We start from the raw sequence: 55692 nt of genomic DNA on the forward strand, positions 1-55692 counted from the left end.
CAACCCAAAGCGCGAGTTATCTGATCAGGTAAAGTTAAAGGGTTAAAAGGTTTAGCGATCGCCTTAACCACACCAAGCTGCTGAAGTTGCTGTGACGTAAACCAATCTGCTCTGACACTCAACAGAATCACGGGAATTGTTTTTAGTGAATGGTTTCCATGCAATCTGTGGAGAAACGTAGTAAAGTCCATACCCGGCATCAAAACATCCAGCAGGATGACATCAGGACGTTCGATCTCTAGGTGTTTCAGCCCAGCTTGAGCAGAAGCAGCAGTTACCACATTCCATCCTACCAAATCATTTAAGCAAATTTTTACAAGTTCTCGAATCGTCGGTTCATCATCAATCAATAATATTTTCTTGATTGTCATGATTAAAATGCTGTGGAAGCTGGAATTTATTAATTCAGATTAAATCAAGAAGATAAGAAACTTATAAGGATAATTGGTAATTGGTAGATACCCGACTTTTTTAAAAAGTCAGGTATCTGAACACCCACAGCTTCCTAACTAATCACTCCAACCAAGCATTTGCATGATTTGTTCGCAAATCAGTAATGGGTTGAATGGTTTAGTGATGACTCCGGCTATATCCAATTGAGCAAAGCGCTTGTAATCATCTGGTAATACCTTAGCCGTGAGCAAAATTATGGGAATATCCTGAGTCTTAGGATTAGCTTTGATTTGCTCGTAAACTTGAAACCCATCCATGTCAGGCATTGACACATCAAGGAGAATTACATCCACAAGATACTCTTGGACTTTCAACAGTCCTTCACGACCCGATTGAACGATAATTGCCTCCCATCCTCCCAAATCCTCTAAGCAGGTGCAGGCAAGGTCTCGCAGCGACTCTTCATCGTCAATTACCAAGATGCGTTTGCTCATAGTTCTTTTAGAGGTTATTTATAAAGAAAAAATAAAATTACTGTAGGGTGTGTTAGGCGCTGATTTCCCAGATGATTGGTCACAAAATAAATATCCTCGCGCCTAACGCACCATCCGTGAGGCGGTGCGTTACGGCTAAATTTTCTTGTCTTTCCGTCCCGAATCCTTTCATAGCCGTAACACACCCTACTTAAGATTTACTTTATAAATAGTCTCTTACTGATATTGGCAAAGTGAAATAAAAGGTGCTGCCTTCACCAAGGGTACTTTCTGCCCAAATACTACCATCATGCTGTTGAATAATACTTTGACAAATTGCCAAACCTAAACCTGTACCACCCTTAGCACGAGCGTCAGAAATGTCCACTTGCTGAAAACGTTCAAATATTGTTTCTAGTTTGTTGGCAGGGATACCTCTGCCTTGGTCTTGGACTTTAAACAGTACCCAGTTTGATTGGGGTTGAGCAGACAAAGTAATCACTGAGTTATGAGGAGAAAACTTGATGGCGTTGCTCAATAAATTAATGAGGGTTTGAATAATTAAGTCGGGAGAAGCCCAAACGCAAGCGGTGGTAGGAGTAAGGGAAATTGTGATGGCAGATGCTAGGGCGATTGACTGTACTCCTTCTACGGCTCGTTGCATTAAATCTGCGGCATTGCAGACTTCTTTGACAAGTTGTACTCGCCCAGAAGACAAACGCTCTAAATCCAAAATATCATTTACCAAACGCACGAGGCGATCGCTATTTGTTAAAGCTTGTTGAATCATCCATTTGGCTTTTTGTGATTTGTTGTCGTATATACCAGTGTTCAACAGTCCTAAAAATCCTTGAATGGCTGTGAGTGGGGTACGCAGTTCATGACTGACGATAGAAATGAACTCATTTTTTATCTGTTCAATAGCTTGTTGTTCGGTAATATCTTGGATTTGCAGCACATAATACAACGGTTGATTCTGGCAATCTCGCACCAGGGACAAGCTTGTTAGTCCCCAAGCAATGCGTCCTCCATTACACAGGTAACGCAACTCTACCTGAACTCTGGGATTCTGATTACTCAAAACTTGTGTGATGCAGTTTTCTAGTCGATGAATATCTTCTGGGTGAATGATCTCAAATGCCTGAAAGTTGAAAAATTCCAACTCAGAATAGCCCAACATTTCCCTGAGCATGGGATTGGTTTGCAACCATTGTTGATCCTCCAACCCTAACAACGCCATACCAATGGGAGCATCATAAAACGCGTGGCGAAATCTCTCTTCACTCTCACGCAAAGCGGCCTCGGCTTGTTTGAGGTCAGTAATATCTAATACCACTCCGTACCAAGCAATTTCACCATTGGAGCGACGTTCTGGCCGGGAGTTGGCGCGTACCCACTTGACTTTGCCAGAGGGTGTAATAATTCGCCATTCATGAGCAAAGGGTTTGAGGGTTTTGAGGCTACGAGTTGTTAGCTGATTATAGAGAGCGAGATCATCAGGATGAACTTGTTGATAAGTCAGTAGAGGATCTGCTAAAACCTGATGGGGTTCTAATTCTTGAATTTCTCGCACCCCGGAACTGATATATTCATAACGCATTTGATTTATATCTGGGTAATAAGCCAAAATATAAATCTGTGCCGGAGAGGCGGCGGCAATTTTTTGAAAGCGAGCTTCACTTTGTAGCAGGGCGGTTTCGGCTCGCTTGCGCTCAGTAATATCTGTTACTCGTACTAGATAAACCACTTGGTTAGTGATAACCGACGGTCGGTCGCAGACCATCGTCACTTCCTTGGCTGCGAGGTTGCCCCAAAACAAATTTCCTTTGCGCGTCAGGTATTGAATTTCCGCGTTCCAAACACCTTTTTGCTGGATTTGGGTGGTGATTTGTGCCAGTTCGTCTGAGGTAAATGGTTGCAGTTGCAGAGTGTTAATTTTAATACCAATTAGCTCAGTTTTACTGTTAACTGCAAATAGTTCTACTGCTCGACGATTACAGTCAGCAATTAATAGTGTTTGCGGATCTACCAAGAACAGAGCATCAGCCGATTCATGATAAATGCTTTCACACAAGTCTTTTTGCCGTCGCAGTTCTAATTCGGCAATTTTGCGTAAGTGCAGCTCGTTGTAGAGCGCCAAGCTAGTTTGACCCAATTGTTCCATTGATCGGATAATAAATTGGGTCAAAAATAATCCTAAAGCGATCGCTCCGGCTAAAGCCCCAATAGTAAAAATTATTGTTAGGCGTGTATTGGCATCAATTTCTGCGGTAAAGTCTGAGGCTGGGACAACTGTCACAATCAACCAGTCAAGTCCTAATTGGTCGCTGTAGGGGATGACGAGGAGGAATTGCTTTTTGCCTTTGATGTCAAATGTGAGTTGCTTTGCAGTCTGAATTTGAGTTAAGTTACCAAAGTGCGATCGCAAATGCTCACCCGCTAAACGAATTAGGGGTTGCTTACTTTCTATCACCTGGAGCCGTTGTTTTTGTGTCCCACCCATACCTGTCAAGAATGGTTTTTCAGGGCTGGAAGACGCAACCATCAATCCTGAACGCTCCATAATAAATACCTGTCCGTGAATCCCCACCCGCAATTGCTGGAGGAACTTACTAATGCTCACAAGGTCTACATCGCTGGTGAAAACCCCCAAAAGTTGTTGTCTTTGGTTATAAAGCGGGTAGCTAGCAGCAATTCCTAAACCTCTGGAAGCTGGTACATATAAATAAACCGATGTCCACGTTGGTTCGCCTGTAGAGAGCGCCTGTTGATAGAAAGGTCTTTGAGTACCATCATAGTTGTGCTGATGAACTAATAATTTTTGCCGTTTCCTTTGACTATCTACGCTGTATACATCAAGCTCCCCTTTCCTAAAATCTTTGGTCGAGGAAATGGTAATACCCCGTTCATCGTTGCCGGCTCCAATCAGCCCCCCTTGAGGATTGATAAAATGGACTCTCAGAGAAGCAAATTCTTGAACCTGAGCAAAAAAATAGCGTTCTAAACTTTGAGGGTTGGTAATATCTATATGTTGGAGTGTGCTGGCTTGAACATTGAGACGGTTAATTAATTGTGGAGTCTTTAAATAATTACTTAAATATAAATGAATGCGATCGCTCATCTCATTCATCAACTGATATGCCAAGCTATTGACTGAATTTTGCGAATTTTGCCATGATACATAACTGACTAAACCTGTTGTTCCCCCTACTAACAGCACAAAGGGAACGGTGAGGATAAGTTGTAAGGAAATTTTCAGCTTTTCGTTGTTAGCTGACCTTTTCCTAAAAAGATTGGAGAGCCTCACCTTTGCATCCTCCAGTTTTAGGTTGTGAGTTTTTGCTGTAAACGAGAACGATTAATGCGGTTAATGACACGAGTTATTAATTCTGTCCCGACTACAGGCTTACCAATAAAATCATCTGCCCCTGCGGCAAACACCTGTTGAATGGACTTGATGTCTGTGTGGACGGTAACTACTAAAATAGGCACATTTCCCCAATGAGGATCTTGTCTTACTACACGGCACAAATCAATTCCACTATATGTTGGCATTTCTAAATCGATCATTAATAAGTCAGGATTTGTAGTAATTAATGTCTCCCAAAATTTCTGCGGATTTTGCAAGGTCTTTACCACCAGTCCCCAAGGTTGGAGTAAATTGCTCAATATATCCAACATCACCGGATCATCGTCGATAACCATCACCTTTCCTTGACTACCTTGGAATTGAGCTAACATTTGGGTAATTATCTGGAATACCTCATTATTGGTGGGTTTGGTGAGAAAACGCTGCACTCCCAAACGCGCAACAGCTACTCGCTGCATCAGATCATCTTGCTCTGCTATGACAAGAATTGGCGTATTAGGAAACTGTTGTTTGAGTTGCTGCAATAATTTTAGACTTTTTTGACTCGATTTCTGCCCATTGATCTTGAGCAAAATTACCTTGGGAAACTGAGAAAAACTTTGTTGATAGCTCTCCCAATTGAGGGCTACTTCTATCCGCACTCCCCAAACAGCAGCTTCTATTTTCAGTTGATTGGCAAAAGATTCATCATTGATAACCAGCACTAAAGGGAGTGGTACTGGCTCAAGTTGTTCGACGGTGAAGGAAATAGGCGATTGACTGAGTGCTTCTTTAAGTTGTCCAATCAGTTCCGACAGTTGCACAGCATCTTCTAACGCTAAATTTTTGTCCCTGATTAGTAGATGCTCAATTGCTCGCGCCAACTTTGAACCTGTTTCGTAACCAAAAGATCCCAACGTCCCTGCTAATTTGTGTGCTTCGTTACTGGCTTGTTGCCTTAGTTCGGGCAGCAATTGTTCTGTATGCAGGGCTTGTTCGGCTCGCTCTAGCAACGTTACTCGTTGGGCAAAGGTATCTTTGTAGCGTTCTATGGTTTTATTTATGGCAGCAATTGCTGTGTGATTTTTGGTTTTTCGCAGTCCATCTGTCTTTTGACTTTCTTCGCCGTCTTGAGTTTGCGGTGGCATCTTGAGTCGATAACCCAAGCCATAAACGGTTTCCAGTAGTTCGGCAGACATCCCCACCATCTTGAGCTTTTGTCGCAAATCTTTAATCAAATTAGTGACAGCTCCTTCACTTGGTGTAGCATCAATTGACCACAGGCGATCGATAATCTCACTACGGCTAAAGATACGCTGGGGGTTACGTAAAAATAACCCTAGCAGGCTATATTCCTTAGGGCTTAAAGATATAGGCTGTCCTTTGTAGGTAACTTCTGCGGAGATAACATTAACATCAAGATTTTCCCAACTCAGCAAGTTTGGTATTAATTCCGTCTTACCTCGACGTAGCAATGCTCGTATCCGCGCCAGCAGTTCTGAGATATCGTAGGGTTTGGTAACATAATCATCTGCACCTGCATCTAATCCTTTGACAACATCAGCACTCTGATCTTTGGCTGTAAGTAAAAGAATCGGTTTTTGAATGCCCTGAGCGCGGAGTTGCCGACAAAGGTTGATACCATCAAGTTTGGGAATCAGCAGATCCAACAATATCAAGTCAAAATTTGATAAAGTCGCCAGGGTTAACCCATTTTGCCCATCTGTTGCCAGTTCAACTGTATAGTACTCAGCCGTGAGAACCTCACTCAGTAAGGTCGCCGTTGTTACATCGTCCTCTACCAGCAGAATTTTCACAACTTGTACTATTTACTCACCAAGAATTGATATGACTCAGTACACGAACAAATGCTGAATCTTTAAGGATTTAAGCCCACACAAGAAAAGTGCTTTGTAATTGTTTGGCTATGACTTGATTCAGCAGATTTTAGCAAATATTCCATAATATATATCTATTTGCTTGATCAAGCAAGCCCAAATAATAAAAAGACAGTTAAGTGTCTCTATGTATTTCAGGCGATCGCACAATCACCCCATCTATAGCCAAACAATTTTCTTAACTGTCTTAACTGTCCTTGAATTTATACTATAAAGCTGAGATAATCCAACCTTGTATAAACAACAAAATAAGGAGATCCTAAGTATAACAAAGTTAAGATTTTTAATGAATATATGTGAATGAAAACTTTGTTGGTGCTGAGATTATTTCTGAAGCTGTAATCTGTTTTCTAAATAGGCAATGCAAACATCAAGTATTAGTAGGGTGGCATTGCTCACCCCACTTGTATTGCAAAAATTAAATATTCATCCTACATATCCCTAGTTAGTAGATACACATATCTAAGAAGACAAAAAATGGATTTTGATAACTTATCTCAAATTTCTAAACGAGATTTGGAAATTATTCAACTACATCAATTTCAGCAACCCATCTACTGTTGCAACGTCACAGCAATTGCCTATGCCTGCACTGCATTAGGATATTTGACAACCGTTGATGATATTTTCTACACCACCCAACTGCCGATCGCATCAGTTTTAGATGATGGCATGACATTAGCAGAAACTTACGACACCTGTCGAACTTATTTAGAAAGAAAGGGATTACCATTATCAATTCGCGTAGAGCATTTTGATAAACCTAGTATGACCCTCGAAGCATTCATCCGCGAAGTTGAAATTGCCGTTTGTGATGAAACTGATGTCCACATCCTTAACTTTAATACTCGTATTGCCCATGAAAATCCCAGCTTAGAAGGTGGTCACTTCTCATTATTAGCAGATTATCATCCACAGACTCAAGAAATCACCATTGCAGATACCAATCCCAAACGGTATACCAGATTTTGGAAATGCCCAATTCAGCGTCTATATACAGCTTGTGTAGATAAAGACTCCGCATCCAATCGCGCTCGTGGCATGATTGTACTTCGCAGACAGGAAAAAGCCAATCTCTCAGGTAATCCAGTCGTTCATCCAGCAGAAGTCGCCTTGAACGCTCTCCATTCTGAAAACGGATAATATCAATTTTTAGAAAAACCGCAAATTTCAATTTCTTCTTGACTAAAAGTATCCTTTAATATCTTGCGGAGAACACGCTGTATATGCAAATGTTTTCCAGGCTTAACTTTTGTCAGCGTCAACAGTAATATATTATTCTCACCAAAATGTTCTATTCCAGCTACGCGAGTTGGTTCTATAACATCTTGTTCATGTACCTTTAGCTGCTGTCCTACCTTCTTAACCACACTATATACATGATCTAAATTAGAGTTATATGAAACGCTCACTTCCACTCTTGCATATATATACTGCTTGGAGAAATTGATAATTGATCCAATATCTCCATTACGAATAATCTGTAATTGACCATCAGGATGGCGGATATGAGTGGTTCGTAATTCAATTGCCTCTACAACACCCTCAACGCTTCTCTCTTCCATTTTCCCAGCTTCAACATAATCACCTACCAAGTAATAATTTTCAAACAAAATCAAAAATCCACAAACAACATCATTAATCAGGTTTTGCGCTCCCAAACCAACTGCGATACCCACAATTCCTGCACCTGCTAAGATAGGCGCAGGGTCAATACCAATGAGCTTTAGTATAGTCACTCCGCCAGTAAAGTAGACAAAATATTTAGCAAAACTCCGTATTAAGGGAATCAGCGTCAGCCGCTTCTGTCGCTGTGAATCATTCGCATCTGTAGTTTTGATATAAAACTCATCAAGAATGAAGTAAACGACTTCAATCAAAACATTACTAATAAAGAAAACTCCAATAATCTGCACAATTGTAGGAGTAAAAGAACTTATCCAAGCAATCGGTTCTATTTCTGGAACAACGAGATTTACTATACCAACATACAAAACATATTCCAAACACTTTTTTAAAAGAGGTATGAGATGACGTAAACGTTCGTATAAGTTCAGTAAATTATCAGAGCTAGAATATTTCAGACTCAGGGCATCGAGAGTATCAACGATAGTAGCAACAGCCTTAACGATGAGCAAACCAATCGTAACAGTAATGTATATTTTTAAAATAAGGTAAATATAGTTGGAAACTACTTCTGGGAGGTAAACAAATTTAGCACATAGGATGGCAGATGATAGCCATATACTATGAATAATAATCCTTTTTAAGGTTTTGAAGAAAGACTCAACACTTTCATCATTAGCTTTAATTTGATCGATCTTCTTAGCGTAATTGCAAACCCGATTTATCCCCCGACTTAAAGGTGGTATGCTAAATTTAACCAACATTAGCAAACTCACAGTTTTCCAGCTAGCCGTGAAGACATTGATCCAGAATTTATCAGGCAGGCTACGAATCAAATTAAGCTGGAATTCCTGAACATTTCCACCACGATAAATCACCATTCCATTAATAGCAATCAGCACCAGACATAGCACCACAGAAAGCAAAAATAATATTCTGCTAATACTCCGATGCAAAAAAGTGATACTTGCAGTTTTACCTTGAAGCCAAGAAGATTTAGTAACTCGTTTGAGTATAATGCCAATTGACCAGTTGATGAGGAAGAAAAATACTATTAAAAATATGACTTCACCCAGGATAATTAGTATATTCATCATTTTTAGTACCAATTCTTAATGACAGATGTCCAGCTAAAATAACTTGATTTTTAATTAAAAAATTCACATTTTATGTATGTTTTGTCTTGGAACTTATTAGCATTGCATCTTTTACTTAATAAACAAGCTTTGATCTACTAAAGCAAGCTTAACTTTGTCGTGTTTAGCTGAAGTGTGGTTATTCACAAAAGTTTTTATATAAAGTGGTTACGGCATAATAAGCGATCACCAGGAAGATTAAAACTATAAATATACTCTCCCAATTGTTTGAAAGGCATAAGACTGCATTTGTCGATTCTTAAGGTCTCAGAATTCTCATCAGATTGCAAGGATAGTTAAGACAGTTAAGATAATCAAGATAATTAATAATTTATGTGTATCAATCGTTGATTAAGTATAAAATATACTCATTATTCCTAATTTAATTTAATACTGATAGCTCTTTTTATACCAAGTTTTTAACTTGAAGTTAGCAACTCAAAAAATTAAGTGGAACTTAAAATTTAATATCTTATCAAAAATAAACATTCTCTTCTAGAGGAATTACGTAAAATATGCCGTTATAAAATAGATTAATGTGTTTAATTTACGTAGAAAATATTGCCAATTATTCAGGAATTAAGAGCAAAATCATTCAGTATTTATAGTTGAATAATATTATCAGTAATCAAGATGAATTAACTCAAAATGTGCTAGGTAAGGTTGACATTTTCCACTCACTTGAAGAATTATCTTAGAGAAACAAGGTATTCACTGTTGAGGAAACTATGCACACAGTTATTCTTGTTCTGGTTGAGGTGTTGATTGTGATTGGATTGTCGCGGCTGGTAGGCTTGGGATTCAAATCAATCAAGCAACCTTTAGTAATTGGTGAGATCGTGGCGGGAATTATGCTCGGCCCGTCATTATTTGGTTTATTAGCCCCTGATGTAGCGGCTACTTTATTCCCACCAGAGACTCTTCCTTTTCTCAATGTTTTATCTCAGATAGGACTAATATTCTTCATGTTTTTGATTGGGTTAGAACTCAATCCTAAATATTTGAGTGGTCAGTTAGAAGTAGCTGTGTTAACTTCTCATGTCAGCATTTTAGTACCGTTTTCCTTGGGAACAGTGTTGGCATTACTGCTTTATCCTTTAGTTTCCAACGCTGGTGTTTCTTTTACTGCCTTTGCCTTATTTTTAGGTGCGGCTATGTCGATTACAGCTTTTCCCGTATTAGCGCGAATTATCACAGAAAATAATTTGCAAGGTACACGTTTGGGAACATTAGCTTTAACTTGTGCCGCAGTGGATGATGTCACCGCCTGGTGTTTATTAGCAGTGGCGATCGCCGTTGCTCGTACTGGTAATATTATTGGAGCATTCCCCACAATTATCGAAAGTGCCGTTTATATTGGCTTTATGCTGACGGTGGGGCGTTGGTTCCTCAAACGTTTGGTTGTTCACTACCGTCGCGCCGGCAGGTTGAGCCAATTTGTCCTGGCGGGGATTTATGTAGCCGTAGTTGCTTCTGCATTGATTACCGAACTGATTGGCATTCACCTAATTTTCGGAGCATTTTTATTAGGTGCAGCTATGCCCAAGGATGCAGATTTAGTCCGAGAATTAGCCATTAAAACCGAAGATTTTGTTTTAATATTTCTACTGCCAGTGTTTTTTGCCTATAGTGGTTTGCGGACACAGATTGGTTTGTTGAACCGCCCCGAACTTTGGTTATTGTGTGCAGCAGTTTTACTGGTGGCGATCGCCGGCAAGTATATTGGTACTTATACAGCAGCTCGTGTTAGTGGCATTCATAAAAGGGAAGCATCAGCCCTGGGTTGGTTGATGAACACTCGCGGTTTAACTGAGTTAATCGTCCTGAATATCGGTTTGGAATTGGGTGTCATTTCGCCCTTACTGTTTACCATGCTGGTAATTATGGCTTTGGTAACCACATTTATGACTTCGCCATTACTAGAGTGGACTTACCCCAAAAAGTTGATCAAATTAGATGTAGTTGAGGCAGAAGCAGAAACAGAAACAAGTTTAGATGTCACAGCTTATCCTTACCGAATTTTAGTCCCTGTAGCCAATCCCAGCACCCAAAAAGGCTTGCTGCAATTAGCCGTCGCCATTGCCCTAAATTACCGACAACCAGCAATCGTTAACCCCTTGAGTTTGATTGAATTAGAAGAAGACTATGGTTTTGAAAGTACCCCGACGGAAGCTAACCGCTTAATTGCCCAACGTCGCCAAAAGCTAGAAGAGTTAATTAGTACTTTAGAGCCGGCAACGCAATCTTTTGTTCATCCCATTGTGCGAATATCCAGCAATGTTGCCAGAGAAACTGCACAGATTGCCAAAAATGAGTCTGCTGATTTAATTATCGTGGGATGGCACCGCCCAGCTTTTAGTAACAATCGCTTGGGTGGAAGAGTCGGGCAAATTCTCGGCACTGCACCTGTGGATGTAGCCGTATTTGTGGATAAGGGAGGCGAGAGACTAGAAAGTATATTAGTTCCCTACTCGGCAAATATTCATGATGATCTAGCACTGACCCTGGCGTTGAGATTATTAATCAATCGTGATACTTGCACATTGCAGATATTACAAGTAATTCCCCAACAGCACATTCAAGATGAATTGAGCTACGAGCTACACGCCATGATTGAACAATTACCTCAGAGTGTAAGCGATCGCATCCAAATTACCATTATCCAAGCACCAGAGCCAATACAAGCAGTAGTAGCAGCGTCGGAAACTGTAGACTTAACAATTGCCGGTACTAGCCGCGCCTGGGGTATTGAACGTCAAACCCTTGGCAGATACACCGACGAACTAGCCATTCAATGCCGTTCTTCTCTACTAATTACCCGTCGCTACAGTCAACTAGCATCTCACCTAACTTCCGTATTACCTGAAGTTATCCATCAAGAACCCACAGTTAGGAACTGAAACCATGAATCATTTCAACTCGAAATCCTTAGTATTTTATGGTGTAGCGATTACTTCAGTTCTCATTTTGTTTAAAATTGTTACTCTTTATGGAGAAAAGAACCTCCAAGCTTCTCCAGTCCTCAACAATAGTTATCGTCTTACCTGGAAAAATAACGTTCTTAACTGCGAAAAATCAGCACCCATGATGCTCAACATTCAACAGTCGGGCATTTACTTAAACGCTGCACTATTCTCAGCAGGAGAAGCCAAACCTCTTGCCATGTCTGGTATTTGGAAAAATCAACAAATGAGTTTAGCCGGAAAAATTGACCAACCTACACTCTGTAATATAACTGTACCGCAATCAGTGAAAATGCAAATGCAACTGACGGATAAAGGTAATCTGCAAGGGCAATTAATTATCAGTGACATCTCGCAAACTTTAGAATTTAATGCTACACCTGAAGCAGCCCAGGTCAGACCGGAAAATTCTCGTAGCCATTAGCATAGCAAATAATGTCTCAGAATCAATGGGTGATCAATGATTTCCCGGCCTGATGGCTGAACATACAAGGGATAAATAGTGATGTCTAAGGCAATTATGAGTAACAACATCCAGGGGTGCAAACAATTATTTGGCGCTAGTTTGTGTACCGCCATGACTTTAGTCACCAGTAGTAGTATTGCGGCTCAGGTACAGATGGCAAAACTGAATAATTGGCGCTTTTACCCAGAAACAAAAAAGCTAGAAATAACCCTTTCATCTAGTAAAACACCACAGTACTTTTATTTAAATGAACCGCCAAGACTAGTTGTAGATATTCCTGATACTCAATTAGGCAAGGTTTCTACACAACAAAATTACACCGGTTCAGTTCAAAGAGTCCGTGTTTCACAATTAAGCGCTAATGTTACTCGCATTGTCTTAGATTTAGCCCCAGGGTCTACCGTAGATGCAAACAAAGTACAACTACAACCTGCTACTCGACAAAACCCTACTCGCTGGGTTTTACGTCCCGCAATTGTCAAAGTGGCTAAACAATCAAGCAACTTCCAACAGTCAGCCAAAAATCAACAACCAACAACCCCTTCTTATGTACAATTACCTAGTACCCTGCCTCCCATAACTGGTCTGCAACAGCAACCGTTTGTCAGTGTACCGCCCCTCAACTCCAATAATCCCACGCCAAAATCCAGCAATTTTAACAACGCTAATTCTTCTAATCCTCCAGTCCCTACCCTACCTAACTATCCAGTGATTGAGTTTGGTCAACCTTTACCTAAGTTCCCTAACTGACCATATAGTTCTAGTTGGTCATGGGTAATAGCTCGCAGGTAATGATTGCTTACCATTACCGATGACCAATTAAGTAGTTATACAAAGCGATCGCCTTACAAAAATAATATCTAAAAATATTGCTCTACAAGTATATTAAAAATTGTAAAAATTTCTAATATACTTGTAGTATGTGGTTTCTACTTACGTGGTATATTGATTCTGCCCATACCCAAAATATTTGGGTAAAATTACTGTTAAATCTATAAGTACGAATGGCAGAACCCAACAATACGCTAGCTCAAGCCACAAATCTAGGACGCATTCTTAACTCACAAACCATCTCAGATTTTGTCGGAACTACGGATACTAATGATTTCTTCACCTTTAACCTGGGATCTCGTAGTAGCTTCAATCTAACTCTGAATGGTCTATCAGCAGATGCTGATGTGCAGTTGCTCGATAGCACTGGTGGATTGATTACTAGTTCTAGTAATGGTGGTAGCTTGTCTGAATCCATCACCCAAACCCTGAACACAGGCAACTACGCTATCCGGGTTTTCCAGTTTTCGGGTAACACCTCTTATAATCTCAATCTTTCGGCTTCACCTTTTGATTTTGCTGGTAACAGCACCGCCGCAGCGCGTGATATTGGACCTGTTGGTGTTCAATCATTTTTCCAAGATGCGGTAACCAGCTCTGACACAACTGATTTCTACCGCTTGGCTATTAATCCTAACAGCAGCCTCAGCATCACATTAGATAACTTAGCGGCTGATGCTGATTTAAGCCTGCTCAACGCTAGTGGTACAGTCATCAGAAGTTCTAGCAACGGTGGCACTATCGCAGACTCAATTAGCTTGAGTGCGTCTGAAGTCAGAGCCAACGGCACTACTTATTTCGTGCGAGTGAATCAGTTTAGTGGCAACACTGCCTACAATCTGACCATAAACGGTAGTCTACCAGACTTAGCCGGCAATAGCACTGCTACTGCTCGCGATCTTGGAAACTTGAACGGTACTCAGGAGTTTATAGATTTCGTCAATAGCGCTGATACTAACGACTTCTATCGATTTACTGTTGGGCCTAATAGCAACTTGACTGCACGATTAGATAATCTAGCTGCCAATGCTAACCTACAAATATTAAATGCTACTGGCACAGTTATTGGTTCTTCATCTGCTGGAGGCACAGCAGCCGACCAAGTTACCCTGAATAATTTAGCTGGTGGTCTTTACTTTGCTAGAGTATTGCAATCCAGTGGAGATACTTCTTACAGATTAAATCTGTTTGCTACCCAACCAGACTTTGCTGGTAATACTACTGGAACTGCTCTCAACTTCGGCACACTCAATGGCACCAGAGTATTTAATGACGAGGTGAGACCCGGAGATACTAACGATTTCTACAGGTTTGATTTGACCGGTGGCAGCACCGTTAATTTGACACTAAATGGGTTAACAGCAGATGCAGATTTGCGCTTGTTAAATAGTGTTGGTACCGTCATTGCTAGTTCTCTTGGTCTTGGTACCATTGCTGAATCTATCAACACATTTTTATTAGCAGGAACCTACTTTGCCCAGGTTAGCTCCTTTAATAATGCTAGCACTCTCTACAACCTGAGTTTATCTTCCAACCTAGTCCCCACAGTTGACCTTGCTGGCAATACTCCTGGCACAGCCCGTAACATTGGCCCTGTTGGTGTTCAATCATTCTTCCGCGACAGAGTATCCAGCACAAACAGTAACGATTACTATCGCTTTACCATCAACCCCAATAGTGGACTCAACATCGTCTTAAATGGGCTAAGCGCTGATGCTGACTTGCAGCTATTGAGAGCCGATGGTACTACTCTTGTGAGAAGTTCCTCCAACTCTGGTACTACTGAAGATACGATTACTCTGACTGCTGCTGAAGTGAGAGCCAACGGCACTGAGTATGTTGTGCGGGTTAACTCCTTTAATGGTGCTAACACTGCCTATAATCTGAGTATCAACGGTAGCTTACCCGATGTTGCAGGCAACAGTACTGGTGCAGCTCGTAATCTTGGAAACTTGAACGGTCGTCAGGAGTTTATAGATTTCGTAAATGGCGCTGATACTAATGACTTCTATCAATTTACTGTTGGGCCTAATAGCAACCTGACTGCTCGGCTAGACAATCTAGCTGCTGATGCTGATATTGAAATACTGAATAGTGCTGGCACAGTCATTGGTTCTTCACGTCTTAGTGGTAATGCTGCCGACCAAGTTACTCTGAATAACTTAGCTGGTGGTCTTTACTTTGCTAGAATCCTGAGATTTGGAGATACGTCTTACAGATTGAATCTGTCTGCTACCCAACCAGACTTTGCTGGTAATACTCTTGCCACTGCGCTGAACTTTGGTGAACTCAATGGTAGTAGAACGTTCAATGACGATGTGACATCCACAGACCTGCGCGATCTCTATCGTTTTACTATAGGTAATACCAGCACTTTAAGTGTGAATCTCAGTGGATTAACAGCAGATGCGGATATTAGCCTATTAGATAGTGCGGGTACATTTATTGTTGGTTCCTCTAATGCTGGTACCAGTCCTGACTTCTTTACCAGAAGCTTGACACCTGGAATTTACTATGTATCAGTTGACAGATTTAGTGGTGATACTCTCTACAACTTGCGTTTAGTCGCGGCCTAACATCACAAACCGAGAGGTAGTTTCTTTCTCCCCTCTCCAGTGTCTATAAAAAACTTACGTCTAATGTTAATTAAATTGTGAAACTCTGGTTATTGGTTCAAAATCTAGAATTTTGAACCAGTGTCAAAACCACAATAGAACCAGTAACTCGTCTAATCAACATCAGGCGTAATTTTGAATTCGGAGCGTAAAGCCTGCGGCATAGCTTCTCCTGTCGGGGAGGCTGCGCCAAAGCTTAACACGTAGCGTCTCCCAGAGAAGCGACGTGAAGAATTTGCAGTGTGTGATGGTAAGGACTATTCAGGAGACCAAAAACATTGGCGATAATGTCGGCAGGCTTAGGCAATGCTTATGTGATTGTAAGGTTTGGAGAGGGGTTGTCAATCTCTCAAATTCTCGTTAGTTTAGCGTTGAGCAACCCGCACTAATAAGAATATGCCTACTCCTAGTCCAATAAAGTTTGGTAGCCACGCGCCGATAAAGGGAGAAAAGATCCCAGCTTGTCCTAAAGCGCCAGTGATAAAACCCAGTAAGTAGTAAGAGAAAATTACTATGACACTAATACCAAAACTAGTGCCTTTGCCTGTGCGCTGGGGTATGGTTCCCATAGCTGCACCTACCAAACCAAATACTACACAGACAAAAGGCAAAGCAAATTTTTGTTGGATTCTTACTTCCAGTTTACGAATTTTTTGGCGATCGCCACCAAGGCGTTCAATATTTAGCTGGTCTAAAGCTTGGGCAATATTCATTTCCCCATAATCGCGGCTTTGTTCTGCCAAGCTTAAGGGTGTACGGGGTAGTTTGAGTTGTTGCTTCTCAAACCGGAGAATATTACGATAAGAGCGATCGGGTGCTACTAAATAAATGGTACCGTTATAAAAATCCCAGATGCTTTGTGCGCCGTTCCACTCAGCAGATTCGGCGACGACAATTTGATTTAAACCATCTGTTGAACGGTCGATGATAGTTAACCCTTTCATCTGTTTTCCGTCAAACTGGTCGGCATAAAACAGGCGGGTTAATATTCTGTTCTTTGTCCCATCTTTTTCTTGTATGTCCCGATATTCAGGGTAAAAAATATTCTGTTGTTTGAGTTTGGGCTTATCTGATTTCAGGGCTTTGTCTAAAGTGAGAGTTGCTTGGTAATTTGCTGCTGGGGCAATTTGCTCGTTAAATAAAAATGTCAACCCTGTGACGACAAAACTCAACATTACCGCCGTCATCACCATGCGATAGACACTCACCCCACAACCACGCAAAGCAATCAACTCACTTTCGCTCGATAGACGACTATAAGTCATCAAAGTCGCCAACAGCGTAGACATGGGGAAAGCCAACACGATGAAATTAGGCAGTTTTAATAAGAAAACCTGCACCGCAATACTCACGGGTAGTCCAGACTCTACAACTCTTCTGACTAACTCAAATACAGCGTCAATCGTCACACCAATGGATGAAAAAGCCCCAACACCAAATAAAAATGTCGGCAGCAATTCGCTAGTCAAGTAGCGATCCATAATTGTAAAAGGCAGCAGCGAATGAAAGCTGTAAAAAGACGAGAGTTTCTTGGCTACCATAATTTAATTGGTCAGTTGTCAGTGGTTAGTTGTCAGTTTTCAGTTGCTCATAGTTTTCTTATTCCCCTTGCTCCCCTGCCTCTTGAGAGTTCCCAATGCTTGACTAAACCTGGAAATTATCACCTAAGTAATATTGACGGACAAGGGGATTATTGTACAGTTCATCAGCATTGCCGTAGGCCAGAATTTGCCCTTCACGGAGGATATAGGCGCGGTCGGTGATGGCTAAGGTTTCTCTAACATTATGGTCTGTAATTAAGATTCCCATGCCGCGATCGCGTAATTGTGCGACAATTTGTTGAATCTCAAAGACTGCGATCGGGTCAACACCAGCAAAGGGTTCATCCAAAAATAAAAATTTTGGCCCTTCTCCCCCAGCCGCTAAAGCCCTGGCTAATTCCGTCCGCCGTCTTTCTCCTCCAGATAGTTGAATACCTTTACTTCTGGCAACTTTTTCTAAGCGGAACTCCCGTAGTAGAGTGTTTAATCGCTTTGACCACTCCCAACGAGGCACATTGGTTTGCTCAAACACCAACAGAATATTATCTTGTACAGAAAGTTGGCGAAAAACGCTGGCTTCCTGAGCTAAATAGCCAATGCCCAATCTTGCCCTTTTGTGCATAGGTAAGCCAGTAATATCTAAACTATCTAGCCAAACTCGCCCCTGATTGGGTTTTTCTAAACCTGTAGCAATGTAGAACGTCGTCGTTTTGCCAGCTCCATTGGGGCCTAGTAAACCAACGATTTCACCCTGAGCGACAGAAAGATTAACGCGATTGACAATTACTCTCTTGCCGTAAGACTTGTGAATATTTTCTAAAACAATTTTCACTATGCCTGTGCTGTCTTGTTGGTTGATGCTAATTGGAACGTCGTAATGCTGGTGTTGCGGGAGCCGGCGCGTTAGATTGGCTACCTTGCTCTGCATCATCCACCATATAAATGGATTCTACCTGGCGATTAGATTGGGGTAAGGCCACAAATCGACCTTCATCAATCAAATATGTTACCTTTTCTGCGCGGATACTATTGCCACCTTGCTGCAAAATATAGACATTGCCACTAAAATCAATGCGGCGTTCCTTACTGAAATATTGTGCTTGAGCAGATGTCGCCTGAATTTGACGAGCAGGATACAACATCTGCACATTACCACGAGCCGTGATCACTTGATTTTTTGCATCGTATTCTTGAATATCAGAGCGAATCGTAAGCGGGCGATTTCCCCCTGGTGTTTGTGCTGTAACGCTCGATAATTGGTTAGGCAAGGCTACCGTACCTAATAAAGTCACAGGTAGTAGCAAAGCTAATCCCAGACGGCGAATTTTCGACAGAGGTAATTTATAGCAGGGCATCATAGGAATTTAATATTGGGGATTCTGGCTTGTATACTAATTATCTCAAGTACTTTCTCCTAAAATATAATCTCCTATCAGGAGTAGCATGAGATAGTCGCTAGCTGAAATCTTGACGCTACGCTAAAGTTTAAAGTTTCGTCGATATTCAGAGACGCGATTCATCGCGTCTGTACAATATAGCTCCATTACAATAGAGATTCGTTGCGTCTGTTGTCTCTTCGCACACATAAAAAATTAGGGAAGAAGAAGTTTTTCGTTCCCCAAATTTTTATTACTATCATTTGATTAACTAATTATTTGTTACCGTAATTGTCGGTAATGACAGGGCGAGGCTTTCACTGAGATTGCTAGCGTTTATCTTGTCTGCACCCAGTTCTTGTAGTGTTTTTAACAAGCCCACGCTCTGGTTTAGTAATTCATCTACGTTAATATTGCCATAAACTGAAGGGTAACGTCGCAGGCGATTGCTGCCTTCCCCAAGCAAAATTACCGCTCCTCGCCAGTTGCAATTGCCCAAATGATAAAGACCCACAGCAATTTGTAAGATACCTTGATAGAAGGTTTTTTCTGGTTCGCTGGCTTCAATCCATAAAGCCTCTAAGGTGTCATGACAGGCGTAGAACTGTCCAGCGTTAAATTGTTCTACACCTTGCCAAAACTCTGTGGGCATGGTTTCACTCATGCCATACTGTCTCGTACTTCTTTAATAGTTTCCAGCGAAATTTCTTGTTTTTCGCCAACAAAGTCGCTCTCCGGTGTGAGGAATAGCATACAATGGCATTCCTTACGTTCTCTCATCGGTACGCAAGGACAGTTCCAGTATGTAGCTTTTACTTCAGCTTCTTTGTCTTCGTAGTGGCGACAAGGACACAAAGGCGCGCCTAATTCGTCTTTATGCTTGGCTAATCCTTCAATCACGACTGCGGTCACAGATGGTTCAGAACAGAAGAAAGTGCCAGTGCGTTTGGCATATTGTTCTGAAAAATGGCGCATCGCCTCTAGACTTTTATCGCTGGATTTTGTGTTAGCTTCTGATGAAATCATGGGGATCGGCGGCTGATTATTTAAATATTTCTTTGCATTGTACCTCAGCCTCAGTAGAGTATTGCTGGGGATTTTTCCCTAAGTTTATTTTTGGGATATGATTTATATTTTTCAAACATGGCTATGGGGAGAAGGGATGGGATCAAAGAACTGCTAGGCATGAAAGATATTTCAATTGTCAGCATTCATTGAAATTTTAAATCGTTAAAATACAATTTCATCATGAATGTAAGGGCTGTTGTAACTGGAGTTGGAGGGGCTTTTCTTGCTCTAGAATGATGCCTGGGTAATCTTTGTTAATTACTACTTGTTCTTTGAGAGATGATATGTCTTGCCATAAGACCCACCGACTACCTTGAGGTAGACTAGAAAGATTAAGAGAGTTTTGGGTTAACCAAATCCAAGGTGAGTTTAGTGGTTCGCAATTGGTAGCTTCTTCTAGAAATTTGGTTGCTGCTAGTGTTTCCAAAACGAGACGTTCTCCTTTGATTAACCCTGTCGATGCAGTCCAAATTTGCACTTGCAATTGTTGACGCTGTGCGTAAAAGTACAAAGATGCTGCGGTAATTACTGCTTGTTCAAAATTTTCTGCTGACCAATTACCAGCACTATCTAGTGCGATAATAATCTCCTGTCCACTGGTCACCATTTCTAACTCCCGTACCCGTAATTCTCCATAACGGGCGCTAGTCCGCCAGTGAATCAACCGGGTGGGGTCGCCAATACGATAGGGACGGAGCGATCGCACTAATCCAGATGAGGCTGTCTGCAATGGTTGACCACGATATTCGCTCCTTTGGCTCTCTTCTTGTCCCAATTCATCAACTAAAGGACAGCTAGTTAAAGGTAATACCGTCGGATATACGATGGCTGTAGCATCACACTGACGCTGACGACGACACCAAAACAATCCTAAAGGCGCACCCGTTCCCAATTCTACGGTATGCCAGCGATAGATGCCCCGGTTCTGGGTAGGTTGGTAGTGTACCCAACGGTAACTATCTTGACTAGCAATTGTTTCCACTCCTTGTTTGATGGGTTTACCTAAAACAAATGGTAATAGATCCTCAATTTGCAACAAACTTACGGATTGCTTAGTGGGATTGTGGATCTCCAATTCTAAAGTTAAGTCATCCCCAGCTGATACAGGTTGGATAGGATAGCGAGTTACAGATAGACCTGTGAGCGATCGCGGTGGTAAAACAGCTGCAATCCCCAATAATGCAAAACTCACGCCGCTAATGGCATACAACCAGCCAGCCATTGTATTAATCGCTGCACCAAAAAAACAAACAGCAACTCCCACTAGTACCCAGCCGGTGTACGCAGGGGCGCTAGCACGGATTTCTAACCAGTCAGTAATAGGTTTAAGGATTTTCATGTTTCTTTTTTAACCTAATACTGATGAAAATGGGGAATAGGGAAGCAGAGGGGTATAAGGGTATAGGGGTGTAAATAGTCCTAGAACTATGGACTACTGACCACTGACTACTGACTATTGACTATTGACTATGGACTATGGACTAATAAATAAAAACTTCCTCACCCAAATTCATGACTTTACCCAACTGGATTACCTTCTCTCGCCTTCTTGGTGTGCCATTTCTGTTGTATGGTTTGTACGACTCTACATCACAGGCTAGGTGGGTATGTGTGGCAATTTTTTTAGTTGCTGCTTTGACTGATTGGTTAGATGGTTATTTAGCGCGCAAGCTTAATCAAGTTAGTGATTTGGGTAAATTTCTTGATCCATTGGTGGATAAATTTTTAGTATTAGCGCCGTTATTGGTTTTGGTGGAGTTGGGGAAAATTCCGGCTTGGGGAGTGTTTTTGATTTTAGCGCGGGAGTTGGCGATCGCTGGTTGGCGAGTTAATCAAACGACCATTACAGGAGCGAATATTTGGGGTAAGTTGAAAACTGTAAGTCAGATAGTAGCGATCGCCCTGTTAATTGCACCTTTATCATCAGATTGGCAACTACCGTCTTTAATTGCATTTTGGCTTTCCGTCGCTTTGACATTAATCTCTGGGGGAATTTACCTTTGGCCGCAAAAAGTCAGTCAGGCTTCCTAGCGTATAATTTTTGTAGGTTCGTTTGAACAGTGAGAATATCAGTAGAGTTGGTAATTAGTAATCAGTAATCGGAAAAACCCATTACCAATTACCAATTAGCTATAGGACTCATACTAGATTTTTGAAATACACGTAGGGTGGGCATTGCCCACCGGCTCATGGTTTTGGTGGGCAATGCCCACCCTACAGATACTGAGAATTTTTCAGAAATCAAATCGGATTCCGATATTACCAATTAGATAATTAATCAACTATTGAGAACAAGACTGTTGCCAAGTCCGTTTTTTCTCAACATTTTGCTGTTCACCTGGCGGTACAGTACGCTCACTCATAAAGTAAATATCAAAACTTTTGAGACTTTGACCATCGGTATGTTGAGCATTCCAAGCACGGCACAGATATTTTCCGTAGAATGGGTAGAGCTTTTTACCGATCGCCCGATTCAAATTAATAAAATATGTACGCCATTGCATATTTTGGTAAATGGCACTTCGTAAGCCCAAGTCTGGTTTATCCCAAGTTAATGGACTTCCTCCCCGGAAAATATCCACCTCAGTTCCATCTTGCAAACGACCTGGAATTACGTGCCAACCGTCATCTCTGGGGGGTGCGGGTGCAAAGATACTCCAAGATTGGTCTAGGCGTGTAGCCCGGCCGATAAATTCTGTACTTTGCCAAACTTTGCGCTTGAAGGCATCAGGGGAGTAACTACTGATATTCCAGACGAAAGTGTACAACAGCAATAGCAGCGCCAAAATATTCAGAATCCGTGATGAGCGTATCTGTATTGGTTTAAATTTAAAGGGTTTGGTGAAATTACCTGCAATTTTGCGGTTAGAAGCAATTATTTCATAAAATTTTGTACCTACTGCCATGACTGGTTTCCATGCGAGTAGGGGAAGCAGAAAGCGGAATATGGGGGAGAGACTAACGATGTAGGCTATTCCCTCAAATTTGAAATGTCGGTTTCCCTGCCAATCTTCCACTACCCAGGAATTGTAGGTTTGCATATCAGTATGGATATCTGGGTATTCTTGCGCCATGAGTAACGGCGTTCCTGGCAAAATCAAGAGTGTCCGTAAAAGATGTACTACTTTTTTACAAAAACCACAATCGGCATCGAAGTAAATCGTTAAGCCTTGGCGTTCTGGTGTTTGTAGGCGCTTGTGCAGACCATTCCAAAAGGAACTGGGGAGGAAAGCTAACCAACTGAAGATGCTTAAGAATGGGAAAATCCCCAAGTTCAAAGTTAAGCCAAATCCCGCGTGCAGAAAGATGAAGGTAGTAACAGCACACATCCGAAAGAAGCTGTTACGGAAGGGAATAAACAGCAGTAAAGGCCCTACCCATTCCAGCACCAAGGTAACGTAGGTAAACAGGGTTAATAGTGGTGGAAAGTTGAGCAGGAAGTGGCCTAGAGGGGTGGTGTATTGGTCAAAACTGAGAGAATAGTAAACAGCACTACCATCAACCCAGACTGGGCTTTTGGTTTTGAAGGCGGCGGAGAATATATAAATAAAGCACTGCTGGCAAATTAAGGCAAAAGTAGCCCCAGAAACTATCCTTTCTGGTAACTTGCGAGTATTAGTATTCAAAGCGCTTTCAATGGAGTAACTAGCGCCCAGAGGTAGAAACATTGCCCAAAACATCAGCGCACGCAACACATCATCGGCGGCAAAAATCAGTGCCGGGTTCCGGTTGTGGAGGGAGATAAGCAAAACCCAGGAGGCAATGGTGGCAATCCGCGTGCGATATCCCACTAGCATTAAAAGCGCCATCACAGCCGCAATGCCAAACAACACCGTTTGGAAGACGGGTTCGCCACTAATGGCATGGAGTGACCAGTGCCAAGGTTTGCTGATGTCTGCCAGTAAGGCGCGGGGCATAACGCCTGCATCGGTGTAGTGGGCAATGTAGTCGCTGAAACGGATGCCCAAATCAGTCAGAAGAATTAATGAGATACCGATGCGAAAAGCCGCTAGCGATCGCAAATCCAGCCCAAACACATCATCTAGCTTTTTTGTCAATATGTTTCTAGATATTCCTTCATTTGCAGCCATAATTATAAAGTGTGGAGTTAAGAGTTATTGGTCAGAGACGCGATTAATCGCGTCTGTACAATTGTCAGAGATGGGATTAATCGCGTCTGTACAATTGTTAGAGATGCTATTAATTGCGCCTGTTGTCTCCCCTGCACCTCTGCCTGCGGCTTAATTACGAATAATCTTCAGGGCTTTGAGTTGTTCTACTAACTCTGTGGTGCGGGTGCGGCGACCTGGAGGATTGAGGTGATAGTGGGTGTCGGCAAACAAACTCGAATCGGTTTTTACGTTCAAGGTTTGTTTGTCGTAGAGTACAGGGGAAATTTCACCTAGTTTCTCCGCAGTTTTGCTGATGTTACTGAGGGTTTCGGTATCAGGACTGGCGTAAATCCATGAAAGACCAAGAACTAAGGTTGCGCCTTTGGCTTCGACTTCTTTTTTAAACTGGCGAATACGTCGTAAAGCGTGGGGAGAAACAGAATCTTTTATTTTTAGTTGCCACCAAGCTGACTTGAGGCGCTGTTTCATCACTGTGGGGTCTCCATTAGCAGTGATGGGGTCGGAGTAATAACCAGTGAAGCGGCCTTTTTCTACTAAATCTACAGATGACTTGGTGACAGCTTTCAACGTGGGAACACCAAGCAACATGATATCTTGGGCTAGTTGTTTGGCAGGAACACCCCCAAGTCCTGGCTTACCAATGGCTACACCAAACTGACCAGAGCGATCGCCAAAGCCATCTTTATCATTTAAGATGAGATACTCTGGTATGAGTACGACAATATCCCCTTTTTTAATGCTGTCTGCAACGCTGGGGAGAATAACATCTAAGCCGACGGGGCCATCTGTTGCCATGTTAAGAGCCGGGATGCCTAATTGTTGCTGCATCAATCCGGCATCTACGGTGTAGTGCGCCCCAGAACCCCCGACAATCAAAATCCTTTGGGGTGCTTGGACTTGACTTGCGATCGCTTTTTTCTGCTCATACATGATGCGTAGCCAACTGAGTTCGCCCCCATAACGGGCATTGTATAAGTAACCGACACCCCAAGCTAAAGCGGCGATCGCCAACCAACTGTTAAGCTGTAGAAATTTTTTCAGAGCAGCCATATAATTCCTTAGAACTCAAAGTAGATAAAGGGCGATGGTGTATTGGCAGCTAGTAAGACGGTTAAAGCCAACAGCGCCCGCGAAACCCAGGGGGAGAGTAACAAGTCATATTCACACGCCCGTTGTTGCCAGACTCCGATGTGTTCCAGGAGCAATACAGCCGTGGCTAATACTAGAGTAAATCCTAGTGCGATCGCTTCGTTACCACTGAAGAAACTCATGGCTTCGCCAAGATTGGCTAGGGAATATGTCCAAGGATTGAGGATTGTTTGCAACTTCTCTAATAGTCTTGGTGTCTTGGTTTCCATGAAAAACAGACATCCCAAGATTACTGAACCAAAGGTTAATGCCCAGGAAATAAACTGGGGCATGAGGAACCGTTGCTGTCCCACAAGTTTGTAAAAAGGTCGTCCGGCGTAACGTATAATTAATAACAATAGCCCGTGGTAGGCACCCCAGAAGACAAAGTTCCAGGCGGCTCCGTGCCAGAATCCCGAAAGGGTGAAGGTGAGAAATAGATAAAAAGGGGCCCACTGTTTGTTCTTACCCATGAGAGGTAAGAAAACATAATCCCGAAACCAAGTGCTGAGAGTGACGTGCCATCTGCGCCAAAACTCGTTAATACTTTGGGATGTGTAAGGAGCCAAAAAGTTAATAGTTAAGTTAATACCTAAAAATTTTGCTAAACCCAGAGCAATAAAACTGTATCCACCAAAGTCAAAGTAAATTTGTAATGTAAATAAGAAGGCAAAGAACCATACTAGCCAAGGGTTTTGGGCTTGGTCTAATTTGATATAAGGTGAAATATTATCTGCTAGGACAAATTTCATAAATAGTCCTAAAGACAACCAGCGAAAGCCTGTTTCAAAGTTGTCGTATGTAAATTTAAAGCGGAATGACTCAATTTGGGGAAACAAATCACCCCGGCGTTCGATGGGGCCTGCTACTACTTGGGGGAAGAAGGAGACGAAATTAACATAATCTAATGCGCCAATAGCCCGTTTTTTGCGGCTGGTGTAAGAGTCAACAACAAACGCCACCATCTGGAAGGTGTAAAAAGATAAGCCTGGGGGGATGGAACCCATACCGGGAATACTCTTTGATTGCCAATTGGCGGCTAATCCTGGTACTAACAACCCTAAAACGTCTTCGACAAAAAAGTTGAGGTACTTGAAATAAGCCAGGATGACAATATCTATAACTATGACAGTTGTGGCGATCGCTTTAGCTTTCCATCCTTGTTGACGTAACATCAACCACACCATGACGTAGTTGAAGATGATTTCACAAACAAAAATGGCAAAGCTAGAACGAGAAGCGTTGACAAACAACAGCAAAGACATTGCCGCCAAGCCGATGGCATCAAAGGAACCTTTCCACAGGTTCAATGACTTAGCAACATACCGGACTGTAAAGTAAGGGATGCTAAACAGCAACAGCACCCACCAGAAGGAAAACTCTGAGAAATTCAATTAACATCCCCCCATGAATAATTGATCATTACTAATTCGTAATTCGTAGTTGAGCCTGTAATATAGGATTCATACTTGATTTTTGAAATATACGTAGGGGAGCCACTGCGTTGGTGAAGCAGTACGGTCTTGGGGTTTCCCCAAGTGGAGTAACTGCTGAAAGGGTTTCCCGGCCTGGAGCAAGTGGCGTTGGGCATTACCCACAGGCTCATGGTTTTGGTGGGCAATGCCCACCCTACAGATACTAAAAATTTTTCAGAAATCAAACCGGATTCCTATATACGAATTACGTAGGCGTTAGCCTTGCCGTAGGGTAATACGAATTACTTAACTGCCACTGATTTTGTTCCACAAACCACCCCAAGCTTTTTCTTTGGGGGCTTCTTGTTTGGGTTGATTGGTAGCAGGTTCAGCCGTTGTTGTTTCCGCAGGTGTTACACCTACTTCGTTCACCAAATATTGAGATGCTTTTTCAATGGTGGGGTAGTCCCAGAGTAGGGTGGGGGGTAGTTCTGCATCGAGCCAGTCTTCTAATTCACCAACGATGGTGACTGAATCAATGGAATCTAGACCGTAGCGAGTCAAGGGTTCAGTAACTTTGATGGTTTGAGCTTTGATGCTCAGTTGTGTAGCAATCTGGTTAACTAACCACTCTTGGATGGTGTCAACGGCGTTATTAGTACTAGGCTTGGAGTTGGAGTCTTTGAGTTGCATCAGTCGTAGTCTCTTGTAGTTGAGGGTTTGCTAATTGAAAGGGAACGATGGAAAACATCCGATTGTCGGTATACAACCGGACTAACTCTTGGGCAACTGCTGCGTCATCAATTCGCTCTGGTAAGGCTTTAGCCGGGCGGAAGGTCAACAGCAGTTTGCGTAGGCCGAGTGCCAACCACTCGCCATTACTAAAGAAGTCTCCCAAATGATGGCGGTTGTAAAGCCACATATGCACACAACTAGCAGCCGCGTGCAGGACACAGTATTGTTTGGCTATGTCGAAGACTTCTGGCGCTTGCTCATGCCCAAACTGGAAGGTAGACTCTGTAATCTGATGATCAAGAGTATTTAATTCCTCCTGTACTATTTCGGTTAGTTGGATAATTTGCTGCAACACCTCCCCATTGAGGCTAGAGTCTGTCTTTAAATCAATTAGAGATGTCAGCGCTAAACCCAGTCCTTGAAGAACGTCGTCACCGCCTCGGTTGACTAGTTCCAACTTCTTACCATCAAATGCGGGTAAGGGTTGGGTTAAGTCAAAGGTGGCTGCTAGACGTGCTTGTAAAGTGTCCTGATTGCGTCCAGCATTTCTGATGCGGGACTTGGTAAGCTGACGTAGTTGCAGCAATAGGGCATGGAGGTTAACTACGGTACTGCCATCAAACATACTGATGATGGCGTTATCCCGCAGTACTTTTTGGAAAATGCCGTAGTCGTGTTCTTCACGCATATAAAAGCGTGAACCCAAAACGACGGAGACATTCTGCACGACTGTTTCTAGGGTCGTGGTGACGAAGTATTTCACCACTGCTGACCAAACGCTGATTTGCTCTGGCATAGTGTTAAAGCCACGAGCCACGCCGATGGTGGCACAGTCGCAAATCAATATATCTAGAAACCCATCGGTTAAAGTGCGCTTGGGTTGGGGCATATCATAGACGGTCTTGCCGTATAGCTGTCGTCCCAAGGCAAATTTGAGGGTAGTCCGTAGGGCAGTATCAGCAGCCCCTTGGGAAAAGGCAGCACACAGGGCGCGGGTGATTTGGAAGCCTTTGAGTGCTAGTTCTAGTCCTGCTCCTTCTGCTCCCAAGCGCATAGATTCGGGGATGAAGCAGTTCTCAAATTTGATCCCGCTCATATCCGAACCGCGCACGCCGTGGGTAAAGATTTTTGGTAGGTGGCTATAGTTGGCGGGGTCGATTTTGCTCTTTTCTACCATGAATAGAGAGAGGCTACGCGCTCCCCCTTCTTCGTCGGTTTTAGCGAGGACGAAGGTAACACCGGAAATGGTGGCGCGGTTAATCGGCCATTTTTCACCGTTGAGGATGTAACCGCCAGGAACTTTTGTCGCTCTCACATCACTGGCGAGTAAATCGCTACCGTGGGCTTTTTCTGAATAAGCCAAACACATAGCCCCGTTGGCATCTTTCATGAAGCTGGCCAGGGTGCGTTTCTGCTCGTCTGTGCCTGCCATCCATGTCAGGTACGACCAGAACATCGTGGTGAAGGCGATCGCTGCGGTTTGATCACGGCGGGAAAGCACGCGCACAAAGGCGATAAACTCATCAAAGGAGGTAAATTCACCGCCGCATTCCGTGGGAATGTAATAGTGTTGGAGTTTCCAGTTATAGAGCCAATTAATAATCTCATGGGGAAACTCTTCTCGTTCGTCCAGGTCAATTACCTGCTTGAACGACATCACATTATTTGGGTTAGTAGGGTCGCCCAAATCCTTTTCTAATGCTTCTGCAATCCAATATTGCTTGAGTGGCTGCATAATTTTCTCCTTAGTGAGTAACTTGCACCTTTTCCAGCAAAGAGTCTACCTCCCCTTGTAGTCGCCGATAGCTGGCGGTGTATTTGGGGTTTTCGCTCCAATCGGCTAAAACTTCCAACTCACCGGCGAGGAAACTGGCTTTGCAAGCCCGTCGTTGAATTTTGCCACTGGAGGTTTTGAGAACATTACCAGGCTTGACAAGAACTACAGCATATGCTTGTAGCTCATGAATTTCGGCGATCGCTTGCCGAATATTGGTCAATACCTCATCTGTGTTAAGCTCTTCTTCTGGTTTGCGTTTGACTTCCTGGACAATCACCAGTTGTTCCACACCATCCACATCAATGGAGAAGGCTGCACCGTAGTCTGGGCGCAGGGCTGGGTGAATTTCCTGTACAGTCCACTCCAAGTCTTGGGGATAATGATTAGTCCCCCGGATAATGATTAAGTCTTTGATGCGTCCAGTGATGAACAATTCACCACCCTTGATAAAGCCCAAGTCACCTGTGCGGAGGAAAGAGACTTGATTATTTCCGGCAATCTTGGCACGGAAGGTACTTTCACTTTCCTGGGGGCGTTGCCAATAACCACCCGCTACACTGGGGTCTGCTACCCATACCTCGCCGACTTCATCCGCCGCGCAACGAGTTAAGGTATCTGGGTTGACTATAGCGACTTGCGTCTCACAAACTAGGCGACCGCATCCAGGGATAGCCCGGACTCCATCGTCCCAGGTAGTGGCTTCCACAATTTTGTTCTGCTCAATTTTGGTTTTTTCTACCAAACACAGAACAGGTGGTGTATTTCTAGGGCTGGTAGAAACCAACAGTGTATTTTCTGCCAATCCATAAGCGGGTGCAAAGGTTTCCCACTTGAACCCACTGGGGGCAAACTTCTCAAAAAACTCTTCTAAAACTCTAGGGTTAATCGGTTCGGCGGCGTTTCCTGCTGCTACCCAACTACTGAGATCCAGGGTAGCTAGTTGTGCATCGGTGACGCGACGAACACACTGTTCATAAGCAAAGTTAGGAGCCTGACTATGAGTACCACGATAGCGAGAAATCGCTTGCAGCCAGCGTACAGGCTGTTTGATAAATGCCATTGGGGACATAACATAGCAAGGATGGCCGTTAAAGATGGGTACGGTCAAACCTTCTACTAGCCCGTAATCGTGGAAATATGGCATCCAGGTAATAGAAACACTTTCAGCATCATAACCACAGGCTTTTTGTAGATAAGCGCAGTGGTGCATAATGTTGTGGTGGCTAATCATCACACCCTTTGGTGTGGAAGTCGAGCCTGAGGTGTATTGCAAATATGCCAGGGTATCTGGAGTAATTTGCGGGTCTTGCCATTGGTCTGCGAGTTCTAGATCAATATCTTCACTGGCAAACCAGGTCATCTCTTCAAATTCGGGAAAGTCCAACTTGGCTGCTTGCAGAACACTCAAAAGGTGGTGGTTGGTGAAGACAAATTTAGCGTTGGCATCCTTAACAATTGCCCGTAACCGAGGCAAAGCCCGTTTCAATCTACCAGCATCAGGAGGGGGTGCTGGGATGGCGATGACTCCACCATAAAGACTGCCCAAAAATGCTGCCATCACGTCTAATCCCTGGGGGTAGAGCAGCAAAACACGCTCACCTTTAGCATTGTGTTTCTGCAATAATGCACCAATGGCACGGGCTAGACGATCCAATTCTGCGTATGTTAACTTTGGGCCTTCTGTTTTCCCGTCAATGAGAAACATATAGGCGAGGTTGTCCGGCTCATGAGTAGCACGAGCGCGTAGCAGTTCAACCAGGGTAGAGACGTTTGTCATTGGCAACTTCTTGGATAGTTAGGCAGTGAGTCATTTGACATGGCATCACATATCTTACTTTTCGCAGATGTGCTGCTTTCGGATATAGGCTTGCCAGGGATTTTTGTTACCTATTAATTCAGTAATATTGACACAATCATCTACTTATCGGAAGATATTACTCGGTGTTTTCACTAAAAAAATAAATTTACACTATAATCGCATCCGCGAATATGAGTAAGTGTAGATGAAGCAAAGTATTGATTTTGTAAGCATTTACCATCTCTCTATTGATGTAGGGGTGAGAAGAGATTATAAATTTACTATGAAAATTGCTAATTACTTGGTATCCCTTTGCCTAAAGTCGTGGTGAGTTGATGGGAGACTTTTGAACGCAGAGGGGAGGCAGCGCGTTGCGGTGGTTTCCCCTGTTGTAGCGACTGCCGTTGCGCTGAGGTTTGATGCTAGGTTGCGGAAATGGTGTACTTGGGGAGATGAGGGATAAATTATTACCCTGTTACTCGGAAGTCATCACTCCTAAGAATTTCAGGCGTTTTGAGCAACACTTTGGCGATAAAAGTAGCGCTTATGTAGAATTACTGCGGCAAAATTAATGACCAAACAAGTGATTGCTAAACCTAACAAAATATATGTGGGAGCCATCACCACGCCAACTTGGAACCATGTATATACGTGAAAAATCATCAAAGTTGCGAAAATACTAGCGAGGCTGACAGTTTGCCAAATTTGATGGGTTGGGCGACCTATGACAGCTAGGATAATTGTTAACAATGTAGTGAGTAAATTGGCTGGGACAAGAAACGCACAAATACCGATACAGTTGGCACGGGAGAATTCAGATAAAACATGAAAATGGAGCATTCATTTTTGGGGATAACGTTAGCATTTAAAGGACAAAATATATTTTTAGATATATCAACTAAAATTAGGATATATCTAAAGTAATTGCTTCTGTGGTTATTTAACATAAATTAAATTTAACGCTTGACTATCATGCCGACATCTGCAATAGACGGTAAAGACACAGCCGCTATCCAAGCCGCAACAGCAGAAGTTGCTGTATATGATCGCTCCAATTGGGGACTTATCCGTGTTTCTGATGATGACCGTTTGCGGTTTTTACACAATCAAAGTACTAATGATTTCCAGAGTCTCAAGCCAGGACAGGGCTGTGATACGGTGATGGTGACATCTACAGCCCGTACTATAGATTTGGTGAGTAGTTATGTTCTTGATGACGCAGTCATACTTTTAGTTTCCCCTAGTCGTCGGGAGTTTTTGCTGCAATGGCTAGATCGCTATATCTTTTTTGCTGATAAGGTGCAGTTAACTGATATTACTGAGGAAACTGCCACTTTTAGTATTATTGGGCCGGGTAGTGATGCTGTAGTTGCAAAGTTGGGTGCGGGAGGAATTATCGGTCAACCCCAAGGTAATCATATTACTATCGATGACGGTGCGATCGTTGCGGTGGGTAGTGGCTTGGCTTCCCCTGGATATACGTTGATTTTGCCAGTGTCCCAAAAACAGCAAGTATGGCAGCAAATTATCGACTCAGGGGCAGTAGAATTGAGCGATCGCGCTTGGGATACTTTACGCATATTACAAGGAAGACCAGCACCAGACTCAGAATTGACTGACGATTATAATCCTTTGGAAGTGGGTTTATGGCAGACTATTTCTTTTAACAAGGGTTGCTATATCGGGCAAGAAACCATCGCCAGATTAAATACATATAAAGGTGTCAAACAACATCTTTGGGGTATTCGTCTTAACGCTCCAACAGAAATTGGAGATACTATTACTATTGGTGATGAGAAAGTTGGTAAACTCACCAGTTATACAGAAACTCCTGATGGTTATTTTGGACTAGGTTACATTCGTAGTAAAGCTGGTGGTGCAGGTTTAAAAGTCCAGGTAGGAAACAGCGAGGGAGAAGTAATTGCTATTCCCTTTGTTTCTCATGAATACCCTTAAATAGGGGTGTAGGGGTTTAGGGGTATAGGGGTTTAGGGGTTTAAAACCCTTACACCCTTACACCCTTACACCCTCACACCCTTACACCCTCACACCCTCACACCCTTACACCCTGTCTCAACCGATAGCCTGGGTACGTAAGTTCTAGGAATGAGTAATTACTAATCGGTATAACCCCGCTTGAGTGCTAAAGTCAGTCCATCACCAATGGGGACTAAAGAAAGTGTTACCCTTTCGTCATCATGCAACTTTTGATTTAAAGCACGAATAATTCGGGTACTCTCATCTTGAATTTGAGGATCAGCAACTCTTCCAGACCATAAAACATTATCAATGGCAATTAAGCCTCCAGGACGGACTAATTGCAAGGCGCGTTCATAATAACCGTCATAATTTTCCTTATCTGCATCGATAAAGGCAAAATCAAATGTTCCTGCTTGTCCATCTGCCAACAGCGCATCTAATGTCAGCAAGGCTGGGGCTAGGCGCAAGTCGATTTTATCTGCAACCCCTGCTTGTTGCCAATAACGCCGAGCGATCGCCGTAAATTCTTCACTCACATCACAAGCAACAATCTTGCCATCAGCAGGTAAAGCCAAGGCTACAGACAAGGAACTATAACCAGTAAACACACCAACTTCCAAGGTTTTCTTTGCTCCCAACAACTGTACCAGCAGCCTCATAAACTGTCCTTGTTCCGGGGATATCTGCATTCTCCCATTGGGATGGTTAGCTGTTTCTTGACGCAGTTTCCAGAGAATGTCCGGTTCTCTAACAGAGTTAGTTAAAAGGTAATCGTAGAGTTGTTCATCAAGTCCAATAGTCTGTGTTGACATATGTAGTAAGAAAATTATCGGTATATGTAGCTATACTATCGCTGAAATTCATTACTGGAGTCATGGTAAAGGGTACATAAAAACCTATAGTGTGTAATTAATTATGTTTTCCATTACCCATTACCAATTCCCAGTCCCAAGCTATATTACAAATACTTCTGCAACAATAAGCCCAACTTTTCTTTTGTCGCCACAGGTGCTTTCTCTAAATTTGTTAAAATCGCATATTTCAAAGCCGAATGAGCCTCACTATGTGGAGGATTTTCACTCAAGCGCCGCACGGTTTCTTGAATAACTTTTTGAGCATTAACCGCATTGCGTAGTAAATTACCAATTACCATTTCCACGGTTACACTATCGTGGTCTGGATGCCAACAATCGTAATCTGTGACTAATGCCAAAGTTGCATAGGCAATTTCTGCTTCTCTAGCTAACTTGGCTTCTGGTAAATTGGTCATGCCGATGACTGTTGCACCCCAACTACGATATAGATTAGATTCTGCTTTGGTGGAAAATGCTGGGCCTTCCATGCAAATATACGTGCCACCTTTGTGGAGTGTGACATCTGGTAAATTTAAGGATGCGATCGCATCTGCTAAAACCCCAGCTAAATTTTTGCAAATCGGATCGCCAAACGCAATGTGAGCCACAATACCTTCACCAAAAAACGTTGAAACTCGATTTCTTGTCCTATCAATAAACTGATCTGGGACTACCATATCTAGTGGTTTAGCTTCTTCTTTCAACGAACCCACGGCGCTAGCTGAAATTAAGTACTCCACACCCAATTGCTTCATAGCGTAAATATTGGCACGGAAGGGTAACTCTGTAGGTAACAGTGTGTGATTACGACCATGCCGTGCTAAAAATGCTACTCTTGTTCCGTCTAATGTTCCCAAAATCAACGCATCAGAGGGCGAACCAAAAGGCGTTTCGATTTGTACTTCTTCTACATCTTTCAGGGCTTCCATTTTGTAGAGACCACTACCACCAATAATCCCAATCTGTGCGTGAGCCATGATTCTTTACCTGTTGCTTGCGGAACTGCCCAGTTATTGTACCTAAAAGGCGAGTATCAGAGGAGGCATAAAGCTGATAACTATTGAGCATTTGCTATTCCGTGTGCCTACTCATGTCAGACTTTACAGAAAATTGTTATTCTCTTGGAATAAATTTAAAAAACATAAATTTTGGTGAGGAATATGCAAATTACTAGCCCCTCAACCCAAATCAATTTAGAAACAGTTTTTGAGCGCATTTTTACTATTGGTAGAATCTCACGCCGAGATCAGCAGTTATTAATGTCTACACTGCTCTCCAAAGAAGGTTTAAGCGAAGGTGAACAACAGCAAATTAGCCGAGTATTCACAGCTTTGCAAAACGGATTACTCAAAGTCGTAGATTAATGATGAAAGGATTTGGGACTTATACCAATTCTCTATGAAGTTGCACCAAATAAATGATGTAGTGGCGTGGCAAGGCTAAAATAGTGCAATAACAGAAATTCGGCGTGCTGATTGAGGGGATGATTGTTATCTCACGCATACCGCAAGCGTAACCCGCAGGGTAGGCGCATTCGCCGTAAGGCGTTCCCGTACCCCTATGGGGAAGCAAGCTACGCGTTAGCGTCTCCGAAGGAAAAGGGTAGAATTAATATTTTGCTGTGTATAAAAGTCTCAATTCATCCCGCATTTATGCAACGCCACAGAAATTCTATCCGCGTCTATCTGCGTGTATCTGTGTTTAATTTCATCCCAGTCTATTGCAACATTTTAGTCATGTCAGTCCACTACAATAATTTTATTTTTGCTTTATAAATAACCTCTTATATCTGTTAATTTTCTATCACTTTTGACAGAAAGAATGATTATTCCATTAGAAAGAAGTAATTAATCTTTTAAATATCTAGAGTGAGTTAAATAACACTAATGTTTTGGTTCAATACAAATTGACTTTAGAATTCATAATTGATTTCTGAAATATATTTGGGGTGGGCATTGCATACCCTAAAGTAATACAGTTCGGTTAAGGCAACAACTTAGACTGGTGTAGGTTGGGTGGAGGAACGGAACCCAACATTCTCAAGACTTTGTTGGGTTCCGCTATCGCTCCACCCAACCTACTATTCTCTTAACTGAACCGTATTGTACCCTAAAGAACTGATAGGACTTACGCAACTGGCACATTTTTAGAGTGCGTCAGATTGGAGTATTTCGTAATTGTCAAAAGATGTTTGGCATCTGACGCACCCTACAAGAACCGTTAGCTGTCAACAAACTATACAAGTGACTATGTAATTTAAAAGCATCATAGCTTATGACTACCCAAGAGCAACTACACCAATGGCATGAATTAGCGCAACAATTGCGAATAGATAGTATTCGCGCCACAACCGTCGCTGGTTCAGGCCACCCTACTTCTTCCATGTCCTCTGCCGATTTAATGGCGGTGTTATTAACTAATTATCTTCACTACGATTTTGACAATCCACATCACCCTAATAACGATCGCTTTATTCTCTCTAAAGGACACGCTGCACCCTTACTTTACGCCATGTATAAAGCGGCTGGGGTCATCACCGATGAGGAATTAATGTCATTGCGGCAAATGGGTAGCCGTCTGGAAGGTCATCCCACCCCAGTATTACCTTGGGTGGATGTGGCGACTGGTTCCTTAGGGCAAGGATTACCCATCGGTGTGGGGTTGGGTTTAGCTGGGAAGTATTTAGACCAGCTACCTTATAACGTCTGGGTGTTGTTAGGTGACAGTGAAACAGCAGAAGGTTCTGTGTGGGAAGCTTTCGACCATGCCGCACACTACACCCTAGACAATCTCATTGCCATTATCGATGTCAACCGCCTTGGTCAACGGGGTCAGACAGAATTAGGGTGGAATACTCAAGCCTATGCTAATCGTGCTAAGGCTTTTGGTTGGCAAGCCATAGAAATAGATGGTCACAATTTGACGGAGATTGACCAAGCCTTTAGTGCGGCGATTAGTATTAACGATCGCCCCACCGTCATTATTGCCCGTACCAAGAAAGGTAAAGGTGTAGCGTCTTTGGAAGATTTGGGCGGGTGGCATGGCAAAGCTTTAAAGCCTGATGCAGCAAAACAAGCGATCGCTGAGTTAGGTGGTGAACGTCACATTACTATTCAAGTAGCCAAACCTGAACCAGGACAACCCACATTACTCCACCCCCAGCCCTTGCAACTACCCACTTATAAACAAGGTGCAGAAGTTGCCACACGTCGCGCCTATGGTGATGCTCTCAAAGCCTTAGGTGCAGCGCAACCCGATGTTGTTGCCCTAGATGCAGAGGTGAGCAATTCTACTTACACCGAAGATTTTGCCGAAGCCTACCCAGAACGCTATTTTGAAATGTATATTGCCGAACAGCAAATGGTTGCAGCTGCTGTTGGCTTGCAAGTACGTCAGTATAAACCTTTTGCTGCGACCTTCGCCGCCTTCTTAACTCGTGCCTACGATTTTGTGAGGATGGCAGCCATCTCTCGCGCCAATATTAAATTAGTTGGTTCCCATGCGGGTGTATCCATTGGTCAAGACGGCCCTTCACAAATGGCATTGGAAGACTTAGCAGCCTTTCGGGCAGTGGGGAATAGTACCGTACTTTACCCTTGTGATGCCAATCAAACAGCGAAACTAGTAGAGCAGATGAGCGATCGCCAGGGTATTGTTTATCTCCGCACCACCAGGGAAAATACACCAGTTATCTACGGAATCGAAGAAGAGTTTCCCATTGGTGGTAGTAAAGTTATTCGTAGCTCTGACCAAGACCAAGCTACCATCATTGGTGCAGGTATAACTTTACACGAAGCCATCAAAGCAGGCGATCGCCTCAAAAACGAAGGCATTACAGTACGCATCATCGATGCTTACTCTGTTAAACCCATTGACGTACAAACCCTGCATCAAGCAGCCAATGACACAGAAGGCAATTTAGTAGTCGTCGAAGACCATTGGCAGGAAGGCGGATTAGGTGCAGCCGTGCTGGATGTCTTTGCAGGTATTGGGAACCTCCCTAGCTACGATGGCCCCCCACTGCAACTAATTAAGTTAGCAGTTCATCATATGCCTGGTTCCGGTACGCCAGAAGAATTACTCCATGCAGCCAACATTGATGCTGATGCCATTGTAGAAGCCGTGAAATCTCAAGTCAGACATCTTATTGGTACCAGAATTTAAATAGATGATTAATAAAATCTCTCAACTGACTTCAGTCGTCAGCCAGAGGGAAACAAGACTAAAGCTTTTTACGCTGATAGATAAATTATTCTATCTTGCACAATTGGTAACAGTTTATGCCTCTTTATAAACTTGAAGAATTCGACCCTAACTACAGAGAAACCTTTGGTGGCGATGACGTTAAAGCTTTAGAACTCTATACCCAAAGTGGAGTGAGAGTTGGAGCGATCGCTGATGTCTTAGTTGATAATGAAGGACGTTTTCGTTATCTAGTAATTGACACTCATATTGATGATTCAATTAACAAAAAAATCCTACTACCAATAGGTCTGTCCCAGATCAATTATCCAGCAAGGCGTGTTTATGTTGACGGACTGAGCAAAGAACAAGTAGAACATTTACCTGAATATCACGACAATATTGCAGTTAATGAAGAATACGAAGAAAAAGTACGCGGTATATTTCGTCCACAGACTAGCAATTTAACTTATGACCGTCAGACATACGACTACCAGCAAGAACCAGCTTTATATAATTTGAATGAGCAATATCATCAAACTTTCAGGCTTTACGAAGAAAGATTAATTGCTAACAAGCATCGTGTCAAAACCGGTGAAGTAGCTGTTGGTAAACACATTGAAACAGAAAACGCACGGGTGGCTGTGCCTATTCAAAGAGAACGTGTAGTGATTGAAAGAGCCGCGCCAACATCACCAGATACGATAGTAGATCCAAAAGAAGTTAAGTTTCAACAAGGGGAAGTGGCGCGCATTGAATTGTACGAAGAAACCCCGGAAATTCGGAAAGAAGCTTTTGTCCGGGAAGAAGTCCGGGTAAGAAAAGTAGTAGAAAGTGATACCGTTGAAGCCCAAGATATAATTCGTCGGGAAGAGTTAGATATTGATACTGCTGGTAATTTACTTGTCAATGAAACTAATGTGGAAAAGCATGAAAATGTTTGAAAAATTAGTTAAAAGACAGGTAATACGTGCTTGTTTTCTGGAATAGAATTATGGTGGGCAATGCCCACCTACACATATTTTAGAAATTAAATAGTATTCCTATCAGCGCTTACGCAAGTGTCACAAAAAATTATTTTTTGTTTTTAGTAAGTGCTACCCTGCGGGAACTCTCCGCGAACAGCCCTTATTTTGAGTACTCCAGTCCTCACTACAAACTTAAAATAATATGCCAGTTGCGTACCTACCCATATTACTTTTGATTTTTATTTAAAAAATGACTTCATTCGCTAGAAAGAGGTAATTTAAACAATAAATATTTAGGTTAGTAATTAGGAGACATTTTATATATTTGAGGTGGAATCACATGGTACTTTACAAGTTAGCTGATTTTGATCCTAATTATCAAGACTCCTTTCAAGGTAATGATATTAAAGGACTTGGTGTCTATACAGAAAGAAACGATGAAAAAATTGGTACTGTCAATGACGTTTTAGTGGATGATGAAGGACACTTCCGCTATTTAATTGTTGACTTAGGTTTTTGGATTTTTGGTAAAAAAGTATTACTGCCAGTCGGTCGTTCTCGTATCGATTATGGCGCTGGTCGTGTTTATGCAATTGGGATGACCAGAGACCAAGCTGAAAATTTACCTGAATTCAATGACCGTTTAGCTGTTGATTACGATTATGAAGAACGGGTGCGTGGAGTATATCGTAATCCCAGTTACGCTAATACAAACGTAGACAGACCCACTTCTTTGGAAGCATCCACACCTCTGGAAAGTAGAACACCTCTAGAAGCTTCTACACCTTTAGACACAAGCTATCAAACAACTACGCCAGCAACACCCACTTATACCCGTGACACTTACAATTACGAACAAGATCCAACTTTGTTCGGACTCAATGAGCAAGATCATCAAACTCTGAGACTTTATGAAGAACGGCTAATTGCCAATAAACGCCGTCGAAAAACTGGTGAAGTAGCTGTTGGTAAGCACGTAGAAACGGAAACTGCACGGGTTGCAGTACCAGTGGAAAGAGAACGCGTTGTGATTGAACGTGTTACACCAGCAGATGCTGGTGCTGCTGTTGCACCTGGTACGGCTGATTTCCGTGAAGGCGAAGTCGCTCGCGTAGAACTTCATGAAGAAACCCCTGACATTCGCAAAGAAGCTTTTGTACGTGAAGAAGTCAGAGTTCAAAAAGTTGTCGAACATGACACTGTGGAAGCTCAAGAAAAAATCCGTCGTGAAGAATTAGACGTGAATGCTCCCGGTCTTCCCATTGAAGAACGTTAGTGGTCTATCAATAGAGTTATTAGATAATGACTAATAACTCGTCTTAATGCAGTACAGGTAAGGCTTTTTATCATCAATATTGGCTTTACCTGTACTTGTAATAAACCTAGCTAGATATAAGTTTTAAAAGTAAATTATATGCCTGATGATTTAGCCGCAAAAATACCAATTCACCAACAAATAACTGATAATTCAACTGAGCAAAACAATCACCATATCATTGAGGAAGAAAAGAACATTCGCTTATTGGAAGAAAAGCTGATAGTTGATATTCATAGGCAGAAAATTGGTGAAGTCGTTGTTCGTAAGGTAATCGAAACTCAGATGGTGCAAGTTCCTGTGCGGCGCGAAAAGCTGATTGTGGAACAAATAGGCCCAGAACACAAACAACTTGCAGAGATCGATTTAAGCCAAGGAGAGATGAGCAGCATTGAATTAGCTCAAAATGCTAGCCATCAATTACCAAGTTGGAATGGTGGTTTAACTGTGAGTGGCAGCTTTAGCTCTCCTAAAATTGCTAGTTTATTATTAAATGCGATCGCTCTAGAACGCAAACACGGTTGTCAACAGGTGCGAGTCTCCATTGTGGTGGAAGACGAAGAACACCAAAAAAAATACCAAGAGTGGTTTGATCGTTGTTCTCATGGTCAGTTACCAAAACACGAAAAGTCGGCTGATATCTAGTCAATTTTGAGTGCATGACGTATTACCAGACTCCTCATCCCCTTGTGGGTGAGGAATTTTAACTTACTTTACTCAAGTTGTGGCGTGGCGATCGCTCGGTTTTAATAAGTAACAGGACTTACGTAACTGGCACAATAGTAGGGTGCGTCAGATACGGAAAATCCTCTAATGTGTACGAAATGATTGGGGCTGACGCACCCTACAGTTACTTTGACTATGACACTTGCGTAAGTCCTAAGTAAGCCATATCCGGCCCAGAGGGAATAATACCACCAGGATTCAACGGAAATAGATTCCCATAATAGTCCCGTTTGATGCTTTCTAAATCACAGGTGCTAGCAACGCCTTCTAGCTGATACAGTTCGCGCAGATATGCGCCTAAATTTTTATAATCTTGTATTCTGCGGCGATTACATTTAAATAAGCCGTAATAAACAATGTCAAAACGAAACAATGTTGTAAATAGACGCACATCAGCTAAAGTGACCTGATCACCACAAAGGTAGCGACTATTGGCAAGTGCAACCTCAATCTCATCCAAGGTGGTGAATAATTCATCACAAGCTTTGTCATACGCCTCTTGGGTTTGGGCAAAACCGCAACGATATACGCCGTTATTGACATTGGCGTAAATCTTCTCGTTCCACGAGTCAATCTTCTGTTTTAGTTCTTCAGGATAAAGATTCGGCGTGGGATTCTTCGCAAACTCATTAAATTCAGAGTTCAGCATCACGATAATGTCTGCACTCTCGTTATTGACAATAGTTTTTGTTTCTTTATCCCACAATACTGGCACAGTAGAGCGTCCACTATAGCCAGGTTCCGCTAGGGCATATAATTCAGCTAAAGTCTGACAACCTTCCTCTGGAGTGTTGAACACCCAGCCACCTGAATCGGGAGAGGGAACAACAATAGATACCGAAATTGCATCCTCTAGTCCTTTCAACGCCCGAACAACTAGTGTGCGGTGCGCCCAAGGACAACCCAAACCAACATAGAGAGTGTAACGTCCTGCGGCTGGTTGGTAGGGGCTATCTCCTCCAGTTTTGACAGAATTCCTAAACTGGCTACTAGGACGAATATATTCTCCTGATTGATTACGGGGGGCAAGTTTTGACATCATGATCTGCCAAAGGGTTGTCCACACAAACTTACCCAACCCAATAATCAATTTAGGTGGTAGCGACTTGCCTTTTTTCTGAGTCTTATTGATACTAGTCATGATTACATTGCCTAACTTGCTACCTTTTGCGGCTGACTAGATATTACAGCTACACTTGCTTCTGGTAGTGTTGGACGCAAGCATAGATAAAGCAACGGGCCAAATAGAGGAATCAAAGCAAATAACCAAAATAACTGCGGTTTTTGCCAATCGCGCCGCGCCATATCATCCCTTAACAAGGCAGGAAATAATAACGAAAGTAGGCAAAAATCTAGGCTCATGACATGGATAAAGCGGCTAGTTTGCCATTCTTGGACAAAGTTGCTCCAATCTCCTTGCTGTAGACCATAGGCGACTAAAATCCCTGCGACTACGGTGAGAATCACGCCAGTCACACGAGAATCTAATAGTTTAATTAAGGTGTTCTTTGTTCCAGAAAATTGGGGATTGGATTCTCGTAAAGTTAGATAAGGTAACAGCGCAAAAATACCTACACCAAATGAAGCGGTAGTGAATAACCAAGCTGGGATTTTTTGCCCTCTACCATCAATAAACATGATGGCGCTGTAAATCATAGGCCAGATACCCATGAGGCTGAATAAGGCGATGATTAGGGGATTTATACCTTGCCATTGACCGATGGACAAGTTTTTGATTAGCTCGAATGTATCGGGTTGATCGGGAGGAGCAAGGACAAAAGCATAAAATGTAAACCCTAACCACAGCACCCCAAAGACAATTTTTCTGACCATGATTTTGTCTAAATTTAACTGAAGGCTTCTGAGAGGTAATCCGCCGCCGCCGCTACAACTGCGATCGCACTTTCGTAATCTAGGCGTGTCGGCCCCAAAACTCCCACACTACCCAACGGGACTCCTCCCCGGCGATAGGTAGAAGAAATTAAGGAGCAGGTGCGGATCGGTTCTAACGGGTTTTCTGCGCCGATACGCACTGTTACCTTGGATTTGTGCGTATCATCTAACTCTGGTTCCTCAAATATTAGTCGCCACAGTTGTTCTTGTTCTTCTTCCAATAGTTGTATAATCGTTTTCACTTGCTGAAGCTGGGAGAATTCTGGTTGACGCAACACTTCTGCCAAACCCCGTACCATAATTTGAGTTGCAGCCGGCGCAGCACTGCGGTGGGCTAGTTCTGCTACAGAGTTTTTCAGAAACTCTCCATAACTTTGAAATTCCCGATCTAATTGACTCCAATCCAGGGTGCTGATTTCTAACAGACTCCGCCCTCGTAAGTGACTATTTAGGAAGTTAGAAACAATCTGCAATTCCCTGTCAATTACTTCTGGGTCGGGTTTTGTTTCGCTCCTACCTGGGGGTAAATCCATCAGCTTCGAGTGGGTTTCATAACTATCTGTCACCAAAATCAGCATGATTCGTCCCGTTTCTATCTGCACTAATTGCAAATGTCTGACTGATGCTGTGTTGGTTTGAGGCATCGTAATCAAGCTAATACACCCACTCAAGCTAGCTAAAATCTGGGCGGCTCCTTGCAACAGTATCTCCAGACTCCAGTCTTCCCATTGCAAATGCTGTTGTAGCGCTGATTCTACCTCCTTTGCTAACACTTCTGTTCGTGTAGTGTCTCGTAGAGAGGGGGTAATTAACTGGTCAACATAAATGCGATAACCTGAGTCAGAAGGTACTCGTCCAGCAGATGTATGCGGTTGGTACAATAACCCAGATTTCTCTAGTACGCCCATTACATTGCGAATTGTGGCAGAACTAACGCCCAAGTCGTATTCTTCGACCAAAGCTTTTGAACCAACAGGCTCTGCTGTAGCTATGTAATGACGTACCGTTGCCCAAAGTATATGCTGTTGTCGATTAGTCAACTGGACTTGCATAGGGATATGTTTGACGGAAGGCAAATGCTAAGTAGATTTTGAAAAATTGTGAAATTTTAAAGCAAAAATTAATAATAGTTAATTAGCAACGCAAAATATATATTTCCATTGTAATAACTATTATTAAACTTCTGTGTTTGCCATTTTTTGGGTTGGCTGATGAAACAAAAAAATTGATGTAATATTATTTAATTTTCTCAGTATTTTTGCATATACAATCTAGAGAAATTGTATTGTAAGATACGTATTCTCATGGTTGATATATATACTGATGATGCTAGCTAAATGTAGGTTGCACCTAACTAGATTGGGCTTCATTTCTGCAATCTCAAACTCCGAGAATTTTGTCAACAATAGCACAAATAAGCTGGAGTTTAGTATTCCAGCTTGAGATAATTTAATGAGTTAATAAGCCGCTAATACTGGGGAATTGAGGAGTCAACTAGAAGAGAGTAGGCAGCAATACCACCAGCAATATTTTTGACATTAGTGAATCCCTGAGATACTAACCACTGACACATCTGAGCAGAACGGACACCGTGGTGACATAATACAAGGGTTTCTGCTTCTGGATTAAACATAGTTGGAACTTTTTCTGACCACTGAGCATATTCACTCAGAGGTAGGTTCACAAAGCCATGAATTTGGGCGATCGCTAACTCTTGCGGTTCCCGTACATCTATTAACTGAATATTTGCATCTTCATTAGCAAGATATACAGCTAACTCATTTACACTAATTTGAGTCATTGGTTGCCCAGAAGTATTCCCAGTCATGAGGTTTTAGTAAACAATCCTATATTATTTATGTTGACAGAAAAGGGGAAGAGTGGGGAGTAGGGGAAGCAGGAAGAGAAGTCGCAAGGAGGGTTTCCCTCCGGGCGAACTTCGGGGAAGCAAGGGGGGGAAGAGAAAACTATTGGCAACTGACAACTGTACAGACGCGATTAATCGCGTCTCTAACAACTGACAAAATAACTAATGAACACACAACGCTCATTTTCTGGTTTTATTATTGCTGGGGCGATCGCTTTGATCGTAGCGGCGATCGCAGGCTTTTACTGGTTCTTTGCTAAAAGTCCGGTTAATATTGTCGCGTCTAATTCTCAACCTAATGCAGCCGTATTTATATCGAAGCTCGCTCCTGTAACAGTTTCATTGCTGGCGAACCCTGATAAGTTACAATCTTTCGACAGTTCAGGCGAAATATCTAAGCTCAAAACTAGCTTATTGGCTAAGAGTGGCATAGATTACAAACAAGACATTCAACCTTGGCTAAAAGATGAAATTACATTGGCTGTCACTACCCTAGATATTGACCGTGACCCGGAGAACGGTAGACAGCCAGGCTATCTGATGGCGCTAGCAACTAGCAAACCAGAGAAAAGCCAGGAATTTCTGCAATTATTGTTTTCTAAACGGGTGTTAGCCGGAGCGAACTTAGCAACGGAAGAATATCAAGGCGCAAAGGTTATCTATGACAGTTCGCTACCAGAGTCCGACTCTCTGGCTGGTGCAGTAATTGATAACTTTGTGTTATTCGCTAACAATCCTAAAGTATTACGTGATGCTATTAATAATGTCCAAGCTCCAGACTTAAATTTACTGAGTTCTTCCCAATACCAAAAAGCCAGCGAACAAATACCTAAGGGTTCTTTAGCTACGGCTTTTCTCAATCTCCCTCTAGTGGCACAATGGCAAGGGTTGGATTTAACCGAACCAACCTACGATAGTGAAATTGTCGCTTTCACTTTAAATCCTCAGGGAATCTTGGCAGAAACCAGCTTCTTCACTTCATCAGAAATTGTGCCAACATCACCCCCATTATCTAAACCTGTAGGCGCATTACAATATATTCCCGCATCAGCAGGGTTGGTCATTTCTGGTTCCCACTTAGATAACTTGGGTGACGGCGATTTAGCCAAACTCTGGACACAAGCAAAAACCGCTATCTCTGGTTCAGGAACAGATATAATTTCCCGACTGGTGCAACCATTAACCGATGTGCAGAAAAGTCAGGGTATCAATTTAGGACAAGATATATTTAGCTGGGTACAGGGAGAATACGCCGTTGCACTAATCCCCCGTGCTGGACAAAGCATTCCTGACTGGGTTTTTGTGACAGAAAAGTCAGAAAATGTACCAGAAGCTATTGGGCGTTTAGATGCGATCGCCTCATCTAAAGGACTCAGTACTAATACAATTCAACTGGACAAGCAAACAGTCGTCGCCTGGACAGAATTAACAACCGCAACTCAAAAAGCTGATGGCAAAAACAAGCCATCATTCACAGTAGAAGCGAAGGTAAAAGGGGTACATACAACCTCAGGCAATTATGAAATTTTCACCTCTGACCTAGCAACCATCTATGAGGTTTTCACGACTAAAGACAAATCTTTAATCAATAACCGCAACTTTCAAGATAGTATCGCTACCATTCCCCAACCAAATCAAGGTTATGTCTATCTGGACTGGTCAAAAAGTCAGCATTTAGTAGAGCAGCAAGTACCCGTACTTAAGCTCATAGAATTAGTAGGAAAACCATTCTTTGAGAATTTGCGATCGCTCACCTTCAGTAGTTACGGTAATGAGCCTGGAACGCTTAAAGGCAGTATTTTATTCCAAATTGATCATTGATTTAGTCAAGCGATCGCACCTAATGAAGAGTCGGCGATCGCTTGATTACAAGGGGAGCTAGAAAAGTCCAGCCATTTACCGAGTCAGACAAAAGCTTTTATAATATTACTAATCCCAGTGGCTAAGAATATTAAATTTGTTAAATATTTGTTCCATTTACAAACAAATTGCTCAGGCTACTGACTCATTCTTGATTAAGCTTAATTTTTATACAAAAAATTCAATAATTTTAAAATTTTTACGTAGATCAAAAATGGAAATTTCAGTCTTTACCTAAATAAAATTTTTGTCTAACCTATTCTACTAGCAATAACTATGACACTTCAAATCTTAAATAAAAACACCACTATTTCAGAGCAGCGATTTCTCCTACCAGGTCATTATACCTGGGAAGAATTAGAGACAATAGAAACTTTAACCGCAGATGCAGCAGGTTTGCGAATAACTTATCTTGATGGGTGCATTGAATTTATGACTCTTGGTGAACAACACGAAATGATTAAAACCATTCTGGGTTTTTTACTAGAATTATACTCTTGTGAAATAGGTATCAATCTTATTCCAGTAGGTAGTGCTACACGACGGGCAAAAGAGAAAAGTGCATCCTTTGAACCTGATGAATCTTATTACATCGGAGAGAAAAAAGAAAATCCCGACTTAGCAATTGAAGTCAATATTACCAGTGGCAGTATTGATAAACTAGAAAAATACAAGCGGTTCAATATTACTGAAGTTTGGTTTTGGGAAAACAATCAATTACTATTATATCATCTCAAAAATGAGAATTATGAGCAAATCGCTCAAAGTGAATTATTCCCGAATTTAGATATAGAATTATTGGTAAGCTGTGTTTTAATGCCTTCAATTATTGATGCAAGAAAACAATTTTTACAAGAGATGAGTCAATAAATATAATATTACTAAAATATTTGCATATAAATAATGCAGAAATATATTTGTCTTTTTCTCTGTTTGACGGTGATAAATGAGCTAATTGGGATTTATCATCCAAAAGTACAAGCATTAAGTATCATTGTTGGACAAAAGCCAACCCCTAATCAATCATTAGCATCTCGGCGTGTGACAAGTCCACTTTTTCGTATTCTTAAAAATGGCAAGTATGGTTTTATTGACAAAACCGGAAAAATAGTTATTGAGCCGCAATTTGATTTAGCCTGGGGCTTTATTGACGAGCGATCGCAGATTCAAATTGATGATAAATATGGGTACATTGACACTACTGGTAAACAGATTATACCTCCACAGTTCCAATTAGCTTTTGCTTTCTCCAACAGACTCGCTTTAGTATTGATTGATTATAAATATGGCTACATTAACCCTAACGGAAAATTAGTTATCCAACCTCAATTTGAGGAAGCTTTAGCTTTTAGAAACGGTCTGGCAGCAGTTAAAGTTGATGATAAGTGGGGTTATATAGACTTTAGTGGCAAATTAGTCATTCAGCCACAATATGATAAAGCTCTACACTTTAACGAAGGATTAGCAGCAATTCAAATCAAGAATAAATGGGGTTATATAAACTCTCAAGGACATATAGTTGTACAACCAAACTTTGAGGAAGCTTTAGCTTTTTCCCAAGGCTTAGCAGCAGTTAAAATTGGTAGTAAATACGGTTACATTAATACATCTACTAAGCTTGTTATCCCACCAGAATTTGATGATGTGTGGGAATTTACATTGAACTTGTCAGGTGTAAAAATCGGTGAAAAATGGGGTTATATCAATCCTCATGGTGAGATAGTAATTGCTGCTGAATTTGATAGAGTCACAAAATTTGCTGAAGGATTAGCAGCCGTCAAAATTGATAATAAGTACGGCTACATTGATACTCAAGGTAGGATGGTAATCCAGCCAAAGTTTGACTTGGCTTTGAGTTTTACAAATGAACTGGCTTTGGTATATGTTGATGGCAAGCCTGGCTATATCAATAAAACAGGAGAGTTTATCTGGCATCCCAGCAATTAATCAAAATGTGAAACATACCTCTTTTTTTAATGGTTTTCACTTTTCTGAGTGAAGTTTCCCTCATCAGCATTTATCAAGCAAAGAATATACTCTAATAAAAATGGTGTGAAAACTTGTAATCTTTATGAAAGAAACATAATTGATACTAATAGTAAATACGTAATACCAATTTGCCAAAAGAATGTGACAGATACATACTCCCAAACCTTTATTTTGTTTGGCTTTCCTAATTTTGAATTTTGAATTGGTATAATTTGTGCCACATTCAAAGGTTTCACAAACTGTTTATATTTTTCCGAAACTTTTTCAATAGAATATGTATATATCAGTACTAAACTATTATTAGAGCCTGTTGGAGGGCTGCTATGAAGTATTGTCGCCCTCGACTTCAGTGGCGAGGCGGTTGCCTGTTGGCTATAGTCACCACCGTTATTACTACACCTGTCATCGCCCAGACGGCTAATTTTGCCACACTTCACCTATCACCAGGGTTTGAACCGGCAAAGGGGAAGGTTTCCGGTTATACAGGTGGCTCTTATTCATTGTCTGCTATTAGTAACCGCGATCGCTCAAGAAAACCCTGCATTGGCTTTGCTGACCCTAAGCCGGATCACATTATGGTTTTGGAAAAGGACTTTCCTCGCCTGAAATTATTTATCAACAGTGGCGGGAAAGATACTACCCTATTAATTCAAGGGCCAGACGACACCACAATTCGCTGTGGTGACGATACAGGAAAGAGTAAAGACGCTAGTATTGACGATATCAACTGGAAAACTGGAACATATCGAATTTGGATAGGTAAATTCCACTCTGGAGTCAAAACTAACTACACTTTGACGGTACAGCAATAAGTTGGGAGCAGGGGAGACAACATTTACTTTATCCCCAGTACCCAATCCCCAATCCCTATTAAAGATATTATGGGATAGTACCTTGTTATGCTTTCCGAGGGTGCTATCTCGTGCTATCTATACTGCGTGCTGACTTTCGTATCATCTTTGAACGCGACCCGGCTGCTCGTAATTTGCTGGAAGTCTTGTTTTGTTACCCTGGTTTGCAGGCCTTATTGTTCCATCGGGTAGCTAACTGGCTGTATCGTCTTGGATTACCGTTTATTCCCCGCTTAATTTCTCACATAGCTCGGTTTTTGACAGGTATTGAAATTCACCCTGGTGCCACAATTGGACGAGGTGTATTTATCGACCACGGTATGGGTGTGGTTATTGGTGAAACTGCGATCGTGGGAGACTATGCTTTGATTTATCAAGGTGTCACCCTTGGGGGAACGGGTAAAGAAAGCGGTAAACGCCACCCTACCTTAGGCGAAAACGTTGTTGTTGGTGCTGGTGCTAAGGTACTGGGCAATCTTCAAATCGGGAATAACGTCCGCATTGGTGCTGGGTCTGTTGTCCTTAGGGATGTACCCGCGAATTGTACTGTTGTAGGTATTCCTGGGCGCATTGTTTATCGTTCTGGTGGAAGAGTTGACCCACTAGAACATAACAATTTACCAGACTCGGAAGCTCAAGCAATTCGCGCTTTGGTTGACCGCATTGAATCGCTAGAACAACAAATACAAGCTTTACAAAATAATCAATCTGCTGCTAAAATTCCGGTTTTGGTTGCTGCAAGTTCACAAGAAGCAGAGATATCCCACGATCCCCAGTGGTGCAACCTTAGAGATAAGGCAATTCAAGAGTTTCTAGATGGTGCCGGCATTTAACAATTCCAGGACTTACGCGGTGTTACTAATTTTCTGGCTTTTTTGTCAATAGTCAATAGTCAATAGTCAAAATCAGGGTTTTTTGGTTCAGTACGTGAGTTCTAAATTCAAAATAGCCTATGGCAAGGCTGCGCCAACAAGCTCCCGCTAATTGTCTTTTGAAACCCTTACACCCCTATACCCTTACACCCGGTCTCAACAGACAGTGTGCGTAAGTCCTATTAGGGTTCAGCACTCTCCATTACGGGTTAATGGCTTGGATAGTCCAATCTTGGTTATGATCACGACGATAAAGGTAACGGTTTTGTGGTTCACCTCGTAATTCCAAATGGTCTATCTGGGTGGGTTCTAATACTAGTAGGCAAAAATTAGGTACTGGTTGCTGGGGATTTGGTGGCGGTGGGTTAAAGGCTGCCTGATCCTCATCTCTCGTCTGGCTAGGGTGAGGCCAAGCAAACTGCAAGCGTGCAGCATCACTCAGTTCTTGCCAAGTGCTAATTCGGGCTGGTTGGAGGTGAGCATGAGATTCATCACTTGTCACTAAAGTTAATTGTCCTGTGATGCGAAACTGCTCTCTGGTATTGGGAAAATACCAACAAGCTTCTGCCCAAGCTTGATGCTGTATTTGGTCGATTTTCTCGCTACGAGCATCGGTGATAAATTTTAATTGGTTGGTATCTGCCAAAAAACCGCGAAATACAATAGTCCGATTAGCCGGATGACCGTTTGCTTTGACTGTGGCTAGTTGTAAGTAGCGGGAGTAAACCAAGCTGCGGTTACGATGGAGGGCATGGGCGATCGCGCTTCGCCAAGGAGCTAGAGACATATTCAATAATTTATAATTCGTAATTTATATTACTCTTTTCGTTTGTTAATTAAGTTTGATGGCGATAAGCTAATTTCACATTTACCGTAAGGTGCGAGATTTTGCCTTATTTTAGATTGATATATATTGCTTATTACTAAAATTTGTTATTTGAATGGAATTAGAGATTAAGCTAAATTTGCCCTATCGCCTATCATTTTCACGCTTTGTTACTGTTGATAATTGCAACTCAGTATATAAACTTTCTGGGTAGGAAAAGTTATTATACACCATAAACTTATGTGGCAATTTGTACAGTACTGCCCTAGCGTAAAGTGTGAAAATTTTCAAGCTTTTATCCTCAATCTACTTGGCGTATAGTCGTAATCTGTTAACAAGCAACAAGACTTGATTTATGGTTCGTGAGCTTGAGAGAAAACGTCAGAGTGCAAGGTTTCCTGAATCTGCCCCAGCTGCCAATCCGGTATTTTTTAGAACCTATAGCCGCCGTACAGAAGCGGGGTTAAGGGAAACATGGGATGAGGTGTGCGATCGCACTCTCAAAGATTTAATTGAATTAGGTAAGCTGAGTCCAGAAGAAGTAGCAATTTTAGACAAGACACAGCGTAATTTAACAGCCTTACCCAGTGGACGCTGGTTGTGGGTGGGCGGTACAGATTGGATCAATAAATCCAAAAACTTCTCCGGTGCGTATAACTGCACATCCACCAACCTCCAAGACTGGAAAGCCTTCGGGTTGATGATGAACCTAGCGATGATGGGCTGTGGCACAGGAGCCGTCATCGAACCGGGATATATTAATCAACTGCCACCCATTCGTAATCGCCTGAATATCATTGTTAAAGGGGAAATTGGTACTACTCCTAAACACTTACGTCGTGAATATACACAAACCCATATAGAAGGCAATAGCGCTACTATCTACGTTGGAGATAGTCGGGAGGGTTGGGTTGAATCCTATCAAGCCCTTCTGGAACTCTCCACAGATGAAAGATTTACTGATGAAGTACAAGTCTTTGTTGATGTTAGCGACGTGCGCCAATCTGGAGAAACCCTCAACGGCTTTGGTGGTGTTGCCAATCCTGTAAAATTACCTGGACTTTATCAGCGTTGTGCAGCCATTCTCAACAAAGCCTTAGGCAGAAAATTAAATTCTGTAGAGTGTTGTCTGTTAATTGACGAAGGCGCTGTAACAATTGTTGCAGGCAATATCAGAAGAAGCGCGGGCATGAGGCAGTTCATCTCTGATGACCAATTAGGGGCAACTGCCAAAGATAACCTATGGCAGCAAGATGAAAACGGCAGATGGCGCATTGATCCTGAGCGTGATTCTTTGCGGATGGCGAACCACACTAGAGTGTTTCACCGCAAGCCCACATTAGAAGAGTGCATTGATGCTGTTCGTAAACAATACTACAGTGGTGAAGGGGCAATTCAATGGGCCGGTGAAGCTGTAGCTAGAGCCAATATAGATTTGCTACCGACACAAGCCTTGAAAGTAGAGTTCCTCAAAGCCTACGAAGAAGGAACAGCTAGAGACTGGTTGCAGAAACGACACCCTGATTTAGATGCCAATGAGCTAGAACACCGTTTAGCTCGCTATGGTTTAAATCCGTGTGTCACTGCTGACACTTGGGTTCACACTGAACAAGGTGCGCGACAAGTTAAAGACTTAATAGGCAAACAGTTGAGTGTATATGTCAACGGAGAATTGTTTAGTACCACAACCGAGGGCTTTTGGTTCACTGGAGTCAAACCCATCTTAAAAGTTATCACGCAAGAGGGCTATGAACTACGTTTAACGGGAAATCATCAGCTTCTCAAAGTGACAGCCCAAACTCAGAAAAAACAGTATTCTGAGTGGGTAGAAACTCAAGACTTATCTCCTGGTGATTATATTTTGGTTCATAATCATCGTGAAATTCAACCTTGGGATAGTTTTGGTACTTTTGATGAGGGTTGGTTACTGGGAAATTTGATTGGTGATGGCAGCATTGCATCAACACAATGGGGTAAAACAGCCTATTTGAGATATTGGCAAGATAGTCAACAGGAAATGGGAAAATATGCCGTTACCTTGCTCAAAAATGCAGTAAATTATTCGGGTAATACCGATTCTGGTTGCTATCATCAACAGCTAAAACATCGAGTTATTAACTCATCTGGTTTAGCGAAATTGGCAGCTAATTATGGTGTAACTTTAGAACACAAGATGCCAACCGATAAAATCGAGCAAGCTAGCTATGAATTTTATCGTGGTTTTTTACGTGGTTTGTTTGATGCTGATGGTAGCGTTCAAGGTAATCAACAAAAAGGTGTGAGTGTCAGACTAGCACAAAGTAATCTGAAAACGTTGCAGATCGTGCAGAGAATGCTGGCACGCTTAGGAATTATCTCTGCTATTTATCAAGAACGTCGTCCTGAAGCTTATCGTCTTCTTCCGAATAGTAATCGTGAACTAGAATTGTATTCCTGTAAAGCACAACATGAGCTTGTAATCTCCAACGATAATCTTTATTTATTTGAGCAGATTGTGGGATTTCAAGAACCTCAAAAGGCCACGCGTTTACAGGAATTGTTAGGTGGGTACAAAAGAAAATTAAATAGAGAAAGATTTGCTATTAAAGTTAAGCAAATTGTATCTGATGGGTTGGAAGCAGTTTATGATTGTACTGTCCCAGGGGCTTCTCAATTTGATGCTAATGGTATCGTTGCTCATAATTGTGGTGAGATAATTGGAGCTGATTTTCACTGTAATCTGTCTGAGATACATCTCAATCAAATCGACCCGTTTAATTACAAAGAACAAGAGGAGGCTTTCACGGCTGGGGCTTTATCTGTAGCGACACTGTTAAATCATCAATTCCCAGAACCGCGCTATCAATATAGTCGGGAACTAGACCCCATTGTGGGTGTTTCTTTCACTGGTTTATTTGATTTCTTTGTCCATGCTTTTGGTGCAGAGTGGTTGCAATGGTGGGAGGAAGGAAGACCAGCAACGTCCCAAGGATTAGCGTTTAAGCGCGAGGAAGAGAAATATCTCAGTTCTTGGCGCGAGATTGTGCAGCGTGTTGTGTGGGATTATTGCGATCGCCACAACATTAAGCGTCCAAATCGCTGTACCACCGTCCAACCTAGTGGTACAAAGTCTTTATTAACCGGTGCTAGTCCCGGTTGGCATCCACCTAAAGCCCAAAGATTTATTCGTCGGATTACGTTCCGCAAAAATGATCCAGTGGCTTTGGCTTGTATTGACTACGGTTACAATGTCATACCTTCCCAGTCAGACAAGGATGAACAGGGTAATTTGCTGAACGATCCCTTAGATCCACGGGTAAGCGAATGGTTAGTAGAGATTCCTGTGGCTGTATCTTGGGCAGATATACCAGGGGCTGATACCATCGACATCAGCAAATTTAATGCGATCGCCCAAATGGATTTCTATATGCAGGTGCAGAAATTCTACGTCACCCACAACACATCTGCAACCATCGAGGTGCGAGAACACGAAGTGGAAACCTTAGGTACACAAATCTGGCAAGCCATTCAAAATGATGAAGGCTACATTAGTGCAGCACTCCTCGCCAGATTCGATGACCACCAAACCTTCCCCCGTCTACCATTTGAGCCAATCTCAAAAGCACAGTATGAGCAGATGGTGGCAGAGGTTATACAACGGCGCAAAACAGATGATTTTTATGCCGTCTTAAGTCGCTACGATTTCGGCGATTTAATGGAAGTCGGCCCAGCAGGTTGTGACTCTGATAAGTGCATGATGCCTGAACAAAGTCCCAATTAATTCCAGAGTCAATAGTCAAAAGTAATGACTATTGACTTCTCTGAAAACCTACCTGGAATTTACACGTTAAGATTGATGAAGATTTGATATTTTTACAGCAACTATCAGGAGAAATTTAAATGTTCATTGATGAACTATCACCAATATTCAAACAATTAGTCCAACATCCAGCCTCATTTTTGGGTGGATTTGCCTCTGGGGTGTTGAGACTCAACTTAGCTGATGATCCTGTTAAAAGCTGGCTGGATAAGCAAAGAGGCGTTAACAGTTTCTCTTTTCCCGTAACTGAAGCCCATAATGGCAAAGCCAGTGGCCCTCAGTCAATATCGATTGATTAGGGACTGGGGACTGGGGAGAATAAATATAGCGAATACACACACACAACTCCCCAAGCCCCGTTCTTATCAGAAATTCCTCTGATCCCCAGATATACGGAAACTAATGTATTCATAGTCTCAGATGGAAATATTGATAGTCTTTGACAGATTGTCTTTTGACAAGCCTACTCCATGAAGTAAACAATCTTACTGAAAGTCTGGAGGCGGAACACTTAAGAGTTGCGTTCTCAGTCTCGCGGTGTGGTTTTTGTGGAGTGTGGGGCAGCCTTGAAACTAAATCAGTATATCTATCTAGGTATAGCAAGTACGATTTGCTTGCTGATAACTCAGAAAGCAAATGCACAAGAGAAGCCGGTAAACACAAAGGACATTGGATTAATTACAAATATTCCTCGACTGAGTGATATTCAGCGTCCACCAACGAGTGTTAAAGATTGGCTATCACAGTCAGCGCCAACCCCTCCACAAATCAAAATTACTGGTGTGCGAATCAATCGTACAGACGATAATTTCGAGCTAATTCTGGAAACTCCAGATGGAGAAATATCTGCAACAGAAACTCTTCAGGAAGGCAATATATTTATTGCAGATATCCCCAATGCAGTACTAGCTTTACTAGAAGGACAGGAATTTAAGGCGTTGCATAATAGAGGGATGAATTGAGGTCATCTACTGTGCAATGTCCATACT

General features: G+C 42.2%; 46 protein-coding genes (1 of these 46 cut by a window edge). 20 read left to right on the forward strand and 26 right to left on the reverse strand.

All coding sequences use genetic code 11. From position 1 onward, the window contains the following. From ACM5QX_RS16555 to ACM5QX_RS16570, 4 genes are all read right to left on the reverse strand, one after another. Positions 1-371, reverse strand: partial view of a response regulator gene (locus ACM5QX_RS16555; RefSeq protein WP_414754498.1) — the 5' portion only. 34 nt of this gene lie to the left of the window's left edge; the window shows 371 of its 405 coding nt (coding positions 1-371); it begins with the start codon at positions 369-371; the stop codon falls past the left edge of the window. A 138-nt stretch (positions 372-509) separates the two neighbouring features. Continuing rightward, positions 510-887 carry a response regulator gene (locus ACM5QX_RS16560; RefSeq protein WP_414754499.1) on the reverse strand — a complete coding sequence of 126 codons (378 nt, stop codon included), beginning with the start codon at positions 885-887 and terminating at the stop codon, positions 510-512. Between the two features lie 202 nt (positions 888-1089). Continuing rightward, positions 1090-4173: a PAS domain S-box protein gene (locus ACM5QX_RS16565; RefSeq protein WP_414754500.1), complete on the reverse strand. Its 3084-nt coding sequence runs from the start codon at positions 4171-4173 to the stop codon at positions 1090-1092. A gap of 17 nt (positions 4174-4190) precedes the next feature. Continuing rightward, positions 4191-6032, reverse strand: coding sequence for a response regulator (locus tag ACM5QX_RS16570; RefSeq protein WP_414754501.1), 1842 nt, complete (start codon positions 6030-6032; stop codon positions 4191-4193). Positions 6033-6590: 558 nt separating this feature from the next. Between ACM5QX_RS16570 and ACM5QX_RS16575 the strand changes: the two genes are divergently transcribed. Next, a complete protein-coding gene (locus ACM5QX_RS16575; RefSeq protein WP_414754502.1) occupies positions 6591-7256 on the forward strand; it encodes a phytochelatin synthase family protein in 666 nt (221 codons plus the stop codon). A gap of 2 nt (positions 7257-7258) precedes the next feature. On the opposite strand, the gene ACM5QX_RS16580 is transcribed toward ACM5QX_RS16575, so the two are convergent. After that, a complete protein-coding gene (locus tag ACM5QX_RS16580; protein ID WP_414754542.1) occupies positions 7259-8833 on the reverse strand; it encodes a mechanosensitive ion channel family protein in 1575 nt (524 codons plus the stop codon). Between the two features lie 770 nt (positions 8834-9603). Between ACM5QX_RS16580 and ACM5QX_RS16585 the strand changes: the two genes are divergently transcribed. The 4 genes from ACM5QX_RS16585 (at position 9604) to ACM5QX_RS16600 (ending at position 15711) form a co-directional block, all read left to right on the forward strand. Next, positions 9604-11775: a cation:proton antiporter gene (locus tag ACM5QX_RS16585; protein WP_414754503.1), complete on the forward strand. Its 2172-nt coding sequence runs from the start codon at positions 9604-9606 to the stop codon at positions 11773-11775. Positions 11776-11779: 4 nt separating this feature from the next. Beyond that, positions 11780-12262 carry a hypothetical protein gene (locus tag ACM5QX_RS16590; RefSeq protein ID WP_414754504.1) on the forward strand — a complete coding sequence of 161 codons (483 nt, stop codon included), beginning with the start codon at positions 11780-11782 and terminating at the stop codon, positions 12260-12262. Between the two features lie 96 nt (positions 12263-12358). Beyond that, on the forward strand, positions 12359-13054 hold the full coding sequence (locus tag ACM5QX_RS16595) for an AMIN domain-containing protein (RefSeq protein ID WP_414754505.1): 696 nt from the start codon (positions 12359-12361) through the stop codon (positions 13052-13054). Between the two features lie 254 nt (positions 13055-13308). After that, on the forward strand, positions 13309-15711 hold the full coding sequence (locus ACM5QX_RS16600) for a beta strand repeat-containing protein (RefSeq protein ID WP_414754506.1): 2403 nt from the start codon (positions 13309-13311) through the stop codon (positions 15709-15711). A gap of 404 nt (positions 15712-16115) precedes the next feature. On the opposite strand, the gene ACM5QX_RS16605 is transcribed toward ACM5QX_RS16600, so the two are convergent. From ACM5QX_RS16605 to ACM5QX_RS16630, 6 genes are all read right to left on the reverse strand, one after another. Next, the gene (locus tag ACM5QX_RS16605; protein WP_414754543.1) at positions 16116-17231 is read right to left on the reverse strand and encodes an LptF/LptG family permease; all 1116 of its coding nucleotides are present in this window, start codon (positions 17229-17231) and stop codon (positions 16116-16118) included. Between the two features lie 163 nt (positions 17232-17394). Next, positions 17395-18123 (reverse strand): LPS export ABC transporter ATP-binding protein, encoded by a 729-nt coding sequence (lptB, locus tag ACM5QX_RS16610; protein ID WP_414754507.1) that lies wholly within the window; start codon positions 18121-18123, stop codon positions 17395-17397. Positions 18124-18151: 28 nt separating this feature from the next. Then, complete coding sequence (locus tag ACM5QX_RS16615) at positions 18152-18649, reverse strand: LptA/OstA family protein (protein WP_414754508.1); 498 nt, start codon at positions 18647-18649, stop codon at positions 18152-18154. Between the two features lie 289 nt (positions 18650-18938). Continuing rightward, positions 18939-19331 (reverse strand): DUF309 domain-containing protein, encoded by a 393-nt coding sequence (locus ACM5QX_RS16620; protein ID WP_414754509.1) that lies wholly within the window; start codon positions 19329-19331, stop codon positions 18939-18941. After that, positions 19328-19693: a ferredoxin thioredoxin reductase catalytic beta subunit gene (locus ACM5QX_RS16625; RefSeq protein WP_011318454.1), complete on the reverse strand. Its 366-nt coding sequence runs from the start codon at positions 19691-19693 to the stop codon at positions 19328-19330. The genes ACM5QX_RS16620 and ACM5QX_RS16625 overlap by 4 nt, the downstream gene beginning before the upstream one ends. 220 nt (positions 19694-19913) lie before the next feature. After that, complete coding sequence (locus ACM5QX_RS16630) at positions 19914-21074, reverse strand: DUF58 domain-containing protein (RefSeq protein ID WP_414754510.1); 1161 nt, start codon at positions 21072-21074, stop codon at positions 19914-19916. Between the two features lie 173 nt (positions 21075-21247). Between ACM5QX_RS16630 and pgsA the strand changes: the two genes are divergently transcribed. Next, complete coding sequence (gene pgsA, locus ACM5QX_RS16635; protein ID WP_414754511.1) at positions 21248-21766, forward strand: CDP-diacylglycerol--glycerol-3-phosphate 3-phosphatidyltransferase; 519 nt, start codon at positions 21248-21250, stop codon at positions 21764-21766. 251 nt (positions 21767-22017) lie between these two features. Here the strand turns inward: pgsA and ACM5QX_RS16640 are convergent, their stop codons facing one another. The 7 genes from ACM5QX_RS16640 to ACM5QX_RS16670 form a co-directional block, all read right to left on the reverse strand. Then, on the reverse strand, positions 22018-23826 hold the full coding sequence (locus ACM5QX_RS16640) for a hypothetical protein (protein WP_414754512.1): 1809 nt from the start codon (positions 23824-23826) through the stop codon (positions 22018-22020). Positions 23827-23976: 150 nt separating this feature from the next. After that, on the reverse strand, positions 23977-24918 hold the full coding sequence (locus ACM5QX_RS16645; protein WP_414754513.1) for a hypothetical protein: 942 nt from the start codon (positions 24916-24918) through the stop codon (positions 23977-23979). Between the two features lie 8 nt (positions 24919-24926). Then, complete coding sequence (locus tag ACM5QX_RS16650) at positions 24927-26390, reverse strand: MBOAT family O-acyltransferase (RefSeq protein ID WP_414754514.1); 1464 nt, start codon at positions 26388-26390, stop codon at positions 24927-24929. Positions 26391-26717: 327 nt separating this feature from the next. Further along, positions 26718-27104: an acyl carrier protein gene (locus ACM5QX_RS16655; RefSeq protein ID WP_414754515.1), complete on the reverse strand. Its 387-nt coding sequence runs from the start codon at positions 27102-27104 to the stop codon at positions 26718-26720. Next, positions 27073-28881, reverse strand: a complete 1809-nt coding sequence (locus ACM5QX_RS16660; RefSeq protein ID WP_414754516.1) for an acyl-CoA dehydrogenase — start codon at positions 28879-28881, stop codon at positions 27073-27075. Before ACM5QX_RS16660 ends, ACM5QX_RS16655 begins: the two co-directional genes overlap by 32 nt. A gap of 10 nt (positions 28882-28891) precedes the next feature. Further along, positions 28892-30700 (reverse strand): fatty acyl-AMP ligase, encoded by a 1809-nt coding sequence (locus ACM5QX_RS16665; RefSeq protein WP_414754517.1) that lies wholly within the window; start codon positions 30698-30700, stop codon positions 28892-28894. 525 nt (positions 30701-31225) lie between these two features. Continuing rightward, positions 31226-31561 (reverse strand): hypothetical protein, encoded by a 336-nt coding sequence (locus tag ACM5QX_RS16670; protein ID WP_414754518.1) that lies wholly within the window; start codon positions 31559-31561, stop codon positions 31226-31228. A gap of 132 nt (positions 31562-31693) precedes the next feature. Between ACM5QX_RS16670 and ACM5QX_RS16675 the strand changes: the two genes are divergently transcribed. Then, the gene (locus ACM5QX_RS16675; RefSeq protein WP_414754519.1) at positions 31694-32677 is read left to right on the forward strand and encodes a YgfZ/GcvT domain-containing protein; all 984 of its coding nucleotides are present in this window, start codon (positions 31694-31696) and stop codon (positions 32675-32677) included. Between the two features lie 161 nt (positions 32678-32838). On the opposite strand, the gene ACM5QX_RS16680 is transcribed toward ACM5QX_RS16675, so the two are convergent. The 3 genes from ACM5QX_RS16680 to ACM5QX_RS16690 form a co-directional block, all read right to left on the reverse strand. Next, a complete protein-coding gene (locus tag ACM5QX_RS16680; RefSeq protein WP_414754520.1) occupies positions 32839-33513 on the reverse strand; it encodes a class I SAM-dependent methyltransferase in 675 nt (224 codons plus the stop codon). A gap of 146 nt (positions 33514-33659) precedes the next feature. After that, entirely contained in the window at positions 33660-34532 is an 873-nt protein-coding gene (locus ACM5QX_RS16685; RefSeq protein WP_414754521.1) for an S-methyl-5'-thioadenosine phosphorylase, read from the reverse strand. Further along, positions 34498-34623, reverse strand: a complete 126-nt coding sequence (locus ACM5QX_RS16690) for a hypothetical protein (RefSeq protein WP_414754522.1) — start codon at positions 34621-34623, stop codon at positions 34498-34500. The genes ACM5QX_RS16685 and ACM5QX_RS16690 overlap by 35 nt, the downstream gene beginning before the upstream one ends. 92 nt (positions 34624-34715) lie before the next feature. Here ACM5QX_RS16690 and ACM5QX_RS16695 point away from each other — a divergent pair, with 92 nt between their 5' ends. The 5 genes from ACM5QX_RS16695 to ACM5QX_RS16715 all read left to right on the forward strand — a co-directional run bounded on the left by ACM5QX_RS16695 (position 34716) and on the right by ACM5QX_RS16715 (position 40665). Then, complete coding sequence (locus ACM5QX_RS16695) at positions 34716-34919, forward strand: hypothetical protein (RefSeq protein WP_011318467.1); 204 nt, start codon at positions 34716-34718, stop codon at positions 34917-34919. Positions 34920-35829: 910 nt separating this feature from the next. Beyond that, positions 35830-37719, forward strand: a complete 1890-nt coding sequence (locus tag ACM5QX_RS16700) for a transketolase (protein WP_414754523.1) — start codon at positions 35830-35832, stop codon at positions 37717-37719. 116 nt (positions 37720-37835) lie between these two features. Next, the gene (locus ACM5QX_RS16705; protein WP_414754524.1) at positions 37836-38681 is read left to right on the forward strand and encodes a DUF2382 domain-containing protein; all 846 of its coding nucleotides are present in this window, start codon (positions 37836-37838) and stop codon (positions 38679-38681) included. Positions 38682-39045: 364 nt separating this feature from the next. Further along, the gene (locus ACM5QX_RS16710) at positions 39046-39981 is read left to right on the forward strand and encodes a DUF2382 domain-containing protein (protein ID WP_414754525.1); all 936 of its coding nucleotides are present in this window, start codon (positions 39046-39048) and stop codon (positions 39979-39981) included. 138 nt (positions 39982-40119) lie between these two features. Continuing rightward, a complete protein-coding gene (locus tag ACM5QX_RS16715) occupies positions 40120-40665 on the forward strand; it encodes a DUF2382 domain-containing protein (protein WP_414754526.1) in 546 nt (181 codons plus the stop codon). Between the two features lie 214 nt (positions 40666-40879). Here ACM5QX_RS16715 and ACM5QX_RS16720 read toward each other — a convergent pair whose 3' ends face one another. From ACM5QX_RS16720 to ACM5QX_RS16735, 4 genes are all read right to left on the reverse strand, one after another. Further along, the gene (locus tag ACM5QX_RS16720) at positions 40880-41887 is read right to left on the reverse strand and encodes a glutathione S-transferase family protein (RefSeq protein WP_414754528.1); all 1008 of its coding nucleotides are present in this window, start codon (positions 41885-41887) and stop codon (positions 40880-40882) included. A gap of 11 nt (positions 41888-41898) precedes the next feature. Beyond that, positions 41899-42579 carry a DUF2834 domain-containing protein gene (locus ACM5QX_RS16725; protein ID WP_414754529.1) on the reverse strand — a complete coding sequence of 227 codons (681 nt, stop codon included), beginning with the start codon at positions 42577-42579 and terminating at the stop codon, positions 41899-41901. A 14-nt stretch (positions 42580-42593) separates the two neighbouring features. After that, on the reverse strand, positions 42594-43691 hold the full coding sequence (gene hrcA / locus ACM5QX_RS16730) for a heat-inducible transcriptional repressor HrcA (RefSeq protein ID WP_414754531.1): 1098 nt from the start codon (positions 43689-43691) through the stop codon (positions 42594-42596). 416 nt (positions 43692-44107) lie between these two features. Continuing rightward, the gene (locus ACM5QX_RS16735; RefSeq protein ID WP_011318475.1) at positions 44108-44467 is read right to left on the reverse strand and encodes a rhodanese-like domain-containing protein; all 360 of its coding nucleotides are present in this window, start codon (positions 44465-44467) and stop codon (positions 44108-44110) included. Between the two features lie 204 nt (positions 44468-44671). Between ACM5QX_RS16735 and ACM5QX_RS16740 the strand changes: the two genes are divergently transcribed. The 5 genes from ACM5QX_RS16740 (at position 44672) to cysE (ending at position 50039) form a co-directional block, all read left to right on the forward strand. Continuing rightward, entirely contained in the window at positions 44672-46327 is a 1656-nt protein-coding gene (locus tag ACM5QX_RS16740; protein WP_414754533.1) for a DUF3352 domain-containing protein, read from the forward strand. A 315-nt stretch (positions 46328-46642) separates the two neighbouring features. Continuing rightward, a complete protein-coding gene (locus tag ACM5QX_RS16745) occupies positions 46643-47236 on the forward strand; it encodes a Uma2 family endonuclease (RefSeq protein WP_011318477.1) in 594 nt (197 codons plus the stop codon). A gap of 33 nt (positions 47237-47269) precedes the next feature. Beyond that, positions 47270-48313: a WG repeat-containing protein gene (locus ACM5QX_RS16750; protein ID WP_414754535.1), complete on the forward strand. Its 1044-nt coding sequence runs from the start codon at positions 47270-47272 to the stop codon at positions 48311-48313. Between the two features lie 365 nt (positions 48314-48678). Continuing rightward, positions 48679-49167, forward strand: a complete 489-nt coding sequence (locus ACM5QX_RS16755) for a hypothetical protein (protein WP_011318480.1) — start codon at positions 48679-48681, stop codon at positions 49165-49167. A 110-nt stretch (positions 49168-49277) separates the two neighbouring features. Next, positions 49278-50039, forward strand: a complete 762-nt coding sequence (gene cysE, locus ACM5QX_RS16760) for a serine O-acetyltransferase (RefSeq protein ID WP_414754536.1) — start codon at positions 49278-49280, stop codon at positions 50037-50039. A 241-nt stretch (positions 50040-50280) separates the two neighbouring features. Here the strand turns inward: cysE and ACM5QX_RS16765 are convergent, their stop codons facing one another. Then, positions 50281-50865 (reverse strand): Npun_F5749 family FMN-dependent PPOX-type flavoprotein, encoded by a 585-nt coding sequence (locus tag ACM5QX_RS16765; protein ID WP_414754537.1) that lies wholly within the window; start codon positions 50863-50865, stop codon positions 50281-50283. 394 nt (positions 50866-51259) lie between these two features. Here ACM5QX_RS16765 and nrdJ point away from each other — a divergent pair, with 394 nt between their 5' ends. The 3 genes from nrdJ to ACM5QX_RS16780 all read left to right on the forward strand — a co-directional run bounded on the left by nrdJ (position 51260) and on the right by ACM5QX_RS16780 (position 55665). Next, entirely contained in the window at positions 51260-54664 is a 3405-nt protein-coding gene (nrdJ, locus tag ACM5QX_RS16770; RefSeq protein WP_414754538.1) for a ribonucleoside-triphosphate reductase, adenosylcobalamin-dependent, read from the forward strand. 119 nt (positions 54665-54783) lie between these two features. Beyond that, on the forward strand, positions 54784-55002 hold the full coding sequence (locus tag ACM5QX_RS16775; protein ID WP_414754540.1) for a hypothetical protein: 219 nt from the start codon (positions 54784-54786) through the stop codon (positions 55000-55002). 219 nt (positions 55003-55221) lie between these two features. After that, positions 55222-55665 carry an AMIN domain-containing protein gene (locus ACM5QX_RS16780; RefSeq protein WP_414754541.1) on the forward strand — a complete coding sequence of 148 codons (444 nt, stop codon included), beginning with the start codon at positions 55222-55224 and terminating at the stop codon, positions 55663-55665. Positions 55666-55692: the final 27 nt, after the last annotated feature.

The sequence above is a fragment of the Anabaena sp. CCY 9910 genome (assembly GCF_963920875.1).
Lineage (GTDB): Bacteria > Cyanobacteriota > Cyanobacteriia > Cyanobacteriales > Nostocaceae > Trichormus > Trichormus variabilis.

Bases quoted from the DNA above. Each gene is read 5' to 3' on its own strand.
- ACM5QX_RS16560 (WP_414754499.1), bottom strand. From the start codon at position 887: ATGAGCAAACGCATCTTGGTAATTGACGATGAAGAGTCGCTGCGAGAC.
- ACM5QX_RS16575 (WP_414754502.1), top strand. From the start codon at position 6,591: ATGGATTTTGATAACTTATCTCAAATTTCTAAACGAGATTTGGAAATT.
- ACM5QX_RS16580 (WP_414754542.1), bottom strand. From the start codon at position 8,833: ATGAATATACTAATTATCCTGGGTGAAGTCATATTTTTAATAGTATTT.
- ACM5QX_RS16585 (WP_414754503.1), top strand. From the start codon at position 9,604: ATGCACACAGTTATTCTTGTTCTGGTTGAGGTGTTGATTGTGATTGGA.
- ACM5QX_RS16590 (WP_414754504.1), top strand. From the start codon at position 11,780: ATGAATCATTTCAACTCGAAATCCTTAGTATTTTATGGTGTAGCGATT.
- ACM5QX_RS16595 (WP_414754505.1), top strand. From the start codon at position 12,359: ATGAGTAACAACATCCAGGGGTGCAAACAATTATTTGGCGCTAGTTTG.
- ACM5QX_RS16600 (WP_414754506.1), top strand. From the start codon at position 13,309: ATGGCAGAACCCAACAATACGCTAGCTCAAGCCACAAATCTAGGACGC.
- ACM5QX_RS16605 (WP_414754543.1), bottom strand. From the start codon at position 17,231: ATGGATCGCTACTTGACTAGCGAATTGCTGCCGACATTTTTATTTGGT.
- ACM5QX_RS16615 (WP_414754508.1), bottom strand. From the start codon at position 18,649: ATGATGCCCTGCTATAAATTACCTCTGTCGAAAATTCGCCGTCTGGGA.
- ACM5QX_RS16620 (WP_414754509.1), bottom strand. From the start codon at position 19,331: ATGAGTGAAACCATGCCCACAGAGTTTTGGCAAGGTGTAGAACAATTT.
- ACM5QX_RS16625 (WP_011318454.1), bottom strand. From the start codon at position 19,693: ATGATTTCATCAGAAGCTAACACAAAATCCAGCGATAAAAGTCTAGAG.
- ACM5QX_RS16630 (WP_414754510.1), bottom strand. From the start codon at position 21,074: ATGAAAATCCTTAAACCTATTACTGACTGGTTAGAAATCCGTGCTAGC.
- pgsA (WP_414754511.1), top strand. From the start codon at position 21,248: ATGACTTTACCCAACTGGATTACCTTCTCTCGCCTTCTTGGTGTGCCA.
- ACM5QX_RS16640 (WP_414754512.1), bottom strand. From the start codon at position 23,826: ATGGCTGCAAATGAAGGAATATCTAGAAACATATTGACAAAAAAGCTA.
- ACM5QX_RS16645 (WP_414754513.1), bottom strand. From the start codon at position 24,918: ATGGCTGCTCTGAAAAAATTTCTACAGCTTAACAGTTGGTTGGCGATC.
- ACM5QX_RS16655 (WP_414754515.1), bottom strand. From the start codon at position 27,104: ATGCAACTCAAAGACTCCAACTCCAAGCCTAGTACTAATAACGCCGTT.
- ACM5QX_RS16660 (WP_414754516.1), bottom strand. From the start codon at position 28,881: ATGCAGCCACTCAAGCAATATTGGATTGCAGAAGCATTAGAAAAGGAT.
- ACM5QX_RS16665 (WP_414754517.1), bottom strand. From the start codon at position 30,700: ATGACAAACGTCTCTACCCTGGTTGAACTGCTACGCGCTCGTGCTACT.
- ACM5QX_RS16670 (WP_414754518.1), bottom strand. From the start codon at position 31,561: ATGCTCCATTTTCATGTTTTATCTGAATTCTCCCGTGCCAACTGTATC.
- ACM5QX_RS16675 (WP_414754519.1), top strand. From the start codon at position 31,694: ATGCCGACATCTGCAATAGACGGTAAAGACACAGCCGCTATCCAAGCC.
- ACM5QX_RS16680 (WP_414754520.1), bottom strand. From the start codon at position 33,513: ATGTCAACACAGACTATTGGACTTGATGAACAACTCTACGATTACCTT.
- ACM5QX_RS16685 (WP_414754521.1), bottom strand. From the start codon at position 34,532: ATGGCTCACGCACAGATTGGGATTATTGGTGGTAGTGGTCTCTACAAA.
- ACM5QX_RS16690 (WP_414754522.1), bottom strand. From the start codon at position 34,623: ATGCTCAATAGTTATCAGCTTTATGCCTCCTCTGATACTCGCCTTTTA.
- ACM5QX_RS16695 (WP_011318467.1), top strand. From the start codon at position 34,716: ATGCAAATTACTAGCCCCTCAACCCAAATCAATTTAGAAACAGTTTTT.
- ACM5QX_RS16700 (WP_414754523.1), top strand. From the start codon at position 35,830: ATGACTACCCAAGAGCAACTACACCAATGGCATGAATTAGCGCAACAA.
- ACM5QX_RS16705 (WP_414754524.1), top strand. From the start codon at position 37,836: ATGCCTCTTTATAAACTTGAAGAATTCGACCCTAACTACAGAGAAACC.
- ACM5QX_RS16710 (WP_414754525.1), top strand. From the start codon at position 39,046: ATGGTACTTTACAAGTTAGCTGATTTTGATCCTAATTATCAAGACTCC.
- ACM5QX_RS16715 (WP_414754526.1), top strand. From the start codon at position 40,120: ATGCCTGATGATTTAGCCGCAAAAATACCAATTCACCAACAAATAACT.
- ACM5QX_RS16720 (WP_414754528.1), bottom strand. From the start codon at position 41,887: ATGACTAGTATCAATAAGACTCAGAAAAAAGGCAAGTCGCTACCACCT.
- ACM5QX_RS16725 (WP_414754529.1), bottom strand. From the start codon at position 42,579: ATGGTCAGAAAAATTGTCTTTGGGGTGCTGTGGTTAGGGTTTACATTT.
- hrcA (WP_414754531.1), bottom strand. From the start codon at position 43,691: ATGCAAGTCCAGTTGACTAATCGACAACAGCATATACTTTGGGCAACG.
- ACM5QX_RS16735 (WP_011318475.1), bottom strand. From the start codon at position 44,467: ATGACTGGGAATACTTCTGGGCAACCAATGACTCAAATTAGTGTAAAT.
- ACM5QX_RS16740 (WP_414754533.1), top strand. From the start codon at position 44,672: ATGAACACACAACGCTCATTTTCTGGTTTTATTATTGCTGGGGCGATC.
- ACM5QX_RS16745 (WP_011318477.1), top strand. From the start codon at position 46,643: ATGACACTTCAAATCTTAAATAAAAACACCACTATTTCAGAGCAGCGA.
- ACM5QX_RS16750 (WP_414754535.1), top strand. From the start codon at position 47,270: ATGCAGAAATATATTTGTCTTTTTCTCTGTTTGACGGTGATAAATGAG.
- ACM5QX_RS16755 (WP_011318480.1), top strand. From the start codon at position 48,679: ATGAAGTATTGTCGCCCTCGACTTCAGTGGCGAGGCGGTTGCCTGTTG.
- ACM5QX_RS16765 (WP_414754537.1), bottom strand. From the start codon at position 50,865: ATGTCTCTAGCTCCTTGGCGAAGCGCGATCGCCCATGCCCTCCATCGT.
- nrdJ (WP_414754538.1), top strand. From the start codon at position 51,260: ATGGTTCGTGAGCTTGAGAGAAAACGTCAGAGTGCAAGGTTTCCTGAA.
- ACM5QX_RS16775 (WP_414754540.1), top strand. From the start codon at position 54,784: ATGTTCATTGATGAACTATCACCAATATTCAAACAATTAGTCCAACAT.